Annotated in this window: 53 protein-coding genes and 1 tRNA gene (1 of these 54 running past the window's edge); 24 read left to right on the top strand and 30 right to left on the bottom strand. The window is 43.8% G+C overall.

Annotated features, from left to right (window positions below; translation table 11 throughout):
- The 7 genes from ACL6C3_RS00795 to ACL6C3_RS00825 form a co-directional block, all read left to right on the top strand.
- Window positions 1-100 carry the 3' end of a cobyrinic acid a,c-diamide synthase gene (locus ACL6C3_RS00795; protein ID WP_413164417.1) on the top strand. 716 nt of this gene lie to the left of the window's left edge, so only the last 100 of its 816 coding nucleotides appear in the window; its start codon lies beyond the left edge, outside the window; it ends in the stop codon at window positions 98-100.
- A gap of 129 nt (window positions 101-229) precedes the next feature.
- The gene (gene gshA / locus ACL6C3_RS00800) at window positions 230-1,384 is read left to right on the top strand and encodes a glutamate--cysteine ligase (RefSeq protein ID WP_413164418.1); all 1,155 of its coding nucleotides are present in this window, start codon (window positions 230-232) and stop codon (window positions 1,382-1,384) included.
- 165 nt (window positions 1,385-1,549) lie between these two features.
- Window positions 1,550-2,014: a tRNA (cytidine(34)-2'-O)-methyltransferase gene (locus ACL6C3_RS00805; RefSeq protein ID WP_413164420.1), complete on the top strand. Its 465-nt coding sequence runs from the start codon at window positions 1,550-1,552 to the stop codon at window positions 2,012-2,014.
- A 535-nt stretch (window positions 2,015-2,549) separates the two neighbouring features.
- Window positions 2,550-4,709: a peptidoglycan DD-metalloendopeptidase family protein gene (locus ACL6C3_RS00810; protein WP_413164422.1), complete on the top strand. Its 2,160-nt coding sequence runs from the start codon at window positions 2,550-2,552 to the stop codon at window positions 4,707-4,709.
- 487 nt (window positions 4,710-5,196) lie between these two features.
- Window positions 5,197-5,269, top strand: a tRNA-Met gene (locus tag ACL6C3_RS00815).
- 191 nt (window positions 5,270-5,460) lie between these two features.
- Window positions 5,461-6,057, top strand: a complete 597-nt coding sequence (locus tag ACL6C3_RS00820; protein ID WP_413164423.1) for a peroxiredoxin — start codon at window positions 5,461-5,463, stop codon at window positions 6,055-6,057.
- 123 nt (window positions 6,058-6,180) lie between these two features.
- On the top strand, window positions 6,181-6,729 hold the full coding sequence (locus ACL6C3_RS00825) for a peroxiredoxin family protein (RefSeq protein WP_413164424.1): 549 nt from the start codon (window positions 6,181-6,183) through the stop codon (window positions 6,727-6,729).
- Here ACL6C3_RS00825 and ACL6C3_RS00830 read toward each other — a convergent pair.
- The 3 genes from ACL6C3_RS00830 to ACL6C3_RS00840 are packed head-to-tail and all read right to left on the bottom strand — an operon-like array spanning window position 6,726 to window position 11,543.
- Window positions 6,726-8,072 (bottom strand): OB-fold nucleic acid binding domain-containing protein, encoded by a 1,347-nt coding sequence (locus ACL6C3_RS00830; RefSeq protein ID WP_413164425.1) that lies wholly within the window; start codon window positions 8,070-8,072, stop codon window positions 6,726-6,728. The two genes, ACL6C3_RS00825 and ACL6C3_RS00830, sit on opposite strands and share 4 nt — an antisense overlap.
- Window positions 8,065-8,838, bottom strand: coding sequence for an endonuclease (locus ACL6C3_RS00835; RefSeq protein ID WP_413164427.1), 774 nt, complete (start codon window positions 8,836-8,838; stop codon window positions 8,065-8,067). Before ACL6C3_RS00835 ends, ACL6C3_RS00830 begins: the two co-directional genes overlap by 8 nt.
- Window positions 8,839-8,852: 14 nt before the next feature.
- Window positions 8,853-11,543, bottom strand: a complete 2,691-nt coding sequence (locus ACL6C3_RS00840; protein WP_413164429.1) for a DNA polymerase III subunit alpha — start codon at window positions 11,541-11,543, stop codon at window positions 8,853-8,855.
- Between the two features lie 223 nt (window positions 11,544-11,766).
- On the opposite strand from ACL6C3_RS00840, the gene menD reads away from it, so the two are divergent.
- Entirely contained in the window at window positions 11,767-13,512 is a 1,746-nt protein-coding gene (gene menD, locus ACL6C3_RS00845) for a 2-succinyl-5-enolpyruvyl-6-hydroxy-3-cyclohexene-1-carboxylic-acid synthase (RefSeq protein ID WP_413164430.1), read from the top strand.
- Here menD and grxC read toward each other — a convergent pair.
- The 6 genes from grxC to ACL6C3_RS00875 all read right to left on the bottom strand — a co-directional run bounded on the left by grxC (window position 13,509) and on the right by ACL6C3_RS00875 (window position 18,425).
- Window positions 13,509-13,826 carry a glutaredoxin 3 gene (gene grxC, locus ACL6C3_RS00850; RefSeq protein ID WP_413164431.1) on the bottom strand — a complete coding sequence of 106 codons (318 nt, stop codon included), beginning with the start codon at window positions 13,824-13,826 and terminating at the stop codon, window positions 13,509-13,511. The genes menD and grxC overlap by 4 nt on opposite strands.
- Window positions 13,827-13,871: 45 nt before the next feature.
- Entirely contained in the window at window positions 13,872-14,120 is a 249-nt protein-coding gene (locus ACL6C3_RS00855) for a hypothetical protein (protein WP_413164432.1), read from the bottom strand.
- Between the two features lie 268 nt (window positions 14,121-14,388).
- Window positions 14,389-15,171: a PspA/IM30 family protein gene (locus ACL6C3_RS00860; RefSeq protein WP_413164433.1), complete on the bottom strand. Its 783-nt coding sequence runs from the start codon at window positions 15,169-15,171 to the stop codon at window positions 14,389-14,391.
- 211 nt (window positions 15,172-15,382) lie between these two features.
- The gene (locus ACL6C3_RS00865; RefSeq protein WP_413164434.1) at window positions 15,383-16,162 is read right to left on the bottom strand and encodes a PspA/IM30 family protein; all 780 of its coding nucleotides are present in this window, start codon (window positions 16,160-16,162) and stop codon (window positions 15,383-15,385) included.
- A 246-nt stretch (window positions 16,163-16,408) separates the two neighbouring features.
- Window positions 16,409-17,107 (bottom strand): PspA/IM30 family protein, encoded by a 699-nt coding sequence (locus ACL6C3_RS00870; protein WP_413164435.1) that lies wholly within the window; start codon window positions 17,105-17,107, stop codon window positions 16,409-16,411.
- A 100-nt stretch (window positions 17,108-17,207) separates the two neighbouring features.
- Window positions 17,208-18,425 carry a hypothetical protein gene (locus ACL6C3_RS00875; protein WP_413164437.1) on the bottom strand — a complete coding sequence of 406 codons (1,218 nt, stop codon included), beginning with the start codon at window positions 18,423-18,425 and terminating at the stop codon, window positions 17,208-17,210.
- Window positions 18,426-18,507: 82 nt separating this feature from the next.
- Between ACL6C3_RS00875 and ACL6C3_RS00880 the strand changes: the two genes are divergently transcribed.
- Window positions 18,508-19,068, top strand: coding sequence for a DUF721 domain-containing protein (locus ACL6C3_RS00880; protein WP_413164438.1), 561 nt, complete (start codon window positions 18,508-18,510; stop codon window positions 19,066-19,068).
- A gap of 466 nt (window positions 19,069-19,534) precedes the next feature.
- A complete protein-coding gene (locus ACL6C3_RS00885; protein WP_413164439.1) occupies window positions 19,535-19,765 on the top strand; it encodes a hypothetical protein in 231 nt (76 codons plus the stop codon).
- Window positions 19,766-20,045: 280 nt separating this feature from the next.
- On the opposite strand, the gene menB is transcribed toward ACL6C3_RS00885, so the two are convergent.
- Window positions 20,046-20,879 (bottom strand): 1,4-dihydroxy-2-naphthoyl-CoA synthase, encoded by an 834-nt coding sequence (gene menB, locus ACL6C3_RS00890; protein ID WP_413164441.1) that lies wholly within the window; start codon window positions 20,877-20,879, stop codon window positions 20,046-20,048.
- Between the two features lie 148 nt (window positions 20,880-21,027).
- Window positions 21,028-22,047, bottom strand: coding sequence for a phosphoribosylformylglycinamidine cyclo-ligase (gene purM / locus ACL6C3_RS00895; RefSeq protein ID WP_413164443.1), 1,020 nt, complete (start codon window positions 22,045-22,047; stop codon window positions 21,028-21,030).
- 444 nt (window positions 22,048-22,491) lie between these two features.
- On the opposite strand from purM, the gene ACL6C3_RS00900 reads away from it, so the two are divergent.
- Window positions 22,492-23,655: a septal ring lytic transglycosylase RlpA family protein gene (locus ACL6C3_RS00900; protein ID WP_413164445.1), complete on the top strand. Its 1,164-nt coding sequence runs from the start codon at window positions 22,492-22,494 to the stop codon at window positions 23,653-23,655.
- A 158-nt stretch (window positions 23,656-23,813) separates the two neighbouring features.
- Here the strand turns inward: ACL6C3_RS00900 and ACL6C3_RS00905 are convergent, their stop codons facing one another.
- From ACL6C3_RS00905 to ACL6C3_RS00920, 4 genes are all read right to left on the bottom strand, one after another.
- The gene (locus ACL6C3_RS00905) at window positions 23,814-25,340 is read right to left on the bottom strand and encodes a histidine kinase dimerization/phospho-acceptor domain-containing protein (protein ID WP_413164447.1); all 1,527 of its coding nucleotides are present in this window, start codon (window positions 25,338-25,340) and stop codon (window positions 23,814-23,816) included.
- Between the two features lie 154 nt (window positions 25,341-25,494).
- Complete coding sequence (locus ACL6C3_RS00910; RefSeq protein ID WP_413164449.1) at window positions 25,495-26,253, bottom strand: choice-of-anchor W domain-containing protein; 759 nt, start codon at window positions 26,251-26,253, stop codon at window positions 25,495-25,497.
- Window positions 26,254-26,495: 242 nt separating this feature from the next.
- A complete protein-coding gene (locus ACL6C3_RS00915) occupies window positions 26,496-29,528 on the bottom strand; it encodes a SpoIIE family protein phosphatase (protein ID WP_413164451.1) in 3,033 nt (1,010 codons plus the stop codon).
- A gap of 676 nt (window positions 29,529-30,204) precedes the next feature.
- The gene (locus ACL6C3_RS00920; RefSeq protein ID WP_413164453.1) at window positions 30,205-30,981 is read right to left on the bottom strand and encodes a hypothetical protein; all 777 of its coding nucleotides are present in this window, start codon (window positions 30,979-30,981) and stop codon (window positions 30,205-30,207) included.
- Between the two features lie 365 nt (window positions 30,982-31,346).
- On the opposite strand from ACL6C3_RS00920, the gene ACL6C3_RS00925 reads away from it, so the two are divergent.
- Window positions 31,347-32,474, top strand: a complete 1,128-nt coding sequence (locus tag ACL6C3_RS00925) for a HetZ-related protein 2 (RefSeq protein ID WP_413164455.1) — start codon at window positions 31,347-31,349, stop codon at window positions 32,472-32,474.
- Between the two features lie 162 nt (window positions 32,475-32,636).
- On the opposite strand, the gene ACL6C3_RS00930 is transcribed toward ACL6C3_RS00925, so the two are convergent.
- From ACL6C3_RS00930 to ACL6C3_RS00940, 3 genes are all read right to left on the bottom strand, one after another.
- Window positions 32,637-33,875, bottom strand: a complete 1,239-nt coding sequence (locus ACL6C3_RS00930; protein WP_413164457.1) for an HhoA/HhoB/HtrA family serine endopeptidase — start codon at window positions 33,873-33,875, stop codon at window positions 32,637-32,639.
- Between the two features lie 300 nt (window positions 33,876-34,175).
- Complete coding sequence (locus ACL6C3_RS00935; protein ID WP_413164459.1) at window positions 34,176-35,165, bottom strand: DnaJ C-terminal domain-containing protein; 990 nt, start codon at window positions 35,163-35,165, stop codon at window positions 34,176-34,178.
- Window positions 35,166-35,364: 199 nt separating this feature from the next.
- The gene (locus ACL6C3_RS00940; protein ID WP_413164461.1) at window positions 35,365-35,805 is read right to left on the bottom strand and encodes an Hsp20/alpha crystallin family protein; all 441 of its coding nucleotides are present in this window, start codon (window positions 35,803-35,805) and stop codon (window positions 35,365-35,367) included.
- 239 nt (window positions 35,806-36,044) lie between these two features.
- Between ACL6C3_RS00940 and ACL6C3_RS00945 the strand changes: the two genes are divergently transcribed.
- Window positions 36,045-36,443 carry a PPC domain-containing DNA-binding protein gene (locus tag ACL6C3_RS00945; protein WP_413164462.1) on the top strand — a complete coding sequence of 133 codons (399 nt, stop codon included), beginning with the start codon at window positions 36,045-36,047 and terminating at the stop codon, window positions 36,441-36,443.
- Here ACL6C3_RS00945 and ACL6C3_RS00950 read toward each other — a convergent pair whose 3' ends face one another.
- The 3 genes from ACL6C3_RS00950 to petJ all read right to left on the bottom strand — a co-directional run bounded on the left by ACL6C3_RS00950 (window position 36,444) and on the right by petJ (window position 39,218).
- Window positions 36,444-37,553 carry an HrcA family transcriptional regulator gene (locus ACL6C3_RS00950; RefSeq protein WP_413164464.1) on the bottom strand — a complete coding sequence of 370 codons (1,110 nt, stop codon included), beginning with the start codon at window positions 37,551-37,553 and terminating at the stop codon, window positions 36,444-36,446.
- 204 nt (window positions 37,554-37,757) lie between these two features.
- Window positions 37,758-38,642, bottom strand: coding sequence for a tetratricopeptide repeat protein (locus ACL6C3_RS00955; RefSeq protein ID WP_413164466.1), 885 nt, complete (start codon window positions 38,640-38,642; stop codon window positions 37,758-37,760).
- 228 nt (window positions 38,643-38,870) lie between these two features.
- Window positions 38,871-39,218, bottom strand: coding sequence for a cytochrome c6 PetJ (petJ, locus tag ACL6C3_RS00960; RefSeq protein ID WP_413164467.1), 348 nt, complete (start codon window positions 39,216-39,218; stop codon window positions 38,871-38,873).
- 410 nt (window positions 39,219-39,628) lie between these two features.
- Between petJ and ACL6C3_RS00965 the strand changes: the two genes are divergently transcribed.
- Together ACL6C3_RS00965 and ACL6C3_RS00970 are read left to right on the top strand one after the other, a co-directional pair.
- The gene (locus tag ACL6C3_RS00965; RefSeq protein ID WP_413164468.1) at window positions 39,629-40,477 is read left to right on the top strand and encodes a DUF1361 domain-containing protein; all 849 of its coding nucleotides are present in this window, start codon (window positions 39,629-39,631) and stop codon (window positions 40,475-40,477) included.
- A gap of 89 nt (window positions 40,478-40,566) precedes the next feature.
- On the top strand, window positions 40,567-42,531 hold the full coding sequence (locus ACL6C3_RS00970) for an ABC transporter ATP-binding protein/permease (protein WP_413164469.1): 1,965 nt from the start codon (window positions 40,567-40,569) through the stop codon (window positions 42,529-42,531).
- Window positions 42,532-42,561: 30 nt separating this feature from the next.
- On the opposite strand, the gene ACL6C3_RS00975 is transcribed toward ACL6C3_RS00970, so the two are convergent.
- Entirely contained in the window at window positions 42,562-42,942 is a 381-nt protein-coding gene (locus ACL6C3_RS00975; RefSeq protein ID WP_413164470.1) for a DUF6464 family protein, read from the bottom strand.
- A gap of 299 nt (window positions 42,943-43,241) precedes the next feature.
- Between ACL6C3_RS00975 and ACL6C3_RS00980 the strand changes: the two genes are divergently transcribed.
- Both ACL6C3_RS00980 and ACL6C3_RS00985 read left to right on the top strand, forming a co-directional pair.
- Window positions 43,242-44,033, top strand: coding sequence for a YdcF family protein (locus ACL6C3_RS00980; protein WP_413164472.1), 792 nt, complete (start codon window positions 43,242-43,244; stop codon window positions 44,031-44,033).
- A 210-nt stretch (window positions 44,034-44,243) separates the two neighbouring features.
- Complete coding sequence (locus ACL6C3_RS00985; protein WP_413164474.1) at window positions 44,244-44,477, top strand: hypothetical protein; 234 nt, start codon at window positions 44,244-44,246, stop codon at window positions 44,475-44,477.
- Between the two features lie 99 nt (window positions 44,478-44,576).
- Here ACL6C3_RS00985 and ACL6C3_RS00990 read toward each other — a convergent pair whose 3' ends face one another.
- The 6 genes from ACL6C3_RS00990 to ACL6C3_RS01015 form a co-directional block, all read right to left on the bottom strand.
- Window positions 44,577-44,804 carry a ferredoxin-thioredoxin reductase variable chain gene (locus ACL6C3_RS00990; RefSeq protein WP_413164476.1) on the bottom strand — a complete coding sequence of 76 codons (228 nt, stop codon included), beginning with the start codon at window positions 44,802-44,804 and terminating at the stop codon, window positions 44,577-44,579.
- Between the two features lie 264 nt (window positions 44,805-45,068).
- Window positions 45,069-45,449, bottom strand: a complete 381-nt coding sequence (locus ACL6C3_RS00995) for a hypothetical protein (protein WP_413164478.1) — start codon at window positions 45,447-45,449, stop codon at window positions 45,069-45,071.
- Between the two features lie 231 nt (window positions 45,450-45,680).
- A complete protein-coding gene (locus ACL6C3_RS01000; RefSeq protein ID WP_413164480.1) occupies window positions 45,681-46,790 on the bottom strand; it encodes a response regulator in 1,110 nt (369 codons plus the stop codon).
- A gap of 55 nt (window positions 46,791-46,845) precedes the next feature.
- Window positions 46,846-48,054, bottom strand: a complete 1,209-nt coding sequence (locus ACL6C3_RS01005; RefSeq protein ID WP_413164481.1) for an ATP-binding protein — start codon at window positions 48,052-48,054, stop codon at window positions 46,846-46,848.
- A 226-nt stretch (window positions 48,055-48,280) separates the two neighbouring features.
- Window positions 48,281-48,712 (bottom strand): response regulator, encoded by a 432-nt coding sequence (locus ACL6C3_RS01010; protein WP_413164483.1) that lies wholly within the window; start codon window positions 48,710-48,712, stop codon window positions 48,281-48,283.
- Between the two features lie 271 nt (window positions 48,713-48,983).
- The gene (locus ACL6C3_RS01015) at window positions 48,984-51,827 is read right to left on the bottom strand and encodes a PAS domain S-box protein (RefSeq protein ID WP_413164485.1); all 2,844 of its coding nucleotides are present in this window, start codon (window positions 51,825-51,827) and stop codon (window positions 48,984-48,986) included.
- 170 nt (window positions 51,828-51,997) lie between these two features.
- On the opposite strand from ACL6C3_RS01015, the gene ACL6C3_RS01020 reads away from it, so the two are divergent.
- From ACL6C3_RS01020 to ACL6C3_RS01030, 3 genes are all read left to right on the top strand, one after another.
- Window positions 51,998-52,747, top strand: coding sequence for a response regulator (locus ACL6C3_RS01020; protein ID WP_413164487.1), 750 nt, complete (start codon window positions 51,998-52,000; stop codon window positions 52,745-52,747).
- A 201-nt stretch (window positions 52,748-52,948) separates the two neighbouring features.
- Entirely contained in the window at window positions 52,949-53,350 is a 402-nt protein-coding gene (locus ACL6C3_RS01025; protein ID WP_413164489.1) for a DUF2294 domain-containing protein, read from the top strand.
- Window positions 53,351-53,465: 115 nt separating this feature from the next.
- Window positions 53,466-53,861, top strand: a complete 396-nt coding sequence (locus ACL6C3_RS01030; RefSeq protein WP_413164491.1) for a DUF2294 domain-containing protein — start codon at window positions 53,466-53,468, stop codon at window positions 53,859-53,861.
- Here the strand turns inward: ACL6C3_RS01030 and ACL6C3_RS01035 are convergent.
- Both ACL6C3_RS01035 and ACL6C3_RS01040 read right to left on the bottom strand, forming a co-directional pair.
- The gene (locus tag ACL6C3_RS01035; protein WP_413164493.1) at window positions 53,794-54,273 is read right to left on the bottom strand and encodes a response regulator; all 480 of its coding nucleotides are present in this window, start codon (window positions 54,271-54,273) and stop codon (window positions 53,794-53,796) included. The genes ACL6C3_RS01030 and ACL6C3_RS01035 overlap by 68 nt on opposite strands.
- Before the next feature lie 575 nt (window positions 54,274-54,848).
- Window positions 54,849-55,031 (bottom strand): CsbD family protein, encoded by a 183-nt coding sequence (locus ACL6C3_RS01040; RefSeq protein ID WP_413164494.1) that lies wholly within the window; start codon window positions 55,029-55,031, stop codon window positions 54,849-54,851.
- 272 nt (window positions 55,032-55,303) lie between these two features.
- Between ACL6C3_RS01040 and ACL6C3_RS01045 the strand changes: the two genes are divergently transcribed.
- From ACL6C3_RS01045 to ACL6C3_RS01060, 4 genes are all read left to right on the top strand, one after another.
- A complete protein-coding gene (locus ACL6C3_RS01045; RefSeq protein ID WP_413164495.1) occupies window positions 55,304-55,705 on the top strand; it encodes a hypothetical protein in 402 nt (133 codons plus the stop codon).
- A gap of 105 nt (window positions 55,706-55,810) precedes the next feature.
- Window positions 55,811-56,620, top strand: a complete 810-nt coding sequence (locus tag ACL6C3_RS01050; RefSeq protein WP_413164496.1) for a glucose 1-dehydrogenase — start codon at window positions 55,811-55,813, stop codon at window positions 56,618-56,620.
- Window positions 56,621-56,809: 189 nt separating this feature from the next.
- Window positions 56,810-57,028: a hypothetical protein gene (locus ACL6C3_RS01055; RefSeq protein ID WP_413164498.1), complete on the top strand. Its 219-nt coding sequence runs from the start codon at window positions 56,810-56,812 to the stop codon at window positions 57,026-57,028.
- A 215-nt stretch (window positions 57,029-57,243) separates the two neighbouring features.
- Window positions 57,244-57,588: a PEP-CTERM sorting domain-containing protein gene (locus tag ACL6C3_RS01060; RefSeq protein WP_413164500.1), complete on the top strand. Its 345-nt coding sequence runs from the start codon at window positions 57,244-57,246 to the stop codon at window positions 57,586-57,588.
- Window positions 57,589-57,671 lie beyond the last annotated feature (83 nt).

Raw genomic sequence — 57,671 nt, forward strand, 5'->3', positions numbered from 1 at the left:
TCATATTCGCTCGGTAGAATTTGACTATGATTATGTATTTAATGCTTCTGAGGAATCAGAAAGTATCTTTCCTTGGGAATGTGAATCTATGATAGGATAAGGTAGGTCAACCCAGAGAAAACAGAGGCTTAAATCCGTCGGATCACCAATCAAGATCCCTCTACCTGGCTCGGAGTTCTGCGAAGCGCCCCAACCTCTGGCCCGGAAACGCACCCACTGAGGAAAGAACGTGCTATTGTCAAAAGGCTTTGAAGTAGAAATGTATACAGGCACTCCTCAAGGAGAAATAGTCGGCCTGAGCGATCGGATTGTCGCCGAATTAGAGGGATTCGTGCGAGAACCCGATAGCCGCAATGTCGAGTATACAACGGCGCCGCTGTGCAACTACGATCGCCTGTTGTGCGCTTTGGTCAAGCCTCGGCGCACCCTGCGATCGGCTTTAAACGAATGGGGAAACTATACCCTGATTCCGGGAAGTACCCTGTCTCTGGGAGAGAGCGACTGTTTTTATCGCTCCGATCCAAACAATCCCTACCACACCTATATTGAGCAAACCTACGGTACAACGGTCGTCACCGCCAGCATTCATATTAATATTGGCATCAGTGACCCCCAACAGTTGATGCAGGCCATTCGCCTCGTGCGGGTGGAGGCGCCGCTGTATCTAGCCTTGAGCGCTTCGTCTCCGTTTCTCGACGGTCAACCCACAGGCCACCATTCCACCCGTTGGTCCGTGTTTCCGCAGACGCCAAAACAGGTTCCGTTGTTTGAAAGTCACTCCCACTACATCGACTGGACAGAAGAACAACTGGCCCTCGGAACCATGTATAACGTGCGCCACCTGTGGTCATCGGTGCGGCCCAATGGCGATCGCCGTCCGTACAATCTGAATCGTTTAGAATTGAGAATTTGCGATCTGGTGGTCAATCCGGTGGCATTACTGGCGGTAACGGCGTTGTTAGAAGCGCGACTGTGGCAAATGCTCGAAGATCCGAGTCTCGATCCCCTCGAACAGAGCGATTTTCCCGCCAGCAGCCGGGGGAGTGACTTGGTAGCCCTCACCGCAGAAAACGAAGCCGCAGCCGCCCATCGGAGTTTGGAGGCGTCCCTGCGCCATTGGAAAACCGGGGAGCAGATCTCGGCTCACGATTGGATTATCCAACTTTATCAAGAAGTGTGGCCCGTCGCCAAACGGCGGGGCTTTAGCTGCTTTTTGTCTCCGGTCAAGAAAATTTTGCAGGAGGGAAACACCGCCCAACAGTGGTTGAGACAGCACGAACAGGGGTTGAGCAGCCGTCAGATCATCCAACAGGCGATCGCGGCGATGGAAAAACAGGAAAAAGAATTTGAGGATAAATTGTGTCAACCATCTTTGGTTGCTTAGAGCCAATCATCGTTTAAAATATCTTATCGTTAAATCAATTGTAGAAATATAAAAAAAAGCTATGAATTCTCGTCAAAATGACGAGATTCCGCTAGGGGAAATCCTTATTCCTCTATTTTCAACCTGGCCCCTGATACAGCGTAAAAAATTAGCGATCGAGAGTTCATGCCCCGTGTCGTTTTGATTCAACCTGAGATTCCCCCCAATACCGGGAATGTGGCTCGAACCTGTGCCGCCACCCGTACCGAATTGCATTTAGTTGGGCCGTTGGGATTTGAAATTGGCGATCGCGATCTAAAGCGAGCCGGTTTAGATTATTGGCCCTACGTTCCCTTGAAATACCATCGAGACCTAGAAGCCTTTAAACGGTATCACCGCCATTGGGGTGGACGCTGGATAGGGTTTAGTAAGCGAGGGGAAGAAAATTACGTCCAGTTTCAATATCAAGCCGATGACTGGCTGTTATTTGGACGGGAAACCACAGGCCTGTCCCCGGAACTGCTGGCCGCTTGTGATGCGACGACATCCATTCCGATGAGCGAACCGGGCGTCAGGAGTTTAAATCTGTCGGTCAGTGTGGGAATTGGTTTGTTAGAGGCTCGGCGACAACTGGGATTTTTGGATCAGTAGCTTTCCTGAATGGGAGTCAATTTTTCTGAATCAAAAATCAGTCCGGAACGATAAATTTTTTTTATAAATACCCGGATAGAGGAGGCCTCGATCGGTGATAGATTTTATTCATCGTTAGACGGAACTCTTGGCCAGGCTACAACCCTCAAAGCCCTGTTATTCAGCGGGTTTAACCCCGAAGTTGAGGGAATGGACTTGAGGGTGGAGTTAAGCTAGAGAGTTAGAGCCGTCAGAAACAACAGTTGTACTTTTCTGAGGAGTTAGTGTAGATTCACATCTGGACTCTTCATCGGGAAAGTGTCCAATTGGGAACATCACTAGACAGTTAGGTAGCGATTATTCAGGCTCGATCTCATTCAAGGGATAGAAAGAATAAACAAACCGCTTGCCGAAATCAACAAAGCAGGGTAACCTGACGTAAGCATTGATGACTGTCAGTGATATACATCAATTTATCAACGTGATTGATATCACTGATTTGAATCCCTTGAATTATCCAAGGACAGTTAAACGCTTCTCCATAGGAGGTCGTTCTTTGAAAGGAACAGTTCCACATTCAGACCAACCTGCCACGAAAGCCAACAAAAAACAGGCTCAAGTGGTCTTTGCACAGCAGGCAATCTTCCTCAGTAGCAGTAAAGCTTACACCTCTGCCGCTTTCTTGGGTCTAGCAATTGCCTCCGGTATTCTCTGGCCTGAAGGGAGTCAAGCCCAGACAGTGCCGACTGTGGCGACACTCACTCCGGAAATGCAGCCCACCTCAGATGGAGTTTCCAACTCTCAAGGGGGTGAAGATCAGGCAACTGCATCGGCTCAAGATTCGGAATGGCAACCGTCTTTGCTGCGAAATTTGTCGGAGTTAAACAGAAACTCCAATTCGGTTAACTCCGATTCACAGCAGGGAACAGAGCCTGTTAAAGCGCCAAAATCCGGTGTGGCCGAGTTGTCCGAGCCGGAGTCTCAAGCTCCTGTAGCCGGTTCACAATCCCAGCCCGATGCACTGCTGTCAAGACCTTCTGTTATAGAGTCGGATTCCTCCTCTGCGGGTTCCCGTGAGGCGTTCACCCCGGACTCAGGGGATTCATCAGAGTCCTTCGCCACTCCTTTTAGGCGAAGCGAGCAACGCAACTCGGCGTTATCGGAGGCAACAAGTAGTCGTCAGCCCCACGCTACACCGGAAGTACCGGGAGCGATCGTGATTGAATCTGAGTTAAGCGATAACTCCGTTTCAGTTGTCTATCGCGTCAACTCGGGAGAAACCCTCGCTCAGATTGCCCGCCGCCATAATGTCTCTGTAGAGGAGATTATCCGAGCAAATAATCTCACTGACCCCAACTTAATACAAGCCAATCAAAATCTGAGAATTCCTCAACGAGCTTCTCATCGTTCTTTTTTTCAAAATCCCTCTTCAAATCAACCCTATAAGTTTGGCAATTCTCAAAATTTAGCATCGGAATCTGTATCAGGAGATCAGTCGGTTTCCGGACTCGAAAACAAGGGTTCAAGATTGAATCAGTCGGCTAACGGAAATCCGGCGATCGCATCTGAACTTTCCGAGCCGAATGAGTCCAAAACCTTAAAACGGATTGGCAATCAGTTTAGCCGAGTCCAACCTTATACCCTGACTCCCCAAAATGAAGCCGAAAGTCAGTTTTCTTTAGATGAACTGGCGACGATGAAAGCTTCGGGTACAATTACCGAGCCAACAGCCATTGGCGGTGAATCTTTCTTGACTCGTGGGAAACTGCAAGCCCAACTGGTTTCTTCAACGGTCGATCTCAAGTCGAAGTCTTCCGAGGTTAAGGGTGATTCTCCCGCTCAACTCCATACTAGCCGTCTGCGGGCCGATGTTGACCGGCTGCGGCAAGAATATCAGATGCAGCAGGCGCAACAGTTGGCCAATGCTTCTCAACAAACCCCTCCTGAGCCATCTTCTCCCGAGGAGGATATTAACCGGACTCAGCATCAGCCTTTATTATTGCGTCGGATTAACCCGGAGTTCAACCCCGATGCTTATCAACGGCAAAAAGAAGCCGCAGGGGGAAATACTGAACCTCCCGAACAGTTCGCCGAGTCCGACACGTTAACGTCGCCCAACAGCGCCGCTTCTCTGCGACCCGGACAAGAACTCGTTGCCGAACGATCCGATGATGACGATCCGGTGGTGGCGACTGCGCCTTTAGGCTCTAGTGCTTACGATCCGTTGCAAAATCCCGCCCTCGGACGGATTGTTTCTCCCGATTTACCGCCTCTCCCCGGCCCGGATACTTATTTACCTGGGGGTACAATGCGGTTTACCGGCTATATTTGGCCGAGTCGAGGGATTTTAACCTCGGGTTACGGTTGGCGTTGGGGTCGGATGCACCGGGGGATTGATATTGCCGCTCCCATTGGCACGCCGATTTTTGCGGCCGCTCCCGGTGTGGTAACATATGCCGGATGGAATAGTGGCGGTTTTGGTAATTTGGTGGAAATTGAGCATCCCGATGGCAGTTTAACCCTTTACGCTCATAACAGTCGCGTTCTGGTTAGCGAGGGTCAAAAGGTGGCTCAGGGTCATCAAATTGCGGAAATGGGCAGCACGGGCAGAAGTACAGGCCCCCACCTGCATTTTGAGATTCATCCTTCCGGACAGGGTGCTGTCAATCCGATGGCTCTGCTTCCGAGCGAACGGGATAATCTTTCCCAACGTTAGACCGTTGAGGGGGCGGGTCGGAAAAGTCACCAAGTCAGGAGTCATGAAGTCACCGAGTTAGGAGTCAGGAGTTAGGAGTCAGGAGACAGTGAACAGTCACCCTTCGGGAACATCCGTTGCTACAACTCTGGGAACCAGAGCAACGCAGTGCAACACCTGTGACCAGTGACCAGTGATAAGTGACCAGTCCACAGTGAACACTCAAGAGTAAACACTGATAACTCGTGACTGGCGACTGGTGACTGTAAAACTGGTGACTGGTCACAGGTGTTGCAGCGAGGGCTTGCGCGGGTTTCCCCCATGAGCGCGTTCCTTGCGACGGGCGCGGTTTCCGTCAGAAGCACAGTTTGCAAGAGAGCGACTGCTGAACCCGAAGGGTGACTGGTGACTGAAGACCCCCCAGTTGGAACGCCAAAAATTTAACCCAAAAAAGGCTTGCAAGATTCCAATCGGTTGTGCTATAGTTAAAAATCGTTGATGAACGTCTGGCTCCGTAGCTCAGTGGTTAGAGCAGGGGACTCATAAGCCCAAGGTCGCAGGTTCAAATCCAGCCGGAGCCATCTAATACTGAAAAAAAGGGCGGATCTGTTCAAACTCAGATCGTCCTTTTTTGATTGGTTGCGAAGTTGTAGTCATTTCGAGTATGATATTCTCGTAACAATTCGTAAACCCGAGGAAGTATCCAGAGGATTCACTTCCCGATCGAATTGAGTCGGACATCATCGTAGAGAAAGTCAAGGAGAAATACGTTATGGCAGAAGAGTGCATTCGCGTTGGTTTACCTGCACCCGAATTTACCGCAACTGCTGTCATCGATCAAGAATTCAAAACCATCAAGTTGTCTGACTATCGCGGCAAATATGTCGTCCTTTTCTTCTATCCGTTGGACTTCACTTTTGTTTGCCCCACTGAGATAACAGCATTTAGCGATCGCGCCGAAGAATTCACCCAACTCAATACCCAAATCCTGGGTGTTTCCGTTGACAGCGAATTTTCTCACTTAGCGTGGATTCAAACCGATCGCAAATCCGGTGGAGTCGGTGACTTAAAATATCCCCTGGTTTCTGATATCAAAAAAGAAATCAGTGCGGCTTACAACGTCTTAGATCCCGAAGCCGGAATCGCCCTGCGGGGTCTGTTTATCATCGATAAAGAAGGCGTTATCCAACACGCCACCATCAACAACCTCGCCTTTGGTCGCAACGTTGATGAAACCCTCCGCACCCTGCAAGCCATCCAGTATGTACAAGCCAACCCGGATGAAGTTTGTCCTGCGGGTTGGAAACCGGGTGAAAAGACCATGATTCCTGACCCCGTTAAGTCTAAAGACTTCTTTGCGGCGGTTTAATCTAAGTTAATCCTTGAGAATGAGTGATGGGGATGGGAAAATCAGAGACAATTGTATATATAGATAACGGTTGTCTTTGACCCGTCACCCCACTCCTTCTTTCGTTGTTAACTTGTGGAAATTATGCTGACGTCTACTGATTTTAGTGGCTTACTCAATCGCCGCTTTTTCAATAATTTTTTACCGATTCCGGCGACCTATTATCTACAAATGGGTTTAAAAACACCGGATTTTGAACTGCCAGATATTACCAACGGTCAGGCGGTTCGTTTGTCCAACTACCGGGGAAATTGTCCCGTTGTTTTGGCGTTTACTCGGATTTTTACCGAAAAGCAATATTGTCCCCTCTGTTACCCCCATATTAAGGCGCTCAACGAACGCTATCAGGAGTTTGTACAGCGGGGGGTTGAGGTGTTGATGATTACCAGCACCGACGAACAACAAAGCCAAACGGTGGTTAAAGATTTGGGTGTGAAAATGCCCTTATTGTCCGACCCCAGTTGTAAGACGTTTAGACGCTATAAATTAGGTCAGGCGTTGGGAGCGCCTTTACCCGGTCAGTTTGTTTTAGATCGAGACGGAATACTTCGTTATCAACATTTATTTTCCTTTTTTGAATCAAACGCCGGGATTGATAAACTCTTAGGAGAACTCGATAAACTCGCCACCTAATCCTCGTTAAAAATACTCGCTTTAAATTGACTGCTTTTGAGGCGTTCAACAATTCCCTCCGGATCTTCTACCCAAAACCGAGAACCAAATCGCACTAAATATTGGTTAGAGATGATGGCTTCTACAGGGTATTTTGTTTGACTCTCATTGCTTCTGTATTCCTGGAAAATCATTTTCAGGTTATCTAGAATTCCCCCCCGTTCGATTTCTTCCGGTGTGAGGTCTAGTCTAACGGAGCGTTTATTTTCGGTGGGTTTCACAGTTTCTAAGAGGTGTTCAACTGATTTCATTTCTTCAATGATAAGCTGAATTTTATCCTCCTGCTTATCAACTTTACCCGTGACCAATAAAGATTTGTTTGTTTCCAGACACCCTTTAACCTCCTGATAGGTGCGGGGGAAAACAATTGCTTCCGCTTGTCCGCTGAGATCTTCGACTTGTAGAAAAGCCATTTGATCGCCTTTTTTGGTAACGTGATTTTTGATTTCTACAATCATCAAAAAAACTTTTACCTTTTTTCCATTGTGTTCGCTCAAATCTTGTAAAGTAATGGCATCTTCTTCGGTATTGATTTGAATAATAGATTTGAGGGGATGTTCGGAAACATAGAAACCGAGCAATTCTTTCTCAAATTGTAACTTATCTTTGGTCGGAAAATCATCAATTTTTGGCGGTTTGGGAGCGTCTTCGTGTGAACTGCTTTTGGTGGTTTCTCCTAACAAATCAAAAATATTCCCCTGACCAATTTCTCTATCTTTGGCTTTCTTTTGCGCCCAAGGAATTAACAAATTTAAGTGTTCAATCGCCTGTTTTCGATTGGTAATCAAACTATCCAACGCCCCGCATTTAATTAAAGAGTCTAAAGCGCGACTGTTGACAGTTTGCAAGCTAACTCGACTACAAAAATCGGGTAAATCTTTAAACTCTCCGTCTTTTTTACGCGCTTCTAAAATATTCTCTATCGCCGCTTCCCCTACATTTTTAATCGCAGATAAACCGAAGATAATTTGACCCTCAAACGGCGTAAAATCGACTTCGGAACGGTTTACATCGGGCGCGATAACTTTAATATTTAAACTGCGCTGACAGGAATCAATATATTTTTGAACTTTGTCTGTATTATCGCTATTTTCGGTGAGTAACGCCGCCATATATTCAACGGGATAATTCGCTTTGAGATAGGCAGTTTGATAGGTAACAAACCCGTAAGCCATCGAATGGGATTTGTTAAAGCAGTTAGAGGCTATCGAACCATTTTTCAGCAGGAAGTTATGATCTTTTTCGACACCAATATCATAAACGCTTTGGCTGCCTAAAGACTTTCGACTAACAATTTTAACCATGTTTGTAACTCCTTAAAATCTGTTCTATTTTGAGCCTTTTTCGTTTTAATCCTAAAGAAAAATCATTGTAAATGATCTTATAGAATTTTTGGATGTTTGTATAGCTGAATATTCTCCAATAATAAACTTTTTTTAAAGAATGTTGTACTATTGAACCCATACTTAGCAGGTTAGCCAGTTCACAAGTAAATTCAAAAGAACCAACAATACAAACTACACCTCCACTTCTACCCAAGTTGACATAAGCACAACCATCGCCATCGAAATATCCTAAAAGGTAAGCTCCTAAATATTCATCAGGTGGAAAGTAGTATAGTCCAGAAGAAGTTCGTCCGGGTTGTATTCCATAATTATACAAAGCATGAGCGATTTTTTGAGAAGAAAAGTTAATCCGATAGTGAGGAGCATAATCTTTAGGCTGAATTATTCTAATTTCACCGGAATACTCTAGTTCAGCCTTTAGGAGTTCAGTAAGTTCTCTATCAATTGACTCAAAAGCCACATAATTAGTTTTTGTTACACAGCCATCAGCGGCCAATAAACCTACTAAATAAGCTTTGGTTTGAGAGTCAATTTTATCAAAATAAGTTTCATTCAAACTATAGCGATTTCTTCGCTTAGTATTTACTCCTTCTTCTTTTAGGACTCGGGCAACAGCCCTTTCACTAACTCCCAAATAACTGGGAATGAGACGGCACTCCATACCTTGTTTAAAAGCAAGTATAATTTCTTGCTTTTTTTGAAGATCAAGTTGGTTATAGTTCATAATTTTAACTTTAATTATACCGAATCTGGATTAACCTGTTTTAATTCTAACCCTTTTTCAAAAATCTCATCGATGGGTAGCATTTGATTATCCATTGTCATAAACTTATGATCTTTTGTCGCCCGAATAATTGAACCATCTTCTAGACAATATTCAAAGACTTCTTGTTTTCCTCGATTGTGCCATTGGGCGATAGGTTGAGTATAAACAAAACCATTTTTATCCACACTGAAAACCGTACATTCTATCTTTTCATCTACAATTTTACCGATGGGTAGAGGGCCGTATTCAACCGTTAAAATTTCGGTATCATAACTCAAACAATACTCCGCGAATGCTAACATTTGATCGAATAAATGTTCGGCGATTTGTTTGCTAACACCATTTTTAGTCGCCCCATCAATAAATGCTTCTCTTTGTTTCTGCATTTCTGATAGTTTCTTTTTCCCCATCGCCCGACGCAATAAATCCGCCTGACCCAACGAATACCCCGCCAAATCTTGCGCCATTTTCATAATTTGTTCTTGATAAACGAGAATCCCGTAGGTTTCTTGTAAAATCGATTCTAACAACGGATGTTCGTATTCAATGGGAACTCTTTTGTGTTTTCTATCGATAAATTTGGGAATCAATCCCGCATCTAATGGTCCGGGTCGGTAGAGGGCTAAAATCGACGAAATATCCTCAATATTAGACGGTTTTAAATCCCGAACAATTTGCCGCATTCCCGAAGATTCTAACTGAAATACCCCTTCTAAATCTCCTCTTTCTAATAATTTATAAGTTTGCTGGATGTCGGGAGGAAGTTTTTTTACTGTTCCTTTTGCTAAGATTTGACAGGCTTTGCGTTCGTCGAAAGGAAGTTGATCGGGTTTTATTTCAATTTTTTTATTTTTCTGAATCAGGTCAACAACTCGCTGAATAATCGTCAGGTTCTTTAACCCCAAAAAGTCCATTTTCAACAGTCCCAACGCCTCAATATCTTCCATAAAATATTGAGTAATTACCGCCCCATCGTTATTTTTTTGTAACGGTACAATCTCATCGAGAGACTGTTTAGAAATTACCACACCCGCAGCGTGAACCCCGAAGGTTTTGTTGGTTCCTTCGATACGAATTGCCATATCTATCCACTGACGAACGGGTATTTTTCCGACGATTTCTCCCGTCTCATTTTTGATATCAACTTCTTCGGTTTCATAGGCGGTTTTAAATTCCGGAGAGGGAGTTTCGTCGGAAATCATTACTTTTAATTTGGCGGGTTTTCCTCTCGCAACCGGGATTAATTTCGCCATTTGATCGGATTTACTATAGGGAATTCCCAACACTCGGGCGACATCTTTTAAAACCGCTTTGGAAGTCATGCGGTTAAATGTTATAATTTGAGCGACTTTATCTTCCCCATATTTATTCGTTACATACCGAATCATTTCATCCCGTCTAGAAATACAAAAATCGGTATCAATATCCGGCATAGATTTACGTTCAGGATTCAAAAAACGCTCAAATAATAACCCGTGATGAACCGGATCAATATTTGTAATTCTTAAAGCATAAGCCACCAGCGAACCCGCAGCAGAACCTCGACCCGGACCGACGGGAATTCCATTCTCTCGGGCAAATTTAATATAATCCCAAACAACCAAAAAATAGGTTGAAAATCCCATTTTTTGCATCATTTTTAGTTCGTATTCCAAGCGCTCTTTGTAAACGGGGGGAATTTCTGAACGAGTCTGAATTTTGATTTGGTCTTTTATTCTTTCTATTAGACCTTTCCAAGCGACTTCTTCTAAGTAAGTATCGGCTGTATGATTGGGTGGAATGGTATAATCGGGAATGCGAGATTCGCCCAAAATTCCGGTGTAGGGTTCAACTTTTGCGGCAACTTCTAGGGTGTTTGCTATCGCTTCTTGAATCACATCATCGGGTAAATGATCGCGAAATAACAGCGCCATTTCTTCGGCGGATTTTAAATATTCAGTTCCCGAATAACGCATCCGTTTGTCTTCGGTAATCAGTTTTTGGGTGTTAATACAAAGTAGCGCATCGTGGGCTTCTACATCGTAGCAAGAAATAAAGTGAGAGTCGTTGGTTGCGACAATTTTAATGTCAAATTCTCGGGCTATTTTAACTAATTCTACGTTGACGATTCGATCTTCGGGCGAACCGTGATCCTGTATTTCTATATAATAATCTTCTCCAAATACTTTTTTATACCATTTGGCGGTTTTCTTCGCCACATCTAAACGTCCCTGTAAAATCGCTTGGGGAAGTTCGCCCCCCAAACAGGCGCTTGTCACAATTAACCCTTCGTGATACTGTTCTAAAAGCTCTTTATTGATGCAAGGACGGGCAAAAATACCTTTGCCTTGAAATCCTTTTAAATGGGAAATTGTCGTCAGTTTAACGAGGTTTTTATAGCCCTGTGTATTTTTTGCCAAGACAACTTGATGATATTTTTTTAGACCCCGTTGCTGTTGGGTGACATCTCCATTGATGACATACATTTCATTGCCAATAATGGGTTTAATTCCTTTAGTTCGACAGAGTTTAATTAACTCAATTGCCCCGTACATAACCCCGTGATCGGTGACGGCGATCGCAGGCATTCCTAACTCAACCGCCCGCTCAATTAATTGGGGTAATTGAGAGGCTCCATCTAACAGGCTATAATCGCTATGAATGTGTAATCCTACAAAAGTCATAATTTTTAAGAGAATTTATAGATAGTTTGACCGTAAAATTTATCTGGAGTCAGGGCGGGTTTAGTTAGATTGTCTGTGGGAAGTTACAAATGGATGTGAACCCGCCCCTACCATCTGTTTTTCCTTGTAAAAATCTGTTTATAATCTTTTTTTGCCTTTCCAAGTGTTCCACAGTTCCGCATCTATAATACTATAGATTTGTTCACTTCAGTATAATCGATTTATGAGCGACTTTCGCAATACAAATACCGTTTGGGCTTCGATTATTGTTGAAACCTTATTTCAACTGGGATTAACCACCGCTATTCTCAGCCCCGGTTCCCGTTCGACGCCTCTAACTTTTGCCTTTTCCCAACATCCAAAAATCGAAACCATTCCCGTTTTAGATGAACGTTCGGCCGCTTTTTTTGCCTTGGGAATTGCTAAAAATTTGGGTTTACCAACGGTTCTGGTTTGTACTTCGGGAACCGCCGGCGCGAACTTTTATCCGGCTGTTATTGAAGCCCGAGAAAGTCGAGTTCCGTTATTAATTTTAACCGCAGATCGTCCGCCAGAATTACGGAATTGTCACGCCGGACAAACCGTCGATCAAGTTAAATTATACGGTAATTATCCCACTTTTCAGACCGAATTGGCAACCCCTTCTTTAGAACTTGAAATATTATCTTACCTGCGACAAACCCTAATTTATGGATGGGAGCGATCGCGGGTTCCGATACCCGGACCCGTTCATTTGAATTGTCCATTTCGCGATCCCTTAATTCCCGTCCCCGAAGCCGCAGCTTTGGGATTAAAAACAACATTTCCTTCCGATTTTTTTGCCCATGTTTCTGGCGAACAACCCCCGAACTTTACCCCCAATTTAAACCCTTATCTCGAAAAATGGCAATCTTGTAAACAAGGCTTAATTATTGCCGGAGTTGCTCAACCTCAGTCTCCCCAATTATACAGTCAAGCGGTTGCTAAACTCTGTCAATTTTTAAACTGGCCCCTGTTGGCGGAGGGACTCTCACCCGTGAGAAATTTTGCCGAAAATAACCCCAATTTAATTTCAACTTATGACCTGATTTTACGCAATCAAAACTGTGCCGAAAAACTCGCCCCAAAAATTGTAATTCAAATTGGAGATTTACCGACCAGCAAACAACTAAGAAGCTGGTTAGGAAGCCTTTCCCCCGAAACCTTTATCATCGATAAAACTTATCAAAACCTCAATTCTCTCCACAGTTTAGCCGTTCATTTGCGGTGTTCTATAGAAGACATTGCTGCCAGTTTATCAGATATTCAACCCAAAAATACTAATAAAAAATATCTCGAACTTTGGCAAAATGCAGAATTGATTGTTAGGGAAAATATAGATAAAAAAATGATAACCTTTGAACAATTAACCGAACCCAAACTTTCTTGGCTGTTGCCGCAAATTTTACCCGAAAAAACGCCCTTATTTATAGCCAATAGTATGCCCGTCAGAGATGTAGAATTTTTCTGGAAGCCCAATTCTCTACAAATTCAACCCTTTTTTAATCGGGGTGCAAACGGAATTGATGGCACATTATCCACCGCTTTAGGCATCGCCCACCGCCAACAAAGTAGCGTCTTACTAACAGGTGATTTGGCACTACTTCACGATACCAACGGCTTTTTACTGCGAAACAAATTCATCGGACATTTAACCATTCTGTTAATTAATAACAACGGAGGCGGTATTTTTGAACTATTACCCATCGCCGAATTTAATCCCCCATTTGAAGATTATTTTGCAACTCCTCAGGATATTGATTTTGCTCAACTCTGCACAACCTACGGAGTAAACTATCAAAAAATCCAGTCTTGGGAACAACTCAAACAGCTACTAAACCCCCTACCAAAAGCAGGAATTCGAGTGTTAGAAATTCCCACAAACCGAAAATTAGACGCACAATGGCGCCTAAATACACTGAATAAATTTGCAGCAGAATTAGACGTTTAGGCGGTTGCTGTTTCAGCCAACAGCGGATCTAACTTTCCTTCGCCATTGAGTTGATAAATATCATCACATCCGCCAATATGTTGATTATTAATAAAAATTTGGGGAACCGTTCGCCGTCCGTTTGCTCGTTCCGCCATTTGGTTTCGGGCGGTATTATCGCCGTCGATTTTGTACTCGGTGAAATTAACCCCTTTCCACCATAATAACAGCTTGGCTCGGATACAATAGGGGCAAGTTTGCCAAGTGTAAATTTCAACATTTGCTTTAACTTGTTCGGGATGCCGCCCCAGAATAGGATTAAGAAAATCAAACATAATTCCAAGTCTTATTAAGTGATCGGTGTGCTAAAATAGAGTCAGTTAAAACATCGGTGTAATCCGTTTAATTTCATTTTGAGCGCGAGATAACCGCCTCAAGTCTTTGAGCATGACAACATAGTAATGAACGGTAAACAAAAGATTGATTCCGAAAAAAATAGCAGTCAATAAAAACCTAAACATTGTTCCAAAGCTCAACTCGGAAGCCATTGTAAAAATCGAAAAGACAATGGAACACAAACCAAACCCGGCAGAAAAGGAACTCAGAATCAGCAAACGAACTTTAGACATTTTTGACTTTAAAAACGATGGATGGGTTGAATAGTGAAACAACCGATAAGTCATTGCCTGCCAATGACTCGACTCTGACCTATTATTCCTGATTTCCCCCCTAAAGTTCAAGTTTTTTCTGGAATTTTTCCCGAGCATCTATTCCGAGGATAAGGGGTAACAATGGCTCTCTATCGGTGCCAAGTTCGTGATATTCACAAAACCGGAACATATTGCTGACAGAGAGCCAGAGTTCAATCTTTTCTAACAACTCCCAACACCCGCCTAATTAAATTTTTTGGAGTTTTTGACGTAATTCTTCCAACTCCGTATCCACTTTAGGTTTTTGGGGTTGAGTCTCAGGAGCAGCAGGCGCTTCACCTGCGGGAAGTTGACCTTGAGGTTGAGCCGAACCGCCAAGCATTTGGGCCTTGAGCGCTTCTAACTCGTCATCGATACCGTTTCCGGCTTCGAGCGCTTGAAACTGACTTTCTAAGTCCGCACCGGCTAATTCTGCAAGACCCTGAGAACGGGCTTCGGCTACCAGAACTTTTTCTTCCATGCGCTCGAAAGCGGCTATCGAGCCTGTGGTATTTATACCATTAATCAAGTCCTGCAACTGCTTATTAACGTCTGCTGCTCGTTTGCGAGCAATAAGCATCTCTTTCTTAGTCTTGGCTTCAGAAATTTTACTCTCTAGCTGAATTAAGTTGCGCTTGAGAGTCTCAACTTGAGCCGTTTGACTATCGAGAGCAACTTTAATAATATTGGCTTGCTCCTGATAACTTTTCTTGCGTTGCAAAGCTTCTCGGGCGAGGTTTTCATCTCCCTTTTGCAATGCTAATTGAGCGCGAGACTGCCAATTATTGACTTCAGATTGATATTGATTGTACTGCTGCTGGCTGCGCTTTTGAGACGCGATCGCCAGAGTCACAGCCTCACGGAGTTTGATCACATCTTCGTGCATATCAATAATAGCTTGCTCCAAGATCTTCTGGGGATCTTCGGCTTTCTCGATGATATCGTTCAGGTTGGCTCTGATCAGACGGCCGACGCGATCGAGTAGTCCCATAATACTGTTTATCCTTGAATGATTTATACAGTTAAATGCAGCAAGTTGACAAGCGAACGACCTGTATAAAACCAGTTAACTCCCCTTGCAACTTGCGATTGGTTTCTACTTCATATCAGCGTCAAGTGAGCCATTTATTAGACACCCGAACAAACGCCCGAGTAAAAGCTAGAATGAAATGCAGTCTCGCAACTCCCAATAAAATCCTCTCCTACAAATTATCAAGTTGCTTGCGTAACTCTTCCAACTCGCTATCAACTTCAGATTTTTGGGCGGAAGTTTGGGGAGCAGAATTGGTTTCACCGGCAGGAAGTGAACCTTGAGTTTTGCCAGGGCCGAGCATATTGGCTTTGAGCGCTTCTAACTCATCATCGACGCCGCTTCCGGCTTCGAGCGCTTTAAACTGACTTTCTAAGTCTGAACCCGCCAATTCTCCTGCTGCTTGAGATCTTGCTTCCATTTGCAGAACTTTTTCTTCCATGCGATCAAAAGCGGCCATTCCCCGACCGGGATCGATACCGCTCATCATTCCCTGCAACTGCTCGTTTGCCTTGGCCGCTTGCGCCCGAGCCTTGAGCATATTTTTCTTGGTTTTGGCTTCGGAGATTTTGCTCTCTAGCTGAATTAAATTGCGTTTAAGAGTATCAACTTGGGTCGTTTGTTGGTCGAGAGTAGCCTTAATGGTGTTGGCTTGCTCCTCATAGCTTTTCTTGCGCTGCAAAGCTTCTCGGGCGAGGTTTTCATCTCCCTTTTGCAGGGCCAGTTGAGCGCGAGATAACCACTGGTTGGCTTGAGACTGATATTGATTATATTGTTGCTGGCTGCGTTTTTGAGAAGCGATCGCCTGAGCGACGGCCTGACGCAGTTGCACCAGGTCTTCCTGCATATCAATAACAGTTTGCTCTAAGATCTTCTCGGGATCTTCAGCCTTGCTGACCACATCGTTTAGATTCGCTCTCACGACACGGCTAATCCGATCGAATAGTCCCATAACGCTGTTTTTCCTTGAACGATTTATAAAGTTAATTGCAGCAGGTTGACGACGTTAACCTACTTTTAGATTATCAGTTAGCTTTGGGCAACCGCTACTTGCTACTACCTCCAGTTTAACTCTGTTACCGGATCTCGCCCTCTTGCTCGATACTGAATTTTTTTCAGGTATTGATTAAGCAGAAGTTCGGGAGTCACCGAGTCGGGAAAACACTGGTCACTGATAACTGGTCACTGATAACTGTTTTCACTGTTCCCTGTTCCCTGTTCCCTGTTCCCTATTGGCGGGTAACATTTTGGCTTTCATCGCCGCCAACTCCGCATCAACATCATTATCGTTGCTTTCGAGTGCATCAAACTGTTTTTCGATATCGCTGGCTGAGAGTTCCGCGATCGCCTGAGAACGGGCTTCTAGCTGCATCACCTGATCTTCCATCTGTTCAAAGGCATTTATGGCGCCGCCGGTGCTGGTATTGCCTAAAATCTCATTGAGTTTTTCAGAAGCCTTCGCACTTCGCGCCCGAGCAATAAACAAGTCTTTTTTCGCCTTCGCCTCGCTAATTTTACTCTCTAGCTTTCGCATATTTTGCCGCAACTGTTCGACAACTTGACCTTGCTGTTCGAGTTGAGCAGACATAGCCGCTTCCGTTTCTAGATAAGACTTGCGACGAGTTAAAGCTTCTCGGGCGAGTCCTTCTTCGCCTTTTTGTAGCGCCAGTTGCGCCCGTCTGTACCATTCTTCGGCGGTGGTTTTCGTCTGAGAACACTGTCGTTCGGTGCGTTTTTGGGTGGCTATTGCTTGAGCCACCGCCTGTCTGAGTTGCACCAAGTCCTCCTGCATATCCATCACCGTTTGTTCGAGAATTTTCTCCGGATCTTCGGCTTGGCTAATCAAACTATTAATATTGGCGCGAATAATTCGCCAAATGCGGTTAAAAAGTCCCATAATATCTCTTTAAAACTAGGCTGTTGTACATTTAAACTGCATTGGTGGAAATGGGTATCGGGTCTGAGAAATTGGTGATGATCAAATGATGGCTAACAGCTTATTCTGCCGTTCTCGGGGTATCAAACTGCACGGAAATTCCTTGAACCCGCAGTTCTTCGGCTAACTGTTTGGCGCCTTGTGGATTATCCAAAGCCCCCATTTGCACTTTTACCCCGGTTTTAAACTCTCGCACGTAGGCATCCGGTACCACTTCTCGGGCTTTTTCCAGCGATCGCTCATTGCTGTACGGTGTGACCACATAATACAAATTATCGTTGGCTCTAACGGGATCGGTGTTGGGTTTGGTCGCGGCTCCGGCGGCCGGGGTCGGGGTGACAGTGGGAGCGGCTGCTGTCGGCGTGGGTGTGGGTTGGGGGGTCGGCGTAGGCGGAACCGGTTCGGGTAACAATTCATTGGTCAGGTTGTTCATTCCCGGACCGCTCGGTAAGGGACTCGGAGGTGTTAAACTCGGGCTACCGGCCGAAGGCGGAGTTGGAGTCGCCGGAGTTGGGATCGGATTGGGACTGGGATTAATATTGCTGAGTGTGTTTAAGTCCAGATCGACAAACTCGCGTGCGGCTAAGTTCGGCTGGGGTTCGATGGGTTCAACGACAGTATTTTCATCGCCGTTTTCCCCTGCGGTTTGGGCGTTGGGGTTCAATTTATTAAACCAGCGATTTAACCCCAAAGTTGCCATTCCCGACGGCGACATCACCACGTAGCCCAAACCAATGCAGGATAACAAAAACAGCAGCATCGAACCAATTCCCACCGGAGTCAATAAACTCGCCGCCCAACTCCGTTGGCGACGTCTAGCCCTGCGTTCTTCTAAACTTTTAACTAAATTTTGAGAAGATTCCAGATACCCGTCTGGTTGAAGGCTACTGCTTGAAGATGAACTGAACGAAGAAGCGCTTTGATCGGGTTCGGACTGTACCCGGGTCGCCGAACGTCGGGCCAAAGGTGCCGATTCCGGTACAACGACCGCTTCCCAACCCGATGGGGTTTTGGAACCCGAGGGTTTAGACTGGGGTTTAGGTGCCGAACTCGGTTCTATGTTGTTTTCGCCTTCGGAGACTGACAACACTTCTGAGGGTTTTTGCGTGTAGGAATTGGAGGGTTTTACCGAAGGGGTGGGAGTTTGGGCGCGTCGATAGCGTCGATATCTCGACAGTTCGTCTTCGAGTTCAACATCTAGACTCCCCAAGACGCCTTTTAGTACGGGTGGAAGGGAATCTTTAGATTTGGAACTGTTGACGACAGATGATTGACTCATTCGGGGAACTCCTTGCAGTTTTTAATGTTGGCTTGAAAATAATATTAGTAGCTCTTAAGGGTTGAGTTTCTTTATACGGATAATGTTTCAATCGCTCAATCAGATTTTAGGTCGTTTGCAAGTTCAGCTTTTAACGCCCGAACAGCAGCAGTTCCAATCCATTGTTGATCTTTGGCCTACTGTGGTCGGTCAAATGGCGATCGCTCACTCTCGACCGATTTCTCTGAGTCGGGGAGTTTTGCAGGTTGCGACTTCCGGCGCCAGTTGGTCACAGCAGCTTACCTTGAAGCGATCGCAGATGCTTCGACGGTTAAATCAAAGACTTTCTAATCCTTTGAATGATATCAAGTTTTCTGCCGCTCTGTGGCACTCTCAACCCGATTTTTCGGGATCTGAGGATCGTTTTCCCGACGAGTCCCCCCAGCATCCGAGTTTTGTTCAAAATCTTCCGTCTCCCTCGACTGAAGTTTCTCCGGTTGCGGCTACCCCTGAGGCGGCTTTTCAAAATTGGGCGGAAAGGATTCAACGGAGATCGCATTCTTTACCTGAATGTCCTCAGTGTCACTGTCCGACGCCGACCGGAGAATTGCAGCGTTGGTCTGTTTGTGCCATGTGTTTTAGCCAACAGCGCCTTCATCTGTAGTGGGGATATTCTTGGAGATCAACCGGTAAATTCTCGGTTTGTCCGGGTGGCAATTTTTGATTACGGAAACTGCTCCGACTTTCTAACTCGGAGACTGTCCGCTCTCCCCTTTCGGATCTGTCCCAGGAGATAAATTTTATCCTTCACATTTTACCATTCTTTCTACCCAAAGCGGGATGTCTAAATCTCTTTTTACACTTTTACTTGTCTTTTATCTCTCTGTGTTTGGCTTGATCCCCATCTGGTTTACCTGGTTGATGTCCCAGTTTGCCTCGATTTACACTTCTCAATATTTGGGGGTTTAATTGTATCTGTTTATAAACCGAATATAAAAAAAACATAAAATTCAGTTGTGGGTTGGGGATCGCTCAAACTCAGGCGGAATAATGATTGATCGACCATTAATAGAGGTTCGTCTATCGATGAGAATAAAGAATATCAAATCGAGATCCCACAGGAGAACCTCATGGAAGCCTCACACACTTCAACCTCATGCTGTCGCTGCTGCCAACATTACACACCAGAAGGCCGACGAGGTGGAAACTGTAGCCAGCTTCACGTTCCCGTCAAAGGAGGATGGAAGGCTTGTAACCTCGCGATGCTGGCGTTTTCGATGTCTTGGGAAGAAGCCCACAAAATTGTCGTTTTACCCCAAAAAACCGAAGCCATACCCGAGACTGTCCCCGTTGCTGTTTAGTGTTTGAGGTGAAACCAACACCCTCTTGATATTTTCCTTGTCACTGAGTAACCTATTACTTAAAAGTGGGTACTGGGGTTCAACTCAACAACAGTCCTTCACCGAGCGCGTGTTTTAATTCCGTTCAACATTAAAAAAACAAATTTTCAACCATCACAGGTCATTTACTCTCAATTTAAGATGACTCATTGACGTCACTCTTTTCAAGATAGACTCCAGTCATGGCGGGCGGTTATATTATTCTCCAAGAAATAAACTTCTCTCAGCCCGCCCCTAAATTTCAAGGAAGCCAAGGATATTGACGGAAATTCGGCTTTCGTTTTTCCAAGAATGCTTGTTTTCCTTCTGCACCCTGTTCGGTCATATAATACAACAGGGTGGCATTTCCCGCAAGTTCTTGCAAACCGGCTTGACCATCACAATCGGCATTAAACGCCGCCTTTAAACATCGAATTGCTATCGGACTTTTCTCTAAAATTTCGTTCGCCCATTGAACGCCTTCAGCTTCTAATTGTTCAACGGGAACCACACAATTAACCAACCCCATTTCTAAAGCTTCTTGAGCGTTATACTGGCGACATAAAAACCAAATTTCTCTGGCTTTTTTCTGCCCAACAATTCGCGCCATATAACTGGCACCAAACCCGCCGTCAAAACTGCCAACTTTCGGCCCGGTTTGCCCAAAAATAGCGTTATCTGCGGCAATCGTCAGGTCACAAACCAAGTGTAAAACATGACCGCCTCCAATGGCATAACCCGCCACCAACGCAATCACAACTTTCGGCATTGACCGAATTAATCGCTGTAAATCTAACACATTTAAACGGGGAATTCCGGCTTCATCAATATAGCCGGCTTCTCCCCGCACGCTTTGATCTCCGCCGGAACAAAAGGCATATTTACCATCGGTATGCGGCCCCGCTCCGGTCAGCAAAACCACCCCAATTTGAGTATCTTCGCGAGCGTCACTAAACGCATTATAAAGCTCATTCACCGTTTGGGGACGGAAAGCATTGCGTTTGTGAGGACGATTAATGGTAATTTTAGCAATTCCATCCGCCTTGTGATACAGAATATCTTCGTAAGTTTTCGCCGTTTGCCATTCAATAGACATCTTTAAAACCCGAATAATTTAAAACAGTAATTAAGGTTGAAATTCTTTTTTGAATCTTCAGAACAAATCTTTGCTAAAAAAGCCTCTCCCCGGTTCGATGCAGCCCGGAGAAATCGAGCCTCAATAGCAAACATAGAAGTATTTCCGATTAATCCATCACCAAACTTCCCGAACCCGGAATCACCTCGCCGATTTTATAAGCGGAAATCTGGCAAGATTCAAACCATTCTATTGTTGATGTTTCTTGCTCTTGCGGCACAATCACCACGTAACCAATCCCCATATTAAACGTTTCCCACATCGCCGATTGTTGAACATTTCCCGTTTGAGCAATCCACTCAAAAATCGGCAGATTCGGCCAACTATTGGGAACGATCCGAATCGATTGATCCGGCGCCAAACACCGGGGTAAATTTTCCGGTAAACCGCCCCCGGTAATATGCGCCATCCCGTGAATTTCTAAGGATTTTAAAGCCGCTAATACGGGTTTAACGTAAATTTTCGTCGGCGTTAAACACACTTCTCCCAAAGATTGACCGGCAAATTCGGGCGGACAATCTTCCCAACTCAGTTGGTGCGTGCTAACAATTTTGCGAACCAAACTAAACCCGTTGCTGTGAACCCCACTGCTGGCCAAACCGATCGCCACATCCCCGAGTTTGACCTGGGAACCGTTGAGAATTTGACTTTTTTCGACAATTCCCACACAAAAGCCAGCCAGATCGTATTCTCCGATCGCATAAAATCCGGGCATTTCTGCGGTTTCTCCCCCAATTAAAGCACATCCGGCCTGTTGACAGCCTTCTGAAATCCCTTCTACCACTTCAACGAGTTGTTCGGGGTTGAGTTTCCCGGTGGCGAGATAGTCTAAAAAAAATAGGGGTTCGGCGCCGCAGGTGAGAACATCGTTGACACACATGGCCACTAAATCGATACCGACGGTTTGATGACGGTTGAGTTGGGTGGCGAGTTTGAGTTTGGTTCCCACGCCATCGGTTCCCGAGACTAACACCGGTTGAGAGTAACCGCTTGGAATTTCAAAGCAACCGCCAAACCCTCCCAAGCCGCCGAGTACCTCCGGTCTATAGGTTGATTGACAGGAGTCGCGAATTCGGTCTACAAAGTCTCGACCTGCGGCTACATCTACACCTGCTTCTCGATAATCCATACTCTACCTACCCGTTGTCGGCTTTGATGTTCTCAACTGTTTAGATTACCAAGTTTTGGGAACGGACAACTGAAATACAGACCGGGTTTTTCGGATGTTCGCGATCGCCGGTAGCGCTATAAGTCTAGTTTTGTCAGACTCCTGACTGATTTTTCGGTCTATTTTCATTTATCAGAAAATTTTATAAGCCCGGAATTTAATAAGTAGAAATTCTTAGAATGCCCATCTAAAGGGAAGTTTAAGCCAAACTAGACGGTCTAGTTTTTAGGCGAAACTGAAAACCAGCAAGAATTACCAATTCCCTATTTTGAAACTTCGTGTTACTCTGTTGCAGTTACTTTTACAAAAGTAAACACGTTACGAGTATGAGTTAATCTGCAAAATTAGCTCAGGTCGGGATAACCCTGAAGACTCGAACAACAGGTGATTTTTTTTAATTGGCATATGAAGCACAAACTTTTAAGTGGTTTAACCGCAATGGTTTTGGTGTCCAGTTTAAGTGTCTCCTTATCGAGTCACGCCGAACAAGCGCCCCTGACGCCCGAGGTAGAAGAAGAAGAACTCACCGAGGCCCAAACCGTTGTGGGAGCAGCCACCCAACCCGAGACTACAGATGAAGCGTCCAGTCACACAGAAACTCACAACACTGTAGTCAAAGTGGGAGAATATCAATCGAATTCCGCCAGTGATGGGGAATTTGAGGCGATCGCCACGATCAAAGCCCATCAGTGGAATAACCGCCAAGCTGCAACCCTCTATGTGCGAAATATACCGGTTCTCACCTTTGTCGAAGAAACAGCAATCAGTCACTCATTACCAGTCACCAGTCACCAGTTATTAGACAAGAGGGAACAGGGAACATCTGCGATCCTCCCAACTCCTAACTCCCAACTCCTAACTCCCAACTCCGAGGAAAGAGGGGAAAAGATGCCGAACTCCAACGTTTTATCAGCGCAGGCTTTGAAACCGCCGAGTTCTGATTCTCCGTCCCAAGCCAGTACCGATCCCGTCACCCGAGCCAGCGAGTTAGCCGCGAAACTGAACCAACTGAACCGCTACCAAATTGATGCAAACAGTATCGGGGTTCGCTGGAACGAAGACCAACAAAACTACAGCATTGAAATAGAAGGACAAACCCTCGTTGTTATCGATTCAGACACGATTTTACCCGATACAACCCAAAATCTGGCTGAAGATGCGCTACAAGCAACAAATCGACTGCGGCGACAAATGGGGTACGCACCGCCTCTGAGCAAAATTGAAGGCAAATCGCCCTTGAATCATCTTGAAAATGCGTTTAATCGTCGGGTGCTCGATGCGGTTGAAGGTTGGGCCTCTTGGTACGGCCCGGGTTTTCACGGCCGGTTAACCGCCAATGGCGAACGATTTAACCAGTATGAAATGACCGCAGCCCATCGTTCTCTGCCGTTTGGGACGACTGTACGAGTGACTAATACTAACAATGGTCGTTCGGTGGTGGTGCGGATTAACGATCGCGGGCCATTTACTGGGGGTCGGATTATTGATTTATCGGTAGCGGCCGCAGAAGCGATCGGTATGATTAGTAGCGGTGTTGCTCCGGTTAAGGTTGAGGTTCTCGCACCTTAACAGTTAACACGGAATTGGGGTCGGGTTGGTAGGGGCGCGCCTCGGCTATTGGTGTGTGTCACTGACAAAAAACCTTTATAAACCCGTCCCTAACATCGCAAACCCGAAACCCGACGCCCCTTTCTCAGCAAGTCGAGTCGTAGAACGCGGATTTGGTATTACTTATAAACATAAGGGTCGGTTAGTTCCATAATCAGATCGAATCGGAAATTTTCGACTAACTCTTTTAGGAGTTGAGCGAGGGTAGAATGTTCTGGAGGGATTTTTTCGATCAAAGACTGAAGTTGGCGATCGCTGCATTGCGCCGCACTTTGATAGAGTTGTTCGATCCAAGTTCCGGGCATGAGTGCTAAACTTTGAGCGCAGATATTTTCTGAACTGAGAACGTCTTGATCCAAAATGGGGACTGACTGCGGTGGAATTTGTCCGGGGAATTTTGAGGAGTTTTGCTCGGCTGGGGGGTAAACCTTGGCTTGAATTTTAAAGGTAAAAATAGAACCCCTATCTACTGCGGCTTGGGCGATTAATTCTCCCCCCATTAACCGAATAAATTCGTGACTCATCGACCAATTTAAGTCCATTTTTTCGCTTAAATTTCCATTTAAAGGGGCTTGAAAAGGGTTAAAAAGTAAACGTTCTATAAACTCGGAATTCATTCCCAATCCCGTATCTTCTACTTCAAAATGGATGGTTATAGATTCCGGGGACTGTTGACCAGGAAATGGGGTTTGAAATGTTCTCAAGGTAATTCTTCCCGTTTCGGTTAATTTGATGGCGTTACTGACCAAATGAAGCAAGACGTGGCGCAATTTTACATCGTCTGCGTAAATATATTGAGGTAAATTTGAACTCCATTCTAAAATTAATTGTAAATCTTTTGCTGTGGCTTTGATTTCCAGCATTTCTTTAATAAAATTTAGCAACCGATGCAAATCAAATTGACGTTCATTTAAGGTCATTAAACCAGATTCTAAACGGGAAATGGCGAGAATATCATTAATTAAAGTCAGCAATTGTTCGCCGCTTCGGTTAACAAGTTTAATCTGTTTTCGATGTTCTTCTTGTAAAGTGGGATCGCCGGCTAATAGTTGACTAAAACCTAGAATTGAATTCAAAGGGGTTCGGAGTTCATGGCTCATAAAAGCAAAAAAGTTACTTTTGGCTTCGTTGGCGAGTTCGGCGGCTTTTTTGGCTTTTTCAAGTTGGGCGGTTCGCTTAATTACTTTTTGTTCTAAACTGGCGTTTAACTGATGCAAAGCTAGGTTTTGTTCGGCTAATTTTTGGTCTTGAGAATAACTTCTTAGGGCTTCTTTAACGGTTAAAATTAAATCGTCTTCTTGCCAAGGTTTGCTAATATATCGATAAAGATTTGCATAGTTAACGGCTTTTCCTACATCTTCTACACTGGCTTTTCCGGTTAAAAGAATTTGCAGGGTTTTCGGAGATTTTTCATAAACTTTAATTAACAAATCAACCCCCTTCATATCCGGCATAATTTGATCGGATATAATTAAGGGGATATCTACGTTTTCCGCCTGTAACTCGGCGATAATTTCTAAGGCAGTTTCGGCGGTTTCTGCCACTTCTATTGCAAAGTTTTCTCCAAATTTTCGCTTGAGTGTTTCTGCTAAACTTCTGAGTAGAAAAATTTCATCATCTACACAAATAATGGTTGGTGGTTGCATCTATTCGCTTCAATCCCAATTCACAAAATTCTCTGAGTTTCGTTCGGCAAATGTAAAACTGCTCACTTTCCCCTGTTATCAATATTCCCAACTTGAGGAAAAATTAACCACAAAATAGAAGATTCAAGCCGGGAATTTTAACAAAAAACTTTAACTAACTTTGGGCTTTATTTTTGGTCAGTAAATATCCAAAAGCGAAGACTCCAAAGCTTAAAAGACTATAGACTGACGAGGGTTCTGGAATAGAAGTGTTAGGAGTTGAATTGATATCAAATCCGACAATTTGAAAGTCCAAACGAGAGCGGGCTTGAGCTTGATTAGGATTGAGTGTATTCCAACTCATGCGAGCGGTTCCAGCTAAACTTGAAATCAAGGTATCACTCGCCCAAGACAATTGGTTTAAATCCGCCCCAATATTGGGGGCTACGCTTTGGCTAAAAATCCCTTCAACCCCGATACCATTTACTTGATGAACGGCGACTTCTATCTTCGTTCCCGGCTCAACAAAACCCGTTTCAGTTTTGGCAACTGTCAACAGAGAAAAGCCATCAAAAACCGCCTCAGAAGGGGGGAATACCGAATAGGAAATCGGAGCAAGATTTTCTACACTAAACAGAGCGGTTGTACCATCCCAATTGAGAAACCAGTTGACCTCAACTCCATTTTCCCAATCCCAATAAATTTGACCGGTATTGTCAGCTTGCGCTCCATTTGGCCCTATGGCAAACTCATAGTCTGTTCCTCCTAAACCTCCCGCTCGTCCTTCGACCTTCCATCCCAACGGAGTCAAGTCTGAGGGAACAGAAGTCAGGGGTTTAAGCTGTACGGCGCTGGCGGACTCGGCGAGCCAGAAACTGCCAATCGTCAATCCTAAAGTCGCGGAAACTACCATTAGTTGATTATGACTGTTCATGGTACTTTTTTGAAGTTAACGACTCAAATTTTAGTTTAGCTAACTTCAACGGGGAAATTCCGATTTGAGTGTCGATCTTTACATATTCTCCGCAGGCTTGAATTTCTGCTCGGAGGATGAGGAAATCTGACGAACCAATCAACAAAGGATAGAAGCAGGAGAGTGAAGCTCATTTTCTAGACAGAGGAAACACCTGTTCGGCGAGCATTTTCAATAAAAACAGGCTTTATTTTAGTCTAACTCTATTTCTGTTTTATCACAACTACGGTCATATCATCAAATATTTTTTGTTTGCCAATAAAACTCCAAACATCTTCTACAATGGCTTGTCTGATGTTTTCAGCCGAATTTTTATGGTGGCTGAGAATCACTTCGCACAACCGCTCTAAACCATATTGAACCCCCTCAATATTTTCGGCTTCGGTAATTCCATCGGTATATAAAACGATAACATCTCCGCAACTTAAATCAATAGTTTGTTCGGCGATAAATTCTGCAACCTCGGCATCCAAACCGATAGGAAAACCCAAGTCAACGGTATCAAAGCGTTCGAGATTTCCATCGGCACGAACCAGAATCACTTCTTCATGCTGACCGCTCAATTTAATCGATTTATTGGTATAATCCAAAAGTGCTAAACTCATACTTTTACTCGAACTCATCCGCTGAATATTGCCATACAAAGTCCGGTTGAGGATATCAATAAATTTCACCGGATCGGTTTCGGTGGTTTCTTGTAAAGTTCGGACTGCGGTTTGCGCCATAATCATCAATAAACCGCTTTCTAATCCGTGTCCTGTCACATCTCCAATCCCAATTTTTACTTGATTATCCTGTTGTAAAACATCATAATAATCTCCCCCAACTTCATCGGCAGGTTGAATAAAACTAGCAATTTCTAAATCTTCAATTTCTTCTAATTCTCCCGTTTTCGGTAAAACCATTTTCTGCAATCTTTGAATCACTTCTATTTCCGCAGATAACCGTAAATTTTCCGCCCTCAAACGGCACATATTAATCTGAGTTTTAATTCGGGCTAAAAGTTCATCTTTAGCAATGGGTTTGGTAAGATAATCATTCGCCCCTACATTTAAACCGATAACAATATCTTGAACTTGTGTTTTTGCCGTTAACAATAAAATCGGCAATTCAGTTGTTGAAAAACGTTCTCTAATTTTCTGCGTCACTTCATAGCCCGTCATTTTCGGCATCATCACATCCAATAAAATAATATCGGGCTTGTATCCCGTCTCAATAATAGCCAAAGCTTCTTCACCGTTACTAGCTTGAGTTATCGCATAATGATGAAGGGAAAGGGTATTCATCAACACCTGTAAATTAATCGGTTCATCATCAACAATCAAAACCGCAATATCATCTTTATTCTTTTCCGTTTGAGGAGAAACCGATGTCGATGGAGATGCTGTTAAAGTCGGATTAAATAAACTTTCTGTGTTTAATTTTAGCGGACAGTTTGAATTAGTCTCGCTCCCATTTTGACTTAAATTTTCTGCGGCTACAGGCAAAGTAAAACTAAACCTTGAACCCTCGCCCAAACGCGACTCAACCGCAATTTCCCCGCCCTGTAATTCGACCAACTGTTTGGTAATTGCCAAGCCCAAACCCGTCCCCCCATATTCTCTGGCGGTGTTTCCTTCTGCTTGTTCAAAAGACTCAAAAATCCGTTCAAATTTATCAGATGAAATCCCAATTCCCGTATCCGAAACCGTCACTTTCAAAAACCCTTGATTATTCGCCGGATTCTCTACCCTTTCCGCCGAAATTTCAATCTGACCCGAGGGGGTAAACTTAATAGCATTTCCAACTAAATTATGCAAAATTTGTTGCAAACGATTTTCATCCGCTTCGGCGGGAGGAAGCCGAGAATTAACCGCATTAATTAGCCGTAGATTTTTGGCTCCGATCAGAGGTTGACTCAGGCGAAGAACCAAGTCAGAAATCGCATATAAATCAACCGCTTTTAATTGTAAATCAATATTTTGATAGCGAAGTTTAGAAAAATCAAGAAGATCATTCACCAAACTCGATAAACGGCGACCGCTGGAAACAATCATCGCCAAATTTGATTTTGTCAAGTCCGAAAGTTCACCCGTCGCCCCATCAATTAACGATTCAGCCAAACCAATAATTCCATTGAGGGGCGTTCGCAATTCGTGGGAAGTATTCGCCAAAAACTCATCTTTTAATTGGTCAAGACGCTTGAGATTACTATTAGCTTTTTCTAAGGCATCTTCTCGTTCTCTCAAGGCAACAGTTGCCCGTTCAACGGCTTTTTTCAACCGGGCCGGTTCGCTGACCAAAACAAACACTAATCCTCCGGCTAATATAGCGGTAACAATTCCCCCCAACTGGAACCAAATTGATAGGGGAAAACGAACCGACCAACCCGTTTTCGGAAGGGCGGCTAACTGCCAAGAACCGTTGGGTAAAGTAATCGAAGAAAGAACGGGATTTTGTTCAAAAATCTCGGCATCTCCGAAGAAAACATTTCCTTGTTCGCCGAGTCCATCGTTACCCCGAATGGCATATTTTATATTGGTGTTTTTGTCTAAAAGTCCGGCTTCTTTAAACAGGGTATTTTGGTCGATAATAATTCCTGCTAATCCCCAGTATGCACCACTTTCTGGAAGCTGATTCGGAGGGGTAAGAAAAATGGGAGTTCGTCCAATAAAAGCAATACCCCCTTCGACCAAACAAGACTGTTGATTTTCCTGAGAATTGGGTATAATTTCAATCCGAGGAGCATCAGTTGGACAGACGTCCGAAATTTGGGTCAGTCCCACCAAATTAATCGGCCCTGCTACAATAGTTTGACGATTTTGAATAGCCCGTTCAATGGCTTCTCGTTCTTCGGGGATGGACATCGGACTGAACCCCAAAGCCGCTTCATTGCCTTCGAGGGGATAAATGTGGCTAACGGTGTTATCTTTGTAGAGGACGATGCTGCGAATTCCCGACTGTTGGGCGACGATGACTTGAGTGAGGCGTTCAAAGGTTTCTTGGTCAAGGTTGGGGTTGACGGTAGACACGTAGGCGACTAAACCCCTGGTGAGAAATAAGCGCTGGTTGAGGGCTTTTTCTAGGTTCGCTCTGACGGTACTGAGTCGCGCTAGAACTTTGCCCCGATTTTCTTGTTCAAAGCGTTCTCGTTCGGCCTGTTCAACCCATTCTACTGTCGCTAAGATTGCCATTCCGGTCAGGAAAGCGGCGACGAGCGCTTTTTTGTTGTGCAGCCGAAGGGGTAGTTTGAACATCGGGAACCCTAAAATTCAATCATACAACTGACTTCTTTTCAATTATCCTCAACACTATCGGATTTTGCCAATGTCTTTTGAGTCGGTTGGGTTAATTTTTAACGTGATTATCCGGTTTTATGAGTTTAATTTTTATCAACAATTAGGTTTTTTTATCTTAAATCCTTGTCAATCTAGGGGCGGGTTCTGCCCAGATTTATCAAGCCCAAAAATAAATGATATAAACCCGCCCCACCCCAGAACATAATTTAATCAATCGAACATCATATAACTTGTTTGCTAGCAATTCCAATGGTGACGGGGCGGGTGCGCGAACAGTTTTCTGTTAGAATTCAAGGTGAACTCAGAACTCGCCCCTACAATATTATTAAATCTCGATGTAGGGGCGGGTTCTACCGAGATTTATAAAACTCAGAAATAAACGATCTAAACCCGCCCCACCCCAGAGTAGAATTAATTAACCAAATATTATATAATTTGTTTGGTAGCAATTCAAATGGTGACGGGGTGGGTTTATACAGTTCTACAGTGACCAGTGAACAGTTAAGAGGTTACAGTGAACAGTTTACCAGCGATCGCTCAAAAAACTGATAACTTAAAAAACTGGTAGCTGTGGTTACTGATAACTGTAAACTGTAATCAACCCACCCCTACAAGCCGCCCCATTTTGATAAATTTAACGTTTAAAAATGGTGATTCTTTTCTTTTTTTTGCGTTTAAACTGAGAACTAACAATATAAAAATCTTGGGGATAAATCCACTGTGTTTCTAACGGCCCGTGAATTTGAATTCCGGTCATTACTGCATAGTTAAAAATCTTAGAATCCAGGGGATTTAATAACCGTTCCACGTCCAGGGAAATAATCTGACAAGCGAGTTTGGTAATCTCGACTAAATTGGGTTTATCGCCATAATTTAAAGAGGAGAGTATTTTTTGACGAATGATACTTTGTTCGAGATCTTGTAAGTCCATTTCTAGATTTAGATGTCCGCATTCTAACTCTTTAACAATGTTTTCTAACGCCCCACAAGCGTGAGAGGCTTTTTGAATTCCTTCTCGGTAAACTTTGCCAATTTCTCCGTAACGCGAGATAGCAATGTGAGGCATAGCATAAAAGGTAAAACGACGAATATTATCAAAAATAGGTGTGTGGTCGGTGGCTGCGGCTAACCCGGTTTTTCCCAGAGTAATAAATCCGGCTAAACTGCAACAATTAAAGGTTTTTCCCCAATATTTGACCACTTCTTCATAGAGAGGGTCGGTAATTTCATCTCGACAAATGGCTATCATTCCCATTGTATTTTCATCTTCAAACCCATATTTGCTTAAGCAATCATAGGTTTTTTTCATATAATCTTTGAGCGGTAAAGATCCCGGAAAATGAGTTTTGACAGCATCTAAAAAGCCGGGAAATACTGTGACCTCAGAAATCGGATTTATTTTTTGGAGCATTGATTTATTTATTCATTAAATTAAGTTGGGGTAGATCGATGAAGCTATTGATTGAATTTTATCTAACTCTTTTTGAAGCTGCAAGGGGTTTAAATTTATTTTTGATAATTTATTCAAAGATGAGTTTTGGCTGAAAACGAAGGAAATGATTATAAGTTTGAATTCATTCTTACCGTGAGGCCAGGAAATTTTCAGGATTCGGCGACCGAAGCATAAAAATCTTAAGCTGTCAATCTATAAACTTAATAAATTTTCGTAAAAATCCCGATCGCTCCTAGATAATGTTGGCTTTTCGATAGTAGTGTTAATATCGTTGTATGACTCGTACCTCAATCAATCGACGGTGACATCATCGACTAGCACGAATGAGTTTTGCAGAATCCTTAGCAGATCGGTGGCGTGTTCAACTCCAGAACGACTACCCAAACCACAGCCAGACAACTCACGAAAGTATTATACAATGGTTATTAGGGCAAAATTCGGCCGAATTGGACAACCTGACCCCCACCGAACAAAGTGCCTTTGAACAAGGGGTAAGTTTCCGCTATCGGGTTTTGCAACAACGCTATCTAGATATCTCTCCCGAACAAGCCTATCGCAACCTGATGAAGCGATTGGGGGGTTTGGTGATTTTGCGTCAAAAAATTCGGGCTTGGGTCGCCACCAGTCGCGATCGTCAGCGCAATGTGATTGATGTGTTACAAGAAGTGATTCAAGAAATGCTCAATAGCGATCGCTATTTACAGCAACAATTACAATGGATCGCCGAATGTACAACGGATTCTCGCTTGCGAAATTCTCTTTTACTGACCAGTTTAGAAGAATATTGTCTGCGACCGATCCGCAATCAACCCTTACTCGTTTACCGCTTTGTCAACTATTTGCGCCGCTCTCAACGGGGGGGATTAACGCAGGTTCCAACCGGGGAATGGGTCCGACAAGTCTCAGAAGAAATTATCTCCGATGAAACCGAAGAACGAGTCAGTTTACTCGAAGAACAAGCCCTCACCCAACATGAGGAAACTCAGTACCTCGAAGAACAACAACTTCAACGTTTAACCGTACAAACCGAGTTTGAAACTTATCTGCGAGAACGGGTTGACCCGGTGGCGGCCGAATGGTTACAACTGTACTTAAAAGGTGAGTCTCAAGAAGCGATCGCCAAGCTGTTAAATCTACCCATTAAACAAGTTTACCGTTTGCGGGAAAAAGTCAGCTATCATGCCGTGCGAAATTTTGCCCTCAAACACGCCCCCGAGTTGGTTGATGGCTGGTTAGGAACGTCTTTGTCAGAACATCGTTTGGGCTTAACTCCGAGTCAATGGGAGGAATATTGGGAGAGTCTTAACCCGATGCAACGTCAACTTATTGCCGATCTCAAAGCGGGTCAAACTCTGGAGGCGATCGCCAAAAACTTGAAGTTAAAAACAACTCAAGTTCTCAGCGAATGGACAAAGCTGTATCTTAACGCTCAAGCCATTCGCAATCGATAAATCCCCCCGGTTGTTTAAGTTTTATCAATTTTATCGAGTCCCAACGAGCATCAAGAGAAAGACTCTCAGCGATCGCTAATTTGAGTTGTACGCAGACCCAATTTAACCCATGAAAATCCCCGCTGTTTGAAGGCGGGGAAATGTTTTAATTAAACCCGGTTTTTACCGTAACGCGGCGTCTGCTAGTTCGCCCGGACGCACCGCAATTTGTTGAGTTTGATCGCCCCGTTGAACTTTAATATTCAAAGGTTGACCGACGCGACTCAATTCAACTTTATTTTGCAGTTGATCGGCGGTAGTAATGGCTTCTCCGTCAATTTGAGTAATCACATCGCCCCGACGCAAACCGGAACGGGCCGCCGGACTCTCGGGAATCACTTCCACCACTAAAACCCCTTTGATTTCGGGAATTAATAAAGGTGAATTGGGATTACTGTTAAATTCTTTAGCAATCTCCGGCGTTAGGGTAATCATCCGCACCCCAATATAAGGGTGAGAAATTCTCTCGCCCCGGGCTAATTTGTCTTGAATTGATTTAGCTTTATCGATAGGAATTGCAAATCCAATCCCCTGACCATCCGCCCGAATTGCGGTGTTAATTCCAATCACTTCGCCTTGGTTATTTAATAACGGCCCGCCCGAATTTCCGGGGTTAATTGCGGCGTCAGTTTGAATGAAATCTAAGCGTTTATCGGGAATACCGACTTGAGAACTGGGACGGTTTAACGTGCTAACAATTCCCAAGGTTACGGTATTATCTAATCCTAACGGATTACCGACGGCAATCGCCCAATCTCCGACTTGAACTTCGGCGGAATTTCCCAAAGGAGCAACGGGTAAATTACTACCGTTAATTTTAACAACAGCTAAATCTGAGGGTTCATCAACGCCTCGCACTTCCCCTTGAAATTCTCGTCCATCTCGCAAAATTACGGTAACTTTATCCGCCCCTTTGACAACGTGAGCATTGGTTAAAATAATGCCGTTGCTATCAACAATAAAGCCCGATCCTTGTCCCCGCTGTTGAAATTCTCGCGGGCTTGGAGGGGTAAAATCTTCGCCAAAAAAGCGCTGAAAAAAGGGATCGTCAAAGAAGGGATCGAGTTTTTGGGTGATCGTGCGTTCGGTGTCGAGTCGCACAACCGCCGGCCCGACTTTGTTAACGGCGGCGGTGACAAAGTTACTAACGGCGGGATCTCTTGGGGAAATAGCGACGGTTTCGGTTTCCGGTTGTAGGGCGACAACTTCGGTGACGGGGCGACTATTTGCATTGGCCGGGGGTAGCACCAAAGCCGGAAATACCCGCAATGATAATAAGGTTAAACCTACGCTTAAAACAATTGTCAAAACATAACTAATTATCTGAGAGAATGAGAAACGGGGTTGTTCGTAGGATGGCATAAATTCCTCCTGTTTTGTTTAAACTCAAGGGGTTAATCTCAGCTTTTATTGAGGTCTAGAAACTAGGATAGCCTATTTCTGCACTTGATTTATAGTTCGGAGATTCGGATTGACATTCTCCGGTTTTTTGGGCTGTTATTCATTTTCAGTTTATCCTGTTGACCTTCAGGATTAAGTTCAGGATTAAATAGTTCCGGGTGAGGAATTGCCCCCGCGATTCGGAATTGATTTTTTAAAAAACAAAAATTAAACCGGAAATCCGTTGAAATTGTGGGGATTTTTTCCGGTTTATCTAAAGTTTTAAAGCCGCATATTTTCCAGATTAAATCTGGGATTAAAATGACTGATTTGGCGAATTTTTTGGTAAAGTTCCCGTTCTTCATCGGTTAAACTTTTGGGAGTGACGACTTTTAATTTAACCATTTGATCGCTGCGTCCTCCTTTGAGATCAACCCAACCCTTTCCTCGCAGCCGCAAGGATTGACCCGAATCAACGCCTGGGGGGATTTTTACCGTTACCATTCCATCGGGAGTTGGCACTTGAATTTGACCGCCTAAGATAGCTTCATCGGGACGAATTGCCACTTCACAGACGATATTATCGCCGTCAAATTGAAAGAAGGGATGAGGTTGTAAATCAACAATTAAATATAAATCACCTCGTTCGGGGTTGCCGGGATTAACTCCTCCTTTTCCTTTGACGCGAATTCGACTTCCAGGTTTCACTCCCGCAGGAATTCGGACTTTTATCGTCTCATCATCGAGTTTAAATTGTTTTTGAACGCCATTAAACGCTTCGGAAAAGGTTAAGGTAATTGAGGCTTCAAAATCCCGTTTGGGAACTCTAGTAGAAGCTCCACCCCCAAACAAATCACCAAAGGGATCGTTAGGAATAGAAGAACCCTGCGGTGAGGAAGTACGATAACTGTAAGTTCGTGTCCCACTGCCTCCCATTCCGCCAAAACGTCCGAGTAATTCGTCAAGAAAGTCCTCAAAATTACCGTACTGACTAAAGTCAAAATCAAAACCCCCACCCGGTACACCGCCTTCTCCGGCTTGTCCCCAATATTGACCAAATTGATCGTATTTTCTCCGTTTGTCGGGGTCTGATAAAACTTCGTTCGCTTCGTTAATATCTTTAAACTTTTGTTCGGCTTCTTTATTGTCAGGATTTAAGTCAGGATGATATTGGCGAGCCAGACGACGATAGGCTTTTTTTATCTCATCGGGGTTAGAATTTTTAGGGATTCCCAGAATAGCATAATAATCTTTAAAATCGGTTTTTGGCATTGATATTCCTCCTCGTTTTATCTAAGATAACAAAATTGGGAACCGGGTTGAGCAAATGATTTTCTGCTTCCCCGTTCCCGTTCTAAGATTAGAGTATATGCTCTGGGTTCAATCCTTCTTCGATCAATCCCGGATGGATCTAGAATATCTAAACAAGGGTAAGCTTGACTCTCTTAACCCAAATTATAGCCCGTTTCAATTAGCCCAGAGACACTTTCACGACTTTATTTTTTTCTTCTTCTGCTTTGGGTAGGGTCAGCGTTAAAATTCCGTCTTTGTAGTCGGCTGTCACGTTAGTATTTTGAATGCGAACCGGCAGCGGAATCACACGGCGAAACTTTCCATAACGAAACTCGGTGCGAGTTGTTCCTTTTTCTTCGGTTTTCATCTCGGATTTTCGTTCGCCACTGATGGAAACGGCTTCGGCTGATGCTTGAATATCAATGTCTTTGGCTTCCATTCCCGGCACTTCTAATTTTAAATGAATGGCATCCGGCGTTTCGTGCATTTCAGCCGACGGAACAAAGCTTCCTCGGGTTTGTTCGATGGAAGTATCGTTGGTGAAGCTCTCAAATAAACGGTTCATTTCCCGTTGTAGGGTATCAATTTCTCGTAAGGGTTCCCAGCGCATTAAAGCCATGACTGTTACCTCCTAATTGATTTTGATGAACTTCTAAACTCAGGTTGAACTCTCACCTGCTATAGTTTAAGAATACTAAATTAGTTTCTCGTTTAGATTCGGTTTTAACGACTTTCTAACTCGCAATAACCCGACTTCTAGTTGAGGCGGTTTCTCGGGTTTAACTTTTCGGTTCGGTTCGGTAAACCCCACTTGAATCCCAGTATAATTATAATGTAATCAACAAACCTTCAGACGGGATGATCGACGCTTTACCCCTACGCTTAAAACCCAACCAAGATCTCAAACTCAGCTTGCAAAAAATCGCCGCCATTCATCAAATTCAAGCCGGATTTATTTTAACGGCGGTTGGCAGTCTCCAACAAGCAACACTGCGGTTTGCGGGTCAAGATGACAGTTTGTGCTTGTCGGGACGGTTTGAGATTGTTTCTTTGGTCGGAACCCTATCGACGGAGGGAATTCATCTGCATATTGCTTTGGCAGATACTCAAGGAAAAACCATCGGCGGACACCTACAAACGGGCTGCATTATTTATACAACGGCTGAGATTGTAATCGGCACAATTGAGGGGTATAGATTTCAACGCACCCCCGATGGAGAAACGGGATATTTAGAGCTAGAAATTAACCCACTCTAACTAATTTTGAGTCAGGGATTCTGAAATATAATCGGCTGTTGCTTCAACCAGGGCGATCGCATTTTCATAAACCATGCGAGTTGGCCCGAGCATTCCCACACTGCCAACCGGAACTTTATTACGGTAATATTGTGTAGAAATCAAGCTGCAACTTTGAATCGGTTCGAGGGGATTTTCGGCACCAATGCGAACTGTAACCCGCTGTTCTTTTTCGGGGGTTTGAAAAATCAACGGCCACAGTTGTTCCTGTTCATCTTCGAGTAAATGAAGAATGGTTTGGACTTGTTGGAGTTGGGAAAATTCCGGCAAACGCAAAACCTCAGAAATCCCGCTAAATTGAATGCGAGTATATTCCGGGGAATGGGAGCGTAAACTTAAATCATTAAGCAGTTTCCGAATTAAATTCGTGTACCGTTCAAACTTGCGATCTAATTCGCTCCAGTCGAGGGTAGAAAGTTCGTCTAAAGCGTGTCCCCGCAGTTGAGTATTGAGGAAGTTCGATAAAATTTGCAGTTCTTGTTCGAGGAGTTCAGAGTCTTCTGAAAGCGAAGAAATCACTTCGGCAACTGCAACTTCCAACTGTTGATCGACTTGGGGTAATTCGACGATCATCGACTGGGTTTGATAGCTATCGGTAACGACAACCAGCATAATTTTACCCGGTTCCATAGACACCAGTTGCAAATGTCGCAGCTTATCGGTGGTGGTTTGGGGCATGGTAATCAGGGTAATATATCCGCTCAGGGTTGAGAGGATTTGCGCCGCTCCCCGTAAAATGGCTTCTATACTCCAGTTTTTGGCGTCAAGCTGTTCCCGGAGTAACTGCGTCACCTGACTGGCGACGGTATCTGAAGGCTTGATCATCCGATCCACATAGATCCGATAGCCTGAGTCAGAGGGAACTCGCCCTGCGGAGGTATGGGGTTGGTACAGGAGTCCAGCTTTTTCTAAAGCCCCCATATTATTGCGAATTGTGGCCGGACTCACTTTCAGGTTAAACTCCTCCACAAGAGCTTTTGAGCCAACGGGTTCTGCGGTGGCGATGTAATGACGGATGGTCGCCCACAATATATGGCGTTGTCGCTCTGAGAGATTTACTAGCACAGGCATTCGACTTAAATCGGGTTGAACTAGGCTGTTAACTAAACAATGATAGATTTAAAGAAATTTTTATCTATCTAAGATAACAGATGCTCGAATTTTCACCCGAACGATGGTCTCATTCTAGTTAGATTCGGGCCTTTTTCCCCATTCTAAAAAAAAATTAAATTTTCTGGATTTTGAGTCGAAATCGTGCTAGTCCGACCGGGGAAATTAGGCGATGATTTGAATTTCAGACGAGAGCAACCACTGTTGCAATTTCTCCATCAGTGCTAAAGTATGCCGAGAGGCGGCGAGATTGCCCTGTTGGGTGAAGCATTTACAGGCGGCTTGCAAATCGGCGATCGCTCCGGCGTACAGCCCTTGTTGCTGTCTGAGCATGGCTCGATTAAAATAAGCCTGGGCGTGATCGGGGTTGAGGGCGAGGGTGGCGCTAAACTCTTGGAGGGCGGCTTCGGTGTTCCCCTGACGGCGACAGGCACAAGCTTGATTATAATGCGCTCTGGGGTTAGTCGCATCGTAGCCGATCGCTTGGGAAAAGTTGGCCCGGGCTTCACCGATCTGATCGCTCATCAAATAGGCGATTCCGCGATCGATGTAGATCTCGGCGAGTTGGGCTTCTTCTAGGGCTTGAGTGTGGCTCAAAGCTTGGTTATAGTCGGCTAAGGCTTTTGTATATTCTTGGAGTTCGGAGTAAGCCAGCCCCCGATTGTAGTAGCCTAACACGGCATCGGGTTGATGTTCGATCAAATAATCGTAAGCGGCGATCGCATTTGTCAAATCCCCACTTCTGTAGTATGCTATTCCCAAGTGTAGATAAGTATTAATACCGTCGGGTTCGAGTCGGGTGGCTTGCAGACAGTCTTTAATAGCTGGTTGATAGTTGCCAAGCTGAATCGAGGTAAAACAGCGATCGCCATAAGCCTCGGCTAGGGTATCATCAAGTTGAATCGCTTGGTTGAGGGCTTCTAAGGCTTGAGAGTAATGCTGATGTTGGATGTGTTCAATTCCCCGATTTAGGTATTGTTGAGCGTCGGATGCTGAATTGAGGGGGTTTTGAGCCTCAACAGCCGGAGAGTAGCCGAGCCAGATTATCATAGCAAAGCCCAGGCTGCACAAGATACGGTACAGTCGGTTCATATCAGTTAGAAGAAAAAATAGCAACAACAACAGGAGGCGTAACGCTTAAGCTCAGTCGAGTTGGTTTCACCCTGAATCTTTTGGCTTAAGAGTTCCGCCCCGAGTCAACGGTTGAGTTGATTGTGACAAAACCAAATCGTTAAAACCGTTACGCCGATCACAATCGCGATCGAGATCTAGAAAAAATTACCAGCCTTTTTCAGCTTTAGAAAGAACATAAGCCGATACATCTTCGATCTGAGTCGGGGTTAAACGTCCTTTAAAAGCGGGCATGGCATTTTTACCGTTGGTGACTTGGTAAGCGATCGCCGCTTGAGCATCATCACTAAATCCTTTGAGATACTTGGCGAGATCGGCTTTGCTAAGAGTTTTATTAGCCATGATAACATTTTTGCCTCCCATGTGACAGGCATTACAGTTAGCGGCGAAAACTTGGCTACCACTGGCGAGATTGGCGTCGGCTAAAGCCGGAGGTTGAATCGCGAAGCCCAAAAGTGTCACGGCTACCACAAGGAAAGCGAATAACTTTTTCAATGGTGTTCTCCTGTTGAAATACATGAACGACATCAATCATATTGGATAGTATTCTTCTATTCTCATAAATTTGATTGAGGTGTCAAATGACAGGCCGTCAAAGTTCGAGATGGGTTTGATGAATTTTAGACGGGTGTCGGGTCAAAGAATTGACTTGCCGGAAACACAAAGGGATGTGTTGAAGATCTCCGTTGAATTGAATGGCCGATAACAATATTCAGGCAGAGGGAACCATGATCCTAAAGATACAGTTGAGAGGTCACTCAGAAAATTCTCCCGCCCAACTAGATCTCAAGTCTCTGTCGCCCTCAAATTCATTGCCCAAAAACTGCCGTTCATCCCATTTCTTTCTAAAGTTTTTCTAAAGTTTTCTACTCAATTGCGGTTGTAATTTTTACCCATTCCATAAAATGATAGATATACTGATTAATTGGAGCGCCGACTCTTGGCAGGCAATTCGAGGAAATCTCGGCTGGATGTCGTGGAATCTATTTCTAGCGTTGATTCCCCTGGCTTTCAGTTTTGGGCTGTTTTCTCCCCCCGGGATTTCCAAACCCTCTAAACTGCGATCGCCGATTTGGATTTGGTGTATCGGGTTACTGATCGGCTTGAGTTTTCTGCCGAATGCCTACCAAGTCGGGCGACAATTTTACCGTTTGATCCAAAGCCTAGATACTCGTTATCTGTTGATCGCGATCGCAATTACATTAATTTTGATGGGTGTAGAGATTTGGCAACATCAACGACAGCATCAATTTCAGCCGCTATCACTGCGGTGGGGGTTGGGTGTTTTGGTGTTTATTTTATTTCTGCCCAACGCTCCCTATGTTCTGACAGATATCATTCATCTGATCGACCAAATTCGTCAGGGATATTCGGTGTGGATTATTTCGTTGGTTTTGATTCCCCAATATATTTTATTTATGTTTATTGGGTTTGAAGCCTATGTGCTTTCCTTGATTTACCTCGATCGCTTTTTGGATCGGCAAGGTTGGAAACAAAATCGTTGGATGGCAGAGTTGACAATACACGCCCTCTGTGCTATAGGAATTTATCTCGGACGGTTTCAGCGATTCAACAGTTGGGATATAATAACCAATCCCGATGTTTTAATCCGAAGTTTGGTAGATAATCTGATCAATCATCGTCCTTTACTCGTCATGTCTGTAACATTTGTAGTGTTGACGGTGTTGTACGGACTGATGAAGTTTATTACCCTTGCGGTGCTTAACCCCTCCTCCTCTGGCGATCCCGTGTAACATATTTGACAAGTGGATTTGTAATCACCTACCATCAAACCAGAAACTTGGATACTCAGAACTCTATAGAGACCTCAACAAAAGAGCAAATGAACCGATTTGACAGCCAGTTGTGGAAGCGATTTTTAGCCATCGCCCAACCGTTTTTCTATCCCCTCGAACCGGGAAGCAGCAAAGTGTTTCTGGGTTTGTTGTTATTGCTACTCACGTTTTTATTTGCTGCTGTTTTTGTACTGGTTGCCGGAGTCACCTTAGGAAGCCAATATCTGTTACCTGAATTTTTTAATAGCATTGCCCCCGGGTTATATCAAACCGTAATGGGTTTAATCGAATCTCCCTGGATTGTGGTGTTTGGCTTGATGCTAATTTTACCCCTGATTGCCGCATTTTATTATAAAGATAACTTAGAATCTCGCTGGCAACCTTGGGCTTTTTTAGCAATTCTTTTGTTGTTATCGGTGTCCGTAAGCGGTTTAAATGTAATTATCAGCTACGTTTCCAACTTTTTTACAACCGCCCTTTCCGAGAAAAATGAATCGGAGTTTTGGCGATTTTTATTTGTTTATGCGGGTGTTTTTGTAGTGGGGATTCCCATTGTGGCCCTCTACACCTACACTCGCGATCGCTTGGCCAACTTTTGGAGAAGATGGTTAACTGATAAATTTTTAGATAACTATTTCGATCATCGCGCCTATTATAAACTGGAATCTCAGCGACAAATTGACAACCCCGACCAGCGAATTTCCGAAGATATCAAAGCCTTTACCCGGATCAGCTTAGTATTCTTATTAATTCTCCTCAATTCGATCATTGATGTGATTTCATTTAGTGGAATTCTCTGGACGATTTCTAAAAAGTTATCCGTATTTTTGCTATTTTATGCGATTTTTGGAACGGCGATTACTGTTTTAATCGGTAGACGGTTAATTCCACTAAACTTTAACCAACTGCGGCTAGAAGCTGACTTTCGCTACGGCTTAGTTCACGTTCGCGACAACGCGGAATCTATTGCATTTTATCAAGGTGAAGAACAAGAAAGCCTGCAAATCAAAGAACGATTTTTGAGGGCGTTTCATAACTTCAATCTGTTAATCGGCTGGCAACGAAATGTGGATTACTTTACCACAGGTTATCGTTATATTGTGATTATTTTACCGTCGTTAATTATGGCGCCGCTCTATTTTGCGGGAGAGATTCGCTTCGGAGATATTACCCAAGCCAACTTTGCATTTAGTCAAGTTTTAGCTGCATTTTCAGTCGTGGTCAGTCAGATTGAAGCCTTGAGTGCATTTGCTGCGGGAATTAACCGTTTGGCTACCTTTTCAGAAGCTTTACATCCCGATCGTACCACTCCTCAACCGGGAGAACCTCGGATTGATTTAACCATCGATTCTCCCCTCGCCCTCGAACATATTACCCTGAATACTCCCAACTATCAAAAGACTCTGGTTCAGGATTTATCTCTGACCTTACAACCGGGTCAGGGATTATTAATTATGGGTAAAAGTGGTGCCGGTAAAAGTTCTTTATTGCGGGCGATTGCAGGATTATGGCGTTCGGGAACCGGGCAGTTAATTCGTCCAAATTTACAAGAAATGCTGTTTTTACCGCAAAAACCCTACATGATTTTAGGAACGCTCCGCGAACAGTTATTATATCCTTTCACAGAGCGAGGGGTAGATGATGGAAAATTACATCAAATTTTAGAGTTGGTCAATTTGGATTATATACCCGAACAAGTCAGCGGTTTTGATGTAGAATTAGACTGGGCAAACGTCCTATCTTTAGGAGAACAACAGCGTTTGGCTTTTGCACGTTTGTTACTCAGTCAGCCCCGCTATGCTATTCTCGATGAAGCCACCAGCGCTTTAGATTTAAAGAATGAAGAACGCCTCTATCAAAAGCTACAAGATACTCAAACCACCTACGTGAGTGTAGGACATCGGTTGAGTTTATTAAAGTATCATCACCAGGTTTTAGAGTTGCTTGGAGATACAAACTGGCGATTGGTTTCAGCCGAAGATTATCAGGCGGATCTGAATGTTTTGAGTTAGCTTCACCTGTGACTCCATCTGAAGAATTCCTCAATTAGACTGCTGAGTGTTTTTCGGTTCATAATAACGGCATTGACCACAAGGCCCTTCCGGATTAACCGCACAACGAACTAATTCTGAATGGGCATTAAACTGACAAGTTGCATCGCCGAGTACCCAACGTCCATCAACCAAACTTCTTTCTTGGGGGCGATCGGCAGATTGTACATAAAGTGAGATTTGATATAATCGATAACGACCCGATTTTAACTGATAGCGGTGACGACGTTCTAACACGGCGTAGGTTTGACCCTGAAGATCGAGATAATGACCCGGTTGGGGTGTCCAATCAAAGCATATACTTCCTAAAGACCGTCGAGGATGAGTTAAAATTACCTCAGTTGGTAAAGAATCTGATTCGAGATTATCCATTGATCCCTCCGTAAACAAGCATAACTTTAATTATGTCGATTCTGTTCGGGCTTTGTCAAATTTTGAGTTGTTAAGTTTTGACAAATGTGTTGGTTATTCGCCTCAAGATTCACCCGTTATATGATCAATGATAGGACTCGGTGTGTAAAGGCCCCTAAAAATTGGCAAAGTTGAAATGAATTTCAGTTAATGTTTCGGAAAAGTCCGGGAAAAAACTTAATAAGAATTGGGTCCGTTAATCGGTAAAATTTGAATCAACTCACCCGACGACTACTGCTCCCTATTCGGAATTATATCCCATGTTTTTGTTTTTATCTAAACTGCTACCTTTATTTATATATCCTCTCGGATTAACCTGTCTATTAATGATCGCCGCTTTGATTTTAATCTGGAAACAACCCCGCCTCGCTTTTGGTGCGATCGCCTTGGGATTATTAATTCTTTTGGTTAGCAGTAATAGCTGGATTTCTCAAAGTTTAGTGCGATCGCTAGAAGGACAAAATCTCCCCAACGGTGAACTTCCAAAAGCCACTGCAATTGTCGTCTTGGGGGGAGGAACAAAACCGCCAATTCCGCCCCGCCCTTGGGTGGATGTTAGCGAAGCCGGCGATCGCATTTTATACGGATCGTTATTGTACAAACAAGATAAAGCCCCTTGGTTAATTTTAAGCGGAGGTCGAATTCAATGGGACGGAAAACAACCGCCCGAGTCGGCAGATATGGCGGAAATTGCCACCGCGATGGGAGTGCCAGAATCGGCGATTTTGCAAGACCCGGCGTCGCTGAATACTTATCAAAATGCGGTGAATGTTCGCCAAATTTTAGAGCAGAGAAATCTGACGGGGAAGGTATTATTGGTAACATCTGCGTTGCATATGCCGCGATCGCTGTTGGTGTTTCGGCGTCAAGGAATAGAGGTGATTCCCGCCCCCACAGATTTTTTAGTTTCTCAAGCCGATCTTCAGCCAACAACTACCATACAAGCAACAATTTTAAACTTGATACCGGATACTCAATCTTTACAACAATTTACTCAAGCCTTAAAAGAATATATCGGAATTTTGATTTATCGGTTGCGAGGATGGTTGTAATATGATATCGGGTTGATTAATACGTGTTATGGGGCGGGGCGGGTTTATATCAATCTTTGAGTGGTAGTAAAGAGCGTAGGCGTAACCCGCCCCGATCATTACAATCATTAATTAGTCGGAATCATATAATTTATAACTCGGGCAAGCTGAAGACTTAAGAATAAATATGTTAAGTTAAAAAAGAAATTAGCGCCAGAGGTTCGAGCGGCAATGAGCTTTCAATGGGAGCAAAGTTTTACAGAGATCCAACAATCAGAAATTGAGATTTTACAAGCTTATCAGGTGACTTCCGAATTTTATCAGGAGGTTAAGTATCGAGAGGACTTTGAAGGGCATTGTCAATGGTATGCTGAAACCGCAGAACGTCATCAGCAAGAACTCCACAAAATGCGAGGGGATATTAATGTCTTCGGTTGGTTTTTGCGGGGACGAGGGACGAACTAGAGAAACGGGACAGCGATCCACGCTCGGCAATGGATTAATCTCTAATGTCCCCCTGTGTTTGGGTCTGTTGTTTTCCCCTTTTCACCCGTTTCTAGGGGTTTATTCTGATATCACTTCGAGTTCCTCCTGTTTTAAATGAGCTTTAAATTTATCGCTAAATTTGACATGAACCGGGAGATTGGGGCTAATGGGTCTACCATTCCAGTCTTTAATGATAGAGATAATTTCTCCGTCTAACCCCTTAATGTCAAATGGCTGATTGCGGTGTTCGGGATGTATATAGACAATAACTGATGTTTTGACGCGAACGCGATCGCCAATTTTCATAGACTCTAACCTAGTATTTCCTCTCAAACCACCTCAATCGGCACAGGAGTTGCTCACCTGTGCGAAATCCGGCAGTTTTTCTATATTGACACAGAAATTGCCTCAAAACTCACCGGGTCTGAGGATTTGCTGTTGTGGAGATTAAAGTCGCACAGATCAGGTGCGATCGCCCGAGTCTTTTGGGAGTCTGCGGTCAGAGCGGGGCAACTGTGGCCCGTCGGAGCAGGGGGATTGAGGGAATGTTCAATCCCGGTTTAACGTTCTTCAATTGCCGATCGGTATGGGCATTCCCCGGACTCCCACGCCCTCAGAATTAAAGGTGGGTGTTAAGGGGAGGGTGAATCCCTCGCCGTTTTGTTGGGAGGAATTGGAATCAATCACGACTTCGGCTTGATCGACGGCTTGATTCAAATATTCGGGTTCGTATTCAAAGGGTTTATCCAACTCAGGTCCCCCCTGAGGAAAACTCCCACTGGAGGGCTTAATACCCATACCCAACCCTTTCCCCTCTAAATCAGATGCGGATACAGAAGGCTGTTGATAGGTATCGAGTCGCTGAACTTCTTCGGTGATTCCTCTCGGTATGAGAGAAAAAAAGTTGATCCCAATCACCACACCCAAAAACATCCCTTGAGCAATATTCATTGTGGTTTACCTTTCGTAGTTCAAAAGCAATTTGCGCCTGCTCTCGCTCGATGCAGGTCGCCTGCCTTGTACCCTTACCCACCTTTGAAATCTGACGCGAAAAATTAGGTAGATATTTCTAATTTCTCTGGTAATAACCTAACATTAAATCGTGATCAGAACTGTAACTTACCTTACAAAGATTCGGATTTCGGTTAAAATTGCTAAAATTATCAAAAATCTCGATCGCAGTTACGATTCATTCTTATTCGGATCGCCAGGTAAACAAACGGTAAACACCGTCCCTTGATTGACTTGAGATTTAACCGTAATAGTTCCTTGATGAGCTTGTACAATTTGCCGGCACAAGTGCAATCCCAAACCACTTCCCGAACGCTTATGATTGCCTTGGTGGAACGCTTCAAATAGAGTGGTTTGATCTTCGCGAGAAATGCCGATTCCCGTGTCTTTGATCTCGATTTTGGTCTCGGGGTAAGCTCCATTAGAGGAGTGATTATTCATCAAGCTTACATTGACTTCTACGCTCCCTTCATCGGTAAATTTAATGGCATTAGCAATTAAATTGGTAAACACCCGGCGCAATTCTAAGCGATCGCCGACAAATTCTTGAATTTTGGGTTCGGTGGGTACGTTTAACTTAACTTTGAGTGCTTTTTCCTCCATTAAAGGTGCGAGTTCGGCAATAATTTCTTGTAAAAGATCCTTTAAGTTAAAAGGAACAAAACTGAGGGTTTTTCTGCCGATATCGTAGGAATAAACCGCCAAAAGTGTATTTAACATATCGAGCAGGTTTTTATTACTGCCGATCATCGTGGTGATCGCTTCTTCCATCGAGGAATTGATCTCGCCAAATACCCCTTGCTGCATCAGATTTAACACCCGATCTGCGGCGACTAAAGGCGTGCGTAAATCGTGGGTTAAACAGCGCACAAAGTTTTCCCGCTGATCGATACTTTGTTTGAGGCGCAATAGCGATCGAACTCGGGCTTGCAGTTCATCAATTTGAACGGGTTTGCGAATAAAATCATCCGCCCCCGCATCCAAACCTTCCACCACGCTTGACTGTTCGTGAGCGGTAATTAGCAAAATGGGAATATAGGGATATTTGGGATTGCTCCGAATGCGCCTGGTGACTTCATAGCCATCCATTTCCGGCATCATTACATCCAGCAAAACCAAATTGGGCGGTGAGGCTTCGATTTTTGCCAAAGCGGTTTTTCCGTCTTCAACCAAAACGACATCGTGTCCTTCTTGTTCGAGGGCTAATTTCAGAAGGAAGAGATTATCGGGCAAATCATCGACGGCGAGAATATAGTTGGTTTTTGCAATGGAATTTGGCATATCATTGGGATGAGATTCGGGAAATTATCAAAATTAATTTGGTTTTTTATATAATTTAATTATATTTCAAATATCGCGGAAATTCAACCTGAAAAATAGAACCGCACCCCAATTCACTATCAACGGTGACTTTCCCGTGCATCAATTTCACCAGAGAATCTACAATTGCCAACCCCAAACCCGTACCGTAATGTTTGCGGGCGTTGCTTTGATTGACCTGTCGGAAGGCTTCAAAAATCTCTTGCAAATGATCCGGCGCGATGCCAATTCCGGTATCTTTAATGGCGATTACTAACCGATCGTCACATTTTTCTTGAACATTAATCCACACTCCTCCGGTTTCGGTAAATTTAATGGCGTTAGAAATTAAGTTAACCAGAACTTGTCTGAGGGAATTTTGATCGTTGATAATCATCGCGTCTTCCAGGTCGATATTGACTTCTATAGTCAACTGTTTTTCGACCGCTAGCGATCGCAATTCTTGCACGGTTAATTCCACAAATTGAGCGAGATTAAATTCTTTCGGTTCCAAATAAAACTGACCCGCTTCTATTTTAGAAAAATCCAAAACTTCGTTGAGCATGGTCAGTAAATGTTGAGCATTATTAAAGATGCGCTGTACCATATCCAATTGTTGAGGCGCAAGCGGATCGGGATACTGACGCAATAACAGTTGAGAAAACCCCATAATCGCATTCATCGGAGTGCGAAGTTCGTGAGACATTGTGGCGAGAAATTGAGATTTCAGGCGAGAAGCTTCGGCCAGTTTCCGGTTTTGTAATTCGATTTGTTGGCGTTGTCGTTCGAGTTCTCGATTTTGTCGCCGCAAGAGTTCGTTACTTTCCCAGAGGCGTTTATTGGCGAGTTCGGCTTCCATTTCGGCTTGATGAACCCGAATCGCATTTCGCAAAACTTGCCACAATCTTTCCGGCGAAACCCAGGATTTGGAGAGATAATCGGATGCACCCGCTTTCATCAAATCAACGGCGATTTGTTCATCTCCTTGACCGGTTAACACAATTAAAGGTACTTTAATATGGAGCGAACGTACCTGTTTAACGAGTTCGAGACCGTCCCGATCGGGCAGGCGGTAATCGAGAAAAACACAATCAAATATATTCTCTTTTAATATAGCGATAGCGTTGTCACAATCGGGAGCTTCTGTCACCTCCAATTTGACACCCAACTGGCGAAGCGATCGGCGAACGGCCATTCGATCAACTTCGTCATCATCAACAATGAGAATACTTAAGAGTTCTTCCATCTCCTTCCCTGTACAAAAATTACTTTGAGGGGGGATCTATGAGTTAATAATATAACCCACCCTCGATCGCGATCATGAAAATCATCGTAGCTTTTCTTTCGGTTATAGACTTCATTCCAAATTCGGGCAATAGCTAATTTTACTGTGTTCATAGGACTTGAGCTATAGTTGGGGGGATGCACTGAAAATTTTTCGATCTTAAACTGATGATTTTTTGGACAATATACTAGGGAAATTCGCACAAAGTCCAGTATTTATTTAAGGTGGTAATCACCGAGGCAAACTTAGTAAAAGTTACGGGTTTAAGAATGTAACCCGCCACATTCAAGTTATAGGCTTCTACCAAATCCCGATCTTCATCGGACGTGGTTAACACAATCACCGGTGTTGCTTTCAAGTCTGGATCGGATCGCAATTCATTTAAAAATTCCAATCCTCCCATTTTCGGCATATTCAAGTCAAGCAAAATCAATCGGCGAGCATCGGGAACCTCGGGAGGTTTTCCATCTTGAGGGCGAAGCATATCCAAAGCCTCTAATCCATTTCCAGCGACAAAAAGCGGATTAGAAATATTACTTTTTTTAAACGCCCGCTTGACATTCATCACATCGACTTCATCATCTTCTACGAGTAGAATATTAATGACTCTGTCCTCCATAACTCACTTCATCCTAGAAATGCAGTTCATCTAAAATTATGATAGTCTCATTTCTAGCAAACAAGAGCAATATTACTCGGTGTCTTCCTAGAGATTATAAATAAAGCTTCGACTTAATACCTCATCTCTAGGGAGAAATTTGCAGGCGATGCTTCTCTGTCGGAAGTTGTAGACAAGGCCAGAGCGAACCCATTCCCCACCCCTATTGTCCAGAGCGTTATTGAATGAAAATCTCAACAGCAGATAGAAATTTTCCTCAACTCTTGCTTTGTTATTTGGGCCAAGAAAACCGGAAAGTGGCGCCTTGACCGAGATCTGATTCTAATTCAATGGTTCCCCCTTGAGTTTCAATAATTTTCTTGACAATCGATAAACCAATCCCGGTATTTTCCGCTTCGTCACGAGGTTTCAAAGTTTGAAAAATCGTAAACACCTTCTCTCGATATTGAGGGGCAATTCCCGGGCCATCATCGGTGACAGAAAACTCATAAAATTTTCCGCGAGCGACGCTCTTAACTGTAACCCGTCCATCGGGGCGTTCGTGATGCTTAATCGCATTACTAATCAAGTTACTGAACACCTGCTCTAAGGATAGACGCTGTGTTATTAAAGTGGGCATTTCTCCTTCAATTTCAATGGTAAACGTTGAGGGGGGATCGAGGGAGTCGATCACGTCTTCGAGAAGCTTTCCAACTTCTACTTTTTCAGCTTTCGCCTGAATGCGTCCCACCCGAGAATATTGTAAAAGACCATTAATCAAATTTTCCATCCGATGCACCCGTCCCCGCAATAAACTCATCTGATGGCGAGTATCATCATCAAGCTTATCTTGGATATCTTCTTCAATCCATTCTGACAAATTGGCGATCGCTCTCAGGGGTGCTTTTAAATCGTGAGAAGCCACATAAGCAAACTGATCGAGTTCTTTATTGCGCTTTTCCAGTTGTCCGGTTGTGGTCAATAAAATCGCATTGAGTTGAGTCAATTCATCGGCCCTCGCTTGCAGGACGGCTTCAGTTTGTTTGCGTTTGGTGACATCATTAATCGTTCCCCAAACACCGATCATTTCGTTATCCCCATTGCAATTCAGTTGAGCATCAATTTCCAACCAACAAAAATCCCCGTTCTTTTTGAGCGACCGAAATTCAAAGATAAAATCATCTTGCTCAGTTTCAATCAATCGCCGCAATTGTTCGGCACAATATCGCTGATCTTCTTCAGCATAAATATAATTGAGCAAAGGAGTATCTAAACTCTCAGAAACGGTAAATCCGGTAATCAACGTCCAAGCCGGACTTAAAAAGCTCAAGTTTCCCTCAATATCGGTTTGAAAAATCACTTCCTGGACGCTATTGAGAACCGATCGATACAACCGTTCGCTTTCCGATAAAGCTTTTTCGATACGTTTGCGTTCGGTAATATCTTCAAAAGCAATCCCCAAACGTTGGTTAGGCAAAGGAAAAGCCTTAACCGCAAACAAACTCTCACCCACTCGGCGATCGTCGCTATAAAGCATCTCACTAAACCCGCAAGGCTGTTGATGGCGAACCACCTGGGCGTAAGCTTGTAAAATGTGGCAGTGAGTGTCTACCAATTTGGGGAAACACTCGACCATTTTTCCGCCCACTTGGGAATTCAAATCCATTCCCAACAAGTGGGAAGCTTCGGGGTTAGAACTAATCAACCGAAAACTATTGAGATCGTCGAGATCCTCTAGATGCCAGACGGTCATCCCGATGGGAATATTTTCGACAATATCTTCATAAATTTTAATTTTCGCTTGGGCGGCTTCAGCCTGCGCCCGGGCTTCTCGTTCTCGTTCGAGCAACTCGTCTTTAAGCTCGTTTAGCACTTCGAGTTGGGCGGTGCGCTCTTGAACGCGCTGTTCGAGTTCGTCGTTAAACCGGGCGATTTCTTCTTCTGCTTGTTTGCGGAGGGTAATATCTCGGGAAATACATAAAATCATCGGTTCAGCAGACTGATCCGATGAAATGGCGCGACTGGTGGTTTCAAACCAAACATAAGAACCATCTCGACGGCGCACCCGATAGGTGGTGGTGTATTCATCGGGTAACTGACCGACAACCGTATAAGTTCTTTGCCAAGCGGCCGCATCGGTGGGGTGAAAAAATTCGTAGAGGGAACGCCCGATCAGTTCGTCGGGTTCGTAGCCGAGAAGATGGCGACAGGCGGGGGACACGTAGAGAAAGACCCCTTCACGGGTATGGGTAGAAATCATATCTTTGGCGTTTTCGGCCAACAGGCGATAACGGGCCTCGCTTTCGGTGAGGGCGGCCTCGGCGCGTTTGCGATCGCTGATATCCTGCTGAGAACCGACCATGCGAATCGCTTGGCCGTGCTTATTTCGGTGGGCAATACCTCGGGCTAAAATCCATTTGTAGCTGCCATCGGCACAACGGAGACGGTATTCTGCGGCGTATTTGACCGTCTTCCCGTCGAGATGGTCTTGGACGGTGGTTAAGACGCGATCGAGATCGTCGGGGTGAACACGAGAATACCAAGCCTCAAAGCGGTTCTCCATTTCCCAATCCCGGTAGCCGAGATCGGCTTTTAGCTGAGTAGACATAAACAATTCCCCGCTGGCAACATCCCAGTCAAAAATACCGTCTCCGGTTCCTTCTAGGGTTAACTGCCAGCGTTCTTCGCTTTTTTTGAGTTCTTGCTCAACTTGCTTACGTTCTTCAATTTCTTGGCGGAGTAAGCGCATCGACTGTTCCATCTGTTTAGGACTTGGAAATTTAAAAATTTTTGGCATCAACACAACTAAGGCGATTGCGCTCGTTAGAGATACGATTGCCGTGATCGCTCGAACAATGCCCGAGATCCAATAGTTGGGATGCCACAGCGTCCAGATATCTAACAGATGACCGCAACCGCAAGAGATGATAAAGCCAGCAAACAACAGAAATATCCAGTTAAATGGAATATCTTCTCGCTTTTCTACGATGTAGACCAGCCCAACGGGTATGGATAAGTAAGATAGGGCAATGATGGCGTTACTGGCCAAATGTAATCCTACTAATCCCGGTTTCCATAGATAACAAGTGCCATGAGGCATGAAGGCTGTTGTAGCGAGTAAGTTTTCTGTTAGCATAGATCTTCGTATTCGGAAGGTATAACTGTCAATCTCTCTTTCGGCTGGTTTCCGACTGACCCTTGGATATCACCATTGATAGATAGACTTTTTGAAGTTTTTTAGGTTAATCTTATGAGGATATATTGTATCGCCTCATAACTCTTAAATTTTTTATAGGCAATTTTAGAATGAGTAAAATTCGTGTTGTTTTGGTTGAAGATCATAACTTGAGTCGTGTGGGTTTGGTGGCCGCTCTTAAGCAGGTGGATGATATTGAAGTCGTTGGCGATGCCGAAAATGGCCGCAAAGGTTTGGAGATGTTGCGATCGCTGCATCCAGATGTGGGAATTATTGATATTGGCTTGCCGGATATTGACGGGATCGAGTTAACTCAGCAGTTGCGAAAAATGCAGGCCAATGCCGAACCGGGCGATCGCACGAAGGTTTTGATCCTGACGATGCACGAGGAGGAAAATTCGGTGTTGGCCGCTTTTGCCGCCGGTGCCGACTCCTACAGTTTAAAAGATTCGAGTTTGGATACTTTGGTACAGGCGATCCGCTCCACCCAGGAGGGCAACGCTTGGATCGATCCCAATATAGCTCGGATTGTTCTCAAGCAAGCCCGGACTGTAGAACCGAGTCCGACGGGAGCCGAAGAACCGCTCTCGGTTGCTGAAGACCCGGCCAAACAGACGGTTGAGATTGATTCGGCCCAAGCTGATGTTCAACAGCTTCTCGATACTTATCCTTTGACCGAGCGAGAATTGGAAGTTTTGGAGTTGATTGTTGCCGGATGCAGCAATGCGGAGATTTCTGAAAAGCTCTACGTGACGGTGGGAACGGTGAAAACTCACGTTCGCAGTATTTTGAATAAGTTGTGTGTTGAAGATCGCACTCAAGCGGCGGTGAGGGCTTTGCGTTCGGGGTTGGTCAGCTAAAAGGGAAGGTTGGCTTCAGTAAAAATCCATCCCGAGATTCATGCAGCTTTCCCCGTCTGACTTTAAACTGATAGAGGTTGTATTCAAGAGCGATATCGCAACTGGATCGCCATTGAATTTACACTGCCGTTTCTTAACTCAGAAGAGGTACTCCACTGGCTTGGTGAGCGGCAGTCTAAACCTTTTGGAGCAAACGAACAGATGAATTATCCGACCCGAGGACAACTCGAACGCAGTCTTTCTCAGCGAATTCAAGCTTTATATCGTCAGGAGTTAGGACATCAACCCAGTAAGGTGACTTGTCAACTGTTTAATAGTAAACTGGCGGTTATTATTGAAAATTCGATTACTCCGGCTGAACAACGTTTGGCTGAAGTGGGACAGGAGGAGTTGGCCGAAGAAGTGCGAGCCGGCTTGAAAGATGCCACCCAACCCAAGTTAAAGGCTTTGCTCGAGGAAATTTTGGGGGTTGAGGTGATTGATATTTTGAGCGAAGCCAAGCTGGAAACGGGGCGGATGGGTGTTATTGCTGTATTAACTCAGTCTCCTCAAGTTCGGAATCCCGAAGCCATTCCCAAGCAGAAAGCTGAGAATGATAGTTAGTTCAATTTGTTTTTAGAGATAGAATTGAGCGGGGAAATTTAAGATGTTCTGCCTGTTGTTTTAATTTTTGAGAACAGTTAACTGGAGAATTGAGGGTTGACTGAATAGTTTATGTATGAAAACCAACAATTTTGAATCCTCTGAACAAGTGATCTGTGAGCGAATTAGAAAGATTTATGTTCAACAACTCGATCACCAACTGAGCCGGATTAGTTGTCGAATCTTCGATCAGGTTTTGGTTCTAATTTTAGAGGGAGTGATTACTCCCCCAGAACAATTGTTGAACCAAAATAATCATCTTCAATTGGTGAGCCAAGTTCGAGCCGCATTGGATGGAATCATTCAACCGAAAATTCAAAATTTAATTGAACAAACTCTCAATGTAACTGTTACTGACTTCCTGTGTGATACGGCGATTGAGACCAGTCGGACGGGAGCGATCGTTATTTTTGAAATTCACTCTCGCAGGGATTCTTCAAAGCTCTCCTCAAACGATTGGAAGCAGAATTAGATCGGTTAAGATGACGACAAATTAAAGCTTCTAGATCGCTGAGGAGATAGGGTTTACTCAGGTAATCGTCGAAACCGGCGGCTAACAACTGTTCTCGATCTTTTCCTAAAGCCAATCCCGTCACCGCTACCGTGATCACCTGCTCATTTCGTTCATCGGCTCGAATTTGATGGAGAAGTTGTAAACCATCCATATCGGGTAACACAATATCTAGTAGGATAAGCCGGGGTTGGTAATGTTGTAAAACAGATAAAGCTTCTTGAGAGCAAGTTGCACTCAAGTAGGGATAACCTAGATTTTCTAAAACACAACCGATTAAAATTAAGTTGTCCTGATTATCATCGACCGCTAGAACTTGGGGCTTCCTTTTAACCGATTGGTGAGCTAAACTCGTTAAAGATTTTGTAGTCATACTCGGTATCGTCCATTTGCAAGGGAAAACGAAGCATCCCCCCAAGTGGCTAAAAGGCACTTTTCTCGGACTGGTTCGTGTCGCTTGCTCTAGGTCAGCATCCCAATGCTGGCACAATGCTCAGGAGAAGTTTGCGTAAGCTAGTGCAAGCTTGCTGTATTATACACTATCCTTAAAAAGATTTAAACATTATTTCAACTTTGCATACAAATTGTTAGGAAGCTTAAACAATTGAAACTTTAACTCGTCAGCCCATTAATTTAAGTCGATGAGTATTTATCACCTTCACCCGGTTTAGTTGAGTATGTTTACTTAAAAAAAAGAGAAAAAATCAAGGCCGATATTATCTCTAATCAACCGATAAACCTTTTGTAGAGGCGGGTTATATACTTTTCTCCCGGCAAAAAAATAAAGGGGGAATCAAACCCCCCCATTCTCGAAAAATACAAAGTTTTTTGAAAAGTAAGACTTCCGATAGATTTAATTTTTTTTGTATTATTTTACACTAAAAACGACAAGAAAAGGTCTAAAATATTTCAGACCTTTTTTTTTCTCATTCAAAACCGAGCAATCAATCAGTCAATTGACTTTTTGACTTCATCCTTAATATTTTCAACCGTCTGTCGAAGTTCGGCTTCGGCTTGTTTGGCTTTTCCTTCGGCTTTATCTTCAGGATCTCCGGTAAATTCTCCCATCGCTTCCTGAGCTTTTCCTTCTAAATTCTTAGCAGTTGCTTTGGCTCTATCTTCTAAACTCATGGTTCAACTCTCCTTTTTTTAGGTGAAGATTTAAACAGTTTTATTTACTTGTTGAAAGTCTATCATAAAGAACTAGAAATTATTGCTCTATCTAACGACAGATTTAACCGGATTAAAATTTACCAAAATTTTTCCAATTCCTCCGATTGGATTCTCCCGAAAGAATGAGGTCAAAACCCTCTGAATTCGTTTATTCTCGGAGTGAAATGTTAAACAACGATTTCTTTCCGCAAGAGTGAGAGGGTTGTTTAACCGACAGAGGAGATTAAACCATGAAATTGGCTCGTAAATTAATTTTCAAATTTTGTGCTTTTGTATCATTAGCGGTATTTTGCTCGGGTCTATTGAGCGTTTCATTTTTACCCGCTCAAGCCTTGAGTTTGAATTCTTCTGCTGTCTTAGCGACTAATTCTTCAATGGTTGATAATGTACTCGGAGACGGTACAAGCAACCAAATTGAAGGTAAAGCCCGTCAAGGTATGGGAGCAGCAGAACAAACCCTTAAAGAAGCTCAAGCTCAAACTGAAGGTACTCTTAAACAAGCTCAAGGAAAAGCACAGGAAAATTTCGGCGAGATGCAAGGTAAAAGCAGCGAAGCCGGTTCCGATCTCGAAAGAGCTTCTGATAATGTAGTCGATGCGGTTAAAGATTTCTTTGGACAGGATAACCGATAAAAATTGGTTTGAGTTTGAACCGATGACTTGATTCTATTTCCCAGGTTTAAGCCTGGGATTTTAGTTGGAAAACAACAGCACAAAATTGGGAGAAAAAATATCACAATGAAAGGTTTAAAAGGAAAAAATGTGTTAATTACCGGCGCCACTTCGGGAATTGGACAGGCGATCGCCGTTCGCTTTGCAACGGAAGGGGCAAATGTGGCAATTAATTATCGGGGAAAGCGGGAAAAAGCCGAAGATACAGAGGAAATGATCGACCAAGTTTGTGATCAAATTCGAGGTTGTGGCGGTAAAGAAGTTGCCGTTGAAGGCGATGTTTCTAACGAGGAAGATATTATCAGAATGTGCGATGAAGTTGTCAAAAAGTTGGGCAGCTTAGATATTTTAATTAATAATGCCGGAATGCAAATTCCTGAACCTTCTGAGCAAGTGACAACCGAGAACTTTGACCAAGTGATTTCGGTGAACTTGCGGGGGGCTTTTTTGTGTTCTCGCGAAGCCATTAAACATTTTTTAAAACAGGATCGGGGCGGTGTGATTCTGAATGTTTCTAGCGTCCATGAAATAATTCCCCGACCGCAATATGCGAGTTATTCTATTAGTAAAGGGGGAATGGGAAATTTGACCAAAACTCTGGCTTTAGAATATGCTCGAAAAGGAATTCGGGTTAATTCTATTGCACCGGGCGCCACCGCAACGCCGATTAATTCTTGGACGGAAGATGAGGAAAAACGACAAGAAGTTGAACAGCATATTCCGATGGGAAGAGTAGGAACCTCGGAGGAAATGGCTGCAATTACCGCTTTTTTGGCTTCCGATGATGCGGCTTATATTACGGGTCAAACCCTTTATGTTGACGGTGGACTAACGCTTTATCCTGAGTTTATGAAGCCCTGGTCGGCTGGAGAATAAGTTATTAATAAATAAATTTTCGTGATTTGATTGCCGGGTTTCTTTTAGAAATCCGGTTTATTTTTGCCAATCTTCAGAAATCTATCCCTTGAAAGAAGACAGTATTACTCAATTTTTTTACAATAGACATTAGAAATTATAGGTTTTTAATGATGCCTAGACTTGAAGTTATAAAGGATGTGATTCAATATGGAATTTTTCAATCAGCCCTTATTCAAAATTTTAATTTGGATAGTGGCTGAGATTTTACTTAATTTTATTGGTCTGGATGACTTGGCTGACTATGGCGAGTTTATTTTTGAGAGAAAGGTTCATATTCCCGAAACATTAATTGTTGAAGTTACTATTGAAAATCACACGAATTTTTGGAATCATTCTAACAACCGGATTCCGGGTTTTCGGGTTTAAAGCAAATTAAATTGATAAGTTGGCTCAATCTACCTGATTAATATTATCCGACCTTTACAGATACTTTAAATTTCTCCTAATATTCTTTACACAAGGGTCGGTAATGTAAAACTTGGGGATTTTTACTCAACATACAGAAGGTTATAAGCTATGATACACAACTGTAGCCTTCATCTCAATTACTCAAAATATTGTTAGAGTTAGGAGATTTTTTTATGACTACTCTCAAACCGTTGTGCATCGCATTAACGGCAACTTTTACTTTATCTATCCCCTTTCAACAAGCACAAGCGGCGACTTTCTATGAAGATGTCAGCAATCAACCTTCTGAAACTGAGGTAGAATTAACTTCAGACAACACCATTTTAGATCCCGATTTTGATCTGGATACTCTTATAACTGAACCGGCTGACGATCCCGAAAATGCGGTGGAGTTAGTTACAAGCAATAACTTTATCTACGCGGAAGCGGAAGTTGTCGAAGAAATTCCCGAACCTTCGACTTTACTCGGTTTATTGTTTGTCGGTTTATTCTCGAAATTCGGTTTAAAAAAACAGTAATTAGACAAAACAATAATAACTCCTAGAAAACCAAAAACCCGGTTGCTCGAAGAAACCGGGTTTTTAAAAACTCCTAAACACCG

Source organism: Capilliphycus salinus ALCB114379, assembly GCF_047276495.1.
Taxonomy (GTDB): Bacteria; Cyanobacteriota; Cyanobacteriia; order Cyanobacteriales; family Microcoleaceae; genus Capilliphycus; species Capilliphycus salinus.

Bases quoted from the DNA above. Each gene is read 5' to 3' on its own strand.
- ACL6C3_RS00970 (WP_413164469.1), top strand. From the start codon at position 40,567: ATGAACCGATTTGACAGCCAGTTGTGGAAGCGATTTTTAGCCATCGCC.
- ACL6C3_RS00920 (WP_413164453.1), bottom strand. From the start codon at position 30,981: ATGCTCCAAAAAATAAATCCGATTTCTGAGGTCACAGTATTTCCCGGC.
- ACL6C3_RS00835 (WP_413164427.1), bottom strand. From the start codon at position 8,838: ATGAACTATAACCAACTTGATCTTCAAAAAAAGCAAGAAATTATACTT.
- ACL6C3_RS00955 (WP_413164466.1), bottom strand. From the start codon at position 38,642: ATGATAATCTGGCTCGGCTACTCTCCGGCTGTTGAGGCTCAAAACCCC.
- ACL6C3_RS01020 (WP_413164487.1), top strand. From the start codon at position 51,998: ATGAGTAAAATTCGTGTTGTTTTGGTTGAAGATCATAACTTGAGTCGT.
- ACL6C3_RS00980 (WP_413164472.1), top strand. From the start codon at position 43,242: ATGTTTTTGTTTTTATCTAAACTGCTACCTTTATTTATATATCCTCTC.
- ACL6C3_RS00820 (WP_413164423.1), top strand. From the start codon at position 5,461: ATGGCAGAAGAGTGCATTCGCGTTGGTTTACCTGCACCCGAATTTACC.
- ACL6C3_RS01035 (WP_413164493.1), bottom strand. From the start codon at position 54,273: ATGACTACAAAATCTTTAACGAGTTTAGCTCACCAATCGGTTAAAAGG.
- ACL6C3_RS00995 (WP_413164478.1), bottom strand. From the start codon at position 45,449: ATGAATATTGCTCAAGGGATGTTTTTGGGTGTGGTGATTGGGATCAAC.
- ACL6C3_RS00985 (WP_413164474.1), top strand. From the start codon at position 44,244: ATGAGCTTTCAATGGGAGCAAAGTTTTACAGAGATCCAACAATCAGAA.
- ACL6C3_RS00840 (WP_413164429.1), bottom strand. From the start codon at position 11,543: ATGACTTTTGTAGGATTACACATTCATAGCGATTATAGCCTGTTAGAT.
- ACL6C3_RS00905 (WP_413164447.1), bottom strand. From the start codon at position 25,340: ATGCAACCACCAACCATTATTTGTGTAGATGATGAAATTTTTCTACTC.
- ACL6C3_RS00870 (WP_413164435.1), bottom strand. From the start codon at position 17,107: ATGGGACTTTTTAACCGCATTTGGCGAATTATTCGCGCCAATATTAAT.
- ACL6C3_RS01005 (WP_413164481.1), bottom strand. From the start codon at position 48,054: ATGGAAGAACTCTTAAGTATTCTCATTGTTGATGATGACGAAGTTGAT.
- ACL6C3_RS00965 (WP_413164468.1), top strand. From the start codon at position 39,629: ATGATAGATATACTGATTAATTGGAGCGCCGACTCTTGGCAGGCAATT.
- ACL6C3_RS00975 (WP_413164470.1), bottom strand. From the start codon at position 42,942: ATGGATAATCTCGAATCAGATTCTTTACCAACTGAGGTAATTTTAACT.
- ACL6C3_RS01025 (WP_413164489.1), top strand. From the start codon at position 52,949: ATGAATTATCCGACCCGAGGACAACTCGAACGCAGTCTTTCTCAGCGA.
- ACL6C3_RS00830 (WP_413164425.1), bottom strand. From the start codon at position 8,072: ATGGTTAAAATTGTTAGTCGAAAGTCTTTAGGCAGCCAAAGCGTTTAT.
- ACL6C3_RS00930 (WP_413164457.1), bottom strand. From the start codon at position 33,875: ATGCCATCCTACGAACAACCCCGTTTCTCATTCTCTCAGATAATTAGT.
- ACL6C3_RS00945 (WP_413164462.1), top strand. From the start codon at position 36,045: ATGATCGACGCTTTACCCCTACGCTTAAAACCCAACCAAGATCTCAAA.
- ACL6C3_RS00865 (WP_413164434.1), bottom strand. From the start codon at position 16,162: ATGGGACTATTCGATCGGATTAGCCGTGTCGTGAGAGCGAATCTAAAC.
- ACL6C3_RS01010 (WP_413164483.1), bottom strand. From the start codon at position 48,712: ATGGAGGACAGAGTCATTAATATTCTACTCGTAGAAGATGATGAAGTC.
- ACL6C3_RS00855 (WP_413164432.1), bottom strand. From the start codon at position 14,120: ATGTCTAAAGTTCGTTTGCTGATTCTGAGTTCCTTTTCTGCCGGGTTT.
- ACL6C3_RS01055 (WP_413164498.1), top strand. From the start codon at position 56,810: ATGGAATTTTTCAATCAGCCCTTATTCAAAATTTTAATTTGGATAGTG.
- ACL6C3_RS01015 (WP_413164485.1), bottom strand. From the start codon at position 51,827: ATGCTAACAGAAAACTTACTCGCTACAACAGCCTTCATGCCTCATGGC.
- ACL6C3_RS00900 (WP_413164445.1), top strand. From the start codon at position 22,492: ATGAAGCACAAACTTTTAAGTGGTTTAACCGCAATGGTTTTGGTGTCC.
- purM (WP_413164443.1), bottom strand. From the start codon at position 22,047: ATGGATTATCGAGAAGCAGGTGTAGATGTAGCCGCAGGTCGAGACTTT.
- ACL6C3_RS00910 (WP_413164449.1), bottom strand. From the start codon at position 26,253: ATGAACAGTCATAATCAACTAATGGTAGTTTCCGCGACTTTAGGATTG.
- ACL6C3_RS00825 (WP_413164424.1), top strand. From the start codon at position 6,181: ATGCTGACGTCTACTGATTTTAGTGGCTTACTCAATCGCCGCTTTTTC.
- ACL6C3_RS01045 (WP_413164495.1), top strand. From the start codon at position 55,304: ATGAAATTGGCTCGTAAATTAATTTTCAAATTTTGTGCTTTTGTATCA.
- ACL6C3_RS00880 (WP_413164438.1), top strand. From the start codon at position 18,508: ATGTTTCAATCGCTCAATCAGATTTTAGGTCGTTTGCAAGTTCAGCTT.
- ACL6C3_RS00990 (WP_413164476.1), bottom strand. From the start codon at position 44,804: ATGAAAATTGGCGATCGCGTTCGCGTCAAAACATCAGTTATTGTCTAT.
- menB (WP_413164441.1), bottom strand. From the start codon at position 20,879: ATGTCTATTGAATGGCAAACGGCGAAAACTTACGAAGATATTCTGTAT.
- ACL6C3_RS01030 (WP_413164491.1), top strand. From the start codon at position 53,466: ATGAAAACCAACAATTTTGAATCCTCTGAACAAGTGATCTGTGAGCGA.
- ACL6C3_RS00885 (WP_413164439.1), top strand. From the start codon at position 19,535: ATGGAAGCCTCACACACTTCAACCTCATGCTGTCGCTGCTGCCAACAT.
- ACL6C3_RS00860 (WP_413164433.1), bottom strand. From the start codon at position 15,171: ATGGGACTACTCGATCGCGTCGGCCGTCTGATCAGAGCCAACCTGAAC.
- ACL6C3_RS00935 (WP_413164459.1), bottom strand. From the start codon at position 35,165: ATGCCAAAAACCGATTTTAAAGATTATTATGCTATTCTGGGAATCCCT.
- ACL6C3_RS01000 (WP_413164480.1), bottom strand. From the start codon at position 46,790: ATGCCAAATTCCATTGCAAAAACCAACTATATTCTCGCCGTCGATGAT.
- ACL6C3_RS01040 (WP_413164494.1), bottom strand. From the start codon at position 55,031: ATGAGTTTAGAAGATAGAGCCAAAGCAACTGCTAAGAATTTAGAAGGA.
- ACL6C3_RS00875 (WP_413164437.1), bottom strand. From the start codon at position 18,425: ATGAGTCAATCATCTGTCGTCAACAGTTCCAAATCTAAAGATTCCCTT.
- ACL6C3_RS00950 (WP_413164464.1), bottom strand. From the start codon at position 37,553: ATGCCTGTGCTAGTAAATCTCTCAGAGCGACAACGCCATATATTGTGG.
- ACL6C3_RS01050 (WP_413164496.1), top strand. From the start codon at position 55,811: ATGAAAGGTTTAAAAGGAAAAAATGTGTTAATTACCGGCGCCACTTCG.
- menD (WP_413164430.1), top strand. From the start codon at position 11,767: ATGAGCGACTTTCGCAATACAAATACCGTTTGGGCTTCGATTATTGTT.
- ACL6C3_RS00805 (WP_413164420.1), top strand. From the start codon at position 1,550: ATGCCCCGTGTCGTTTTGATTCAACCTGAGATTCCCCCCAATACCGGG.
- ACL6C3_RS00940 (WP_413164461.1), bottom strand. From the start codon at position 35,805: ATGGCTTTAATGCGCTGGGAACCCTTACGAGAAATTGATACCCTACAA.
- ACL6C3_RS00915 (WP_413164451.1), bottom strand. From the start codon at position 29,528: ATGTTCAAACTACCCCTTCGGCTGCACAACAAAAAAGCGCTCGTCGCC.
- ACL6C3_RS01060 (WP_413164500.1), top strand. From the start codon at position 57,244: ATGACTACTCTCAAACCGTTGTGCATCGCATTAACGGCAACTTTTACT.
- grxC (WP_413164431.1), bottom strand. From the start codon at position 13,826: ATGTTTGATTTTCTTAATCCTATTCTGGGGCGGCATCCCGAACAAGTT.
- ACL6C3_RS00925 (WP_413164455.1), top strand. From the start codon at position 31,347: ATGAGTTTTGCAGAATCCTTAGCAGATCGGTGGCGTGTTCAACTCCAG.